The sequence below is a fragment of the Aeromonas aquatica genome (assembly GCF_000764655.1).
GTDB classification, from domain to species: Bacteria; Pseudomonadota; Gammaproteobacteria; order Enterobacterales; family Aeromonadaceae; genus Aeromonas; species Aeromonas aquatica.
Map to the genome: position 1 here is coordinate 1 of NZ_JRGL01000098.1, position 57,671 is coordinate 57,671.

Below are 57,671 nucleotides of genomic sequence, written 5' to 3' on the forward strand. Positions count from 1 at the left end.
GCCCTGAATGCCATAACGGGCCTGAGCCTGTTTGTAGGTGAGCTCGCCTTTTTCAATCTGCTCGACCAGCGCCAGTTTAAAAGTCAGCGAGTAATCGCGCTGTGTCCGTTTCACACCTTGTCCCATCGGGGTCTCCATTTATTGAGGGGAAAGGTGTAAACCATATTCAGGACGGGACATAGCCATAAAAAAGGCCGCTCGATGAGCGGCCTTTTATCAGTGCAATCAGGACTTAGCTGTCGCGGCGCTTGTTGCCACCGAACTTGCGATCCTTGTTGAAGCCACCTTCACGGCGCTCCCCGCTCTTGTTGAACGGACGGTCACCGGCAGGACGGCGATCCTTGTTGAAAGGACGGTCCTTGTTGAAGGCAGGACGATCACTGGAAGGACGGGGGGCAGTGTTGGTGCCGGCCGGTACTTCGGTGTAGCGAGTGATCTGCAACGGACGCTGGCAGACACGGGCCTTCTTGATCACTTCCAGCACATCGGCTGTCATGCCCTTGGGCAGATCGACGGTGGAGAAGTCATCGGCGATGTCGATGTTGCCGATGAAACGGCTCTCGATGTTCGCTTCGTTGGCGATGGCGCCCACGATCTGGCCCGGCTTGACGCCGTGATGGGCACCCACGTCTACGCGGTAACGCTCCATCTCTACGTCAGGATTGTCTTTGAGCGGGCGCGGCTCCAGGGACGGCATGCGACGGGCAGGACGATCACCACGGTCGGCGAAATCACGGGGAGCACGATCACCGAAGTCACGGCGCTCGAACTCACGGCCAGCACGATCGCTTGCCGGTTCAGTGATGGAGTCATCCAGCAGCAGCGGTTGGTCACCTTGCACCAGCTTGGCCAGGGCGGCAGCCAGCTCCAGCGGATCGGCAGAATCTTCTTCGATCAGCTCGTTCACCAGGTTCACGTAGATCTCAAGCTCTTCGCCCATCATGGTTTCCCGGATGCGCTCCTTGAACTTGGTCATGCGGTGCTGGTTGATGTCCTCGGTGCTCGGCATCTTCATCGGCTCGATGGCCTGACGAGTGGCGTGCTCGATGGCGCGCAGCATGCGGCGCTCGCGAGGAGCCACGAACAGGATGGCCTCACCCTTGCGACCGGCACGGCCGGTACGGCCGATACGGTGAACATAGGATTCGGTATCGTACGGAATGTCGTAGTTCACCACGTGAGTGATGCGCTCGACGTCCAGACCACGGGCGACGACGTCGGTAGCGATCAGGATGTCCAGCTGGCCTTGACGCAGCTTGTCAACGGTACGCTCACGCAGCTTCTGCGGGATGTCACCGTGCAGGGCTTCACAGGCGTGGCCACGAGCGGCCAGCTTGCCGGCCAACTCTTCGGCGGCATTCTTGGTGCGCACGAAGACCAGTACGGCTTCGTACGGCTCTACTTCCAGCAGACGGGTCATGGCGTCCAGCTTATGCAGACCGGTTACCTGCCAGTAACGCTGACGGATGGTCGGTGCAGTGGACGTCTTGGAGACGATCTTGATCTCTTTCGGCTGCTTCAGGTGCTTCTGGGCAACACGACGGATCTGGTCCGGCATGGTGGCGGAGAACAGGGCAACCTGACGGCCGGCCGGGCACTGATCCATGATCCAGTCCACGTCGTCGATGAAGCCCATGCGCAGCATTTCATCGGCTTCATCCAGCACCAGTGCTTTCAGACCGGAGAGATCCAGGTTCTTGCGACGGATCAAGTCCATCACACGACCCGGGGTACCCACGACAACCTGAGCACCACGACGCAGGGCGCGGGTCTGGGTTTCGTAGGAGGAACCACCGTAGATCGGCAGGACATGGAAGTCCGGCATGTGCTTGGCGTAACGTTGGCACGCCTCAGCAACCTGCAGCGCCAGTTCACGGGTCGGTGCCAGCACCAAAACCTGGGTGTTACGGTTACCAGCTTCCAGACGAGACAACAGAGGCAAGGCAAAAGCAGCGGTCTTCCCTGTACCGGTTTGCGCCTGCCCCAGCAGATCGTGTCCCGCCATCAGGTGGGGGATTGCTGCGGCCTGGATGGGAGACGGGCGCTCATAGCCCACGTCCTGCAGCGCTTTCAATACAGGCGCGGCCAGTCCAAGCTCACTAAAAAGGGGCAGTTGTTCGGTATCAGACATAGATTCGATTCTTCCAGATTAAGGCAGGCGGCTAACACCGCGGAATAGCAAAAAGGCGGCGATTATAGCGCCACTTTGTTCTGCTGTCTTGAAAAATGTGATAAGCATCTCAAGACGTTGGCAATTATAGAGGGATCTCGCGACTATGGCTTGCTTATTTTGCACGCATGGTGCGTTATTGCGGATCACTCCTCACGAAAGTCCTTGTCCCGCTTGTGTTTGAGCACGGCCATGGTCAGCCGGCTGGTGCACAACAAACGCATCCGTTCATCCCGGATCTCGATCTGCCACACCTGAGTCGTCGCCCCCAGATGCAAGGGGGAACAACGCCCCGTCACCACCCCTTCCCGCTTGGCCCGCAGATGGTTGGCATTGACCTCCAGTCCCACGCAATAGCTGTCTTCCCCGACCGCCATATTGGCCGCCAGTGACCCTAGCGTCTCCGCCAGCACCACCGAGGCTCCCCCGTGCAACATGCCAAGGGGCTGGTGGGTGCGGTGATCCACCGGCATGCTGGCCTCCAGCCAGTCGGGGCCAAAGTCCGTGTAACGGATGTCGAGATGGGCCATCAGGGTATTGCGGGAGCTGGCATTGAGCCCGTCGAGGCTCATGGGTTTGCGCCAGATGGGGGCGATCTCTTGACTCATGACAGTCAGACTCCTTATGTGATTAATGAGTATGATCAATGGGTTGCCATTAACGATATCAAAATGGCCCGGGTCAGCGCAAAACGGTTTGATAAGAAATGCCCCGACAGGGGCATTGAACGAAGCAATCGGCCTCACCAGGGCCAGGTCAGCGTCACCAGGGATAGGTGACCCCAGGCCACTCGTCCCAGGGGATTTCCCGCCCCGGCAGGCAGGGCGCCGACCAGTGCCAGACCTTGCCAAGCCAGGCGCGCAACTCGCGCTCCAGCTCGCCATCGCTGAGCGGTGCCTCGGCCACCTTCCAGAAGAACAGCTCCACCTCCACCTCCGGCAATACCGAGGGGTAGAGATAGACCCCGCCCCAGAACTGGGGCTCCCGCTCCGGGCTCCACAGGCCATAGGCGAAGGAGCGCTTGGCCAGAAACTCCGAGCACTGCCACTCCAGATCGGCCTCGTGCTGACTCAGGCTGAAATTGGCGGAGGGCCAAACGTCGTCTCGGCGAAACAGCCGATGCAACTGCTCGCGCTCCCGCAGCATGGCCACAAACTCCACCACCGCCTGGGTCGGGCTGGTCGGCAGCAGCAGAAAGTGCGGATGCCGACAGGCTTGCGGCACCCGAAACCGCTTGGGCAACGTCAGCATCAGAGCAGTTCCAGCAGGGCCTGCAACGGGTGCTTAAGTTTCTCCCCCTCCATCCGTTTCACCTGGCTGCGGCAGGAATAGCCGGTGGCCAGACAACGCTCCTTGGGCAGACGGGAAAGCGGCTCGGCCCAGCTTAAGGAGTAGATCCCCTTGGAGTTGTCCACCTGCTTGGCGTCGTGGCCATAGGTACCGGCCATGCCGCAGCAACCGACCGATACCGGCTGCAGCCGGGCGCCAAAGCGCTGGAACAGCGTGCTCCAGTCACCGTGAGTCGAGGGCTTGGCGGTCTTCTCGGTGCAGTGGGCGAACAGATACCAGGGCTCGGTCTGCTCGCCATCCACAACTTTGGCTTCAGGGGCGGGCAAGGTGTCTGCAGGTAAAGAGAGCAGCCACTCCTGGGGCAGCAGCACCTGGAAGTCGCCACGGGCGGCGCCCAGCGCCTTCACATACTCATCCCGATAGCAGAGCACCAGGGAGGGATCCACCCCCACCATGGGGATGCCCAGGGCCGCGATCTTGTTGAGGAACTGGGCACTGTTGGCCGCGGTGCGGGCGAAGGCACGCAGGAATCCCTTCACGTGTTGCGGCTTGCCGTTGGGCTTGAACGGCAGCAGATAGGGTTGATAGCCCAGCTTGCTGGCGAGTCTCACCAGGTCGCGCACCACGGGGGCATCGTAATAGCTGGTGAAGGGATCCTGCACTATGAGTACCACTTTGGCACGCTGCTCCGGGCTCATGGCCTCCAGGCCCGGCAGATCGAAGTAGCGGGCGCGGTGATCGCGCAGGGCGTCGGCCAGGGTCGGCACCGAGAGCAGCGGCACATCCACCATGCCGATGCTCTTCTCGGTCGCCTTCTGGGCCCACTCCTTCTCCAGGAAGAAGTTGACCAGTTTCGGCGCCTTGGCCAGCAGCGGCGCATAGCTCTCGACGGTGCCGACGAAGTAATCCTTGGGACCACGCAGATAGCGGCTGTGATAGAGCTGCATGAAGCGGGCGCGGAAATTAGGCACATCCACCTTGATGGGGCACTGGCTGGTGCAAGCCTTGCACGCGAGACACCCCTCCATCGCCTCCATCACCTCGTGGGAGAAGTCATACTGGCCACGGGCGCGGGCCACCGTATTGCGGAACTTGTTGACGATGGCCTTGATGCGCAGTCCGCCGCTTTGCAGCGCCACCTCTTCCGCGAGGGGATCGAAGCCCTGCTCCGCCAGCTGGCGCAGCCATTCGCGCATCAGGCCCGCCCGGCCTTTCGGCGAGTGGCGCCTGTCCTTGCTTATCTTGACCGAGGGACACATGGGGGAGTCGGTCTCGAAGGTGAAGCAGAGGCCGTTGCCGTTGCAGTCCATGGCGCGGGTGTAGCTTGTCCGCACCGCAATCGGGATCTGGCGGTCGAACTTGCCGCGCTTGGGGCCGTCTACCGACACTAGCTCGGCGCCGCTGCCATAAGGTATACAAATTTTGCCGGGGTTGATGCGGTTGTCGGGGTCGAAGGCCCCCTTCACCCGCTGTAACTCCTCCCACAGCTCGCCGAAGAAGGCGGGGCTGTACTCGGAGCGGAAACCCTTGCCGTGCTCGCCCCACATCAGGCCACCATATTTGGCGGTGAGCGCCACCACCTGATCCGAGATGCGGCGCAGCAGCACCTCCTGCTCGGGATCGCACAAGTCCAGCGCCGGCCGCACGTGCAGCACGCCGGCATCGACGTGGCCAAACATGCCGTAATCGAGGCCATGGCCGTCGAGCAGGGCGCGAAACTCCATGATGAAGTCGGCGAGGGATTCCGGCGGCACTGCGGTATCTTCGGTGAAGGCCACCGGCTTCTTGCGCCCCTCGGCGTTGCCGAGCAGCCCCACCGATTTCTTGCGCATGCCGTAGATGGTCTCGATGCTCGGCAGGTGGCTGCACACCTGGTAGCCGATGATGCCGGCCTCGCCGCGCGCCAACAGCCCATCGATGCGCCGGCACAGCTCGGCCACCTTGGCCTGGTGCTCGGCTTCGTCGGTGTCGGCAAATTCGACGATGTTGAGCCCCTGCAGATCCTTGCCGGGCACGTCCTCAATGAACGCCTTGACCGAGTGCCAGATGATGTCGGCGCGGGCCAGTCCCAGCACCCGGGAGTCCACCGTCTCCACCGACAGGGCGTGGGCCTGCACCATGAAGGGGGCATTCCTGAGGGCCGAGGGGAAGCTGTCGTACTTGACGTTGACCAGGGTGCGATAGCGCGGAATGGCCGTGATATTGAGTCTGGCCTCGGTGATGAAACCGAGGGACCCTTCAGAGCCGCACAACACCCGACTCACATCGAGGGTGTCGCTGTCGGGCTGATAGAGATGCTTGAGATCGTAACCGGTCAGGAAGCGATTGAGCTTGGGGAAGATCGCCTCTATGTCGGCGCGGCGCTCCTTACCGATGCGGTACAGGGTGCGGTAGATCTCCCCTTCCCGATTCTCGAGGGCCAGCTTGTCGGCCAGACGCGAGCCGGTGACAGGCTCCGTGGTCATGAGATCGCCGTTCTCCAGCACGGCTTTCAAGCCCAGCACGTGATCCGAGGTCTTGCCGTATACCAAGGAGCCCTGCCCCGAGGCATCGGTGTTGACCATGCCCCCTAAAGTGGCGCGGTTGGAGGTGGAGAGATCCGGCGAGAAGAAGTAGCCGTGGGGTTTCAAATAGGCGTTGAGCTGATCCTTGATCACCCCGGCCTGGGCCCGTACCCAGCCCTCCTCCAGATTAATTTCCAGGATCTGGTTCATATGGCGCGAGAGATCGACGATAATGCCGCCGCCCAGGGACTGGCCATTGGTGCCGGTGCCGCCGCCGCGAGGGAAAAAACTCAAGGCGGCATAGGCGCTCTCCTGAGCCAACCTGAGCATGACCGCAATGTCATCCGCGCTGCGCGGATAGAGAACCGCCTGAGGTACGACCTGATAGACGCTGTTATCCGTCGCCATCGCCAACCGGCTTGCATAAGACTTTTCGATATCACCACGAAATGCGCTGCGTCCTAGCAACTCAAGAAACTGCAGGGTTGTGGGTGACAAACTGTCCTGGTAATCGAGTCTCGGGATCATGAATCCTTGTTCCCATCCTTTGCTTGATGCCGGAACTCCGGCGACAACGACCGCCAGGCCCGCCTCTATCGGGCTGCCTTGGCCGATCCGCTCACTGAGCGGGCAGTATATCAGCTAGAAAACCGCTTGCGCTCTGCAATCTTCACCATTTGAAAGGAGGACTTTTATGGCTCACCACAGCCATGTTATCAGTACGTTTGTCAGCACCGAGAAACAGGCTCTGACCCTGTCACTGTTCGGCTGCATCAGCTTCGCCATCTTCGGGATCGGCTACGGCCTGTTCGTCGGTTCCAACGCCATCATGCTCGATGGCATCTTCACCCTGTTCAGCATGGGCATGACGGGTTTAGGGTTAATCACCGCCTACCTGGTGACCCGCCCCTCCGACGATCGCTTCCAGTACGGCTACGCCCACTTCGAACCCATCACCAATGTCATCAACGGCACCGTCATCCTGCTGCTCTGCCTCGGCGCCTTCTATAGCGGCATCACCTCCTTGCTGGAGGGCGGACGGGAGATCGATCTCGGCCACGCCCTCATCTACGCCGCCGTCTGCACCTTCTTCTGCGCCATCATCTATCGGATCGAGGCCGGCGTCGCCGAGCGGCTCGACTCCGAACTGGTGCGAGTCGACTCCAAGGAGTGGCTGGTCGACACCCTGCTCAGCGCCACCCTGCTCATCGGCTTCGTGGTCGCCATCGGCCTCGAGGCCATCGGTTACGGCCACTACAACCGCTACATAGACCCCGTGCTGGTCACCCTGCTCGCGCTGTGCGCCACCCTGATCCCCATCAAGGTGCTGAGCCGCAACCTGCGGGAGGTGCTCAAAGTGGCACCCAAGGGGGATGTGCCCCAGCGGGTCGAGCACGAAATAGAGGCCCTGCGTCAGCGCCATGGCATCGAGTGCTACAGCCATCTGGCCAAGAGCGGGCGCCGTTTCGATCTAGAACTCAACATCCTGGTCGCCCCGGATCAGGAGTGGCCCGTCGAGCGCCAGGACGCCCTGCGCCAGGAGCTCTGGTCCCGCCTCGGCGACACCCTGGGCGATGCCTGGCTCTCGGTCTGCTTCACCCGCGAGAAGCGCTGGCTCTGACCCGCGTTTCGCCAATCCATGCCACGCGGGGCCCGGCCCCGCGTGTCTATGTGGCGTATCGGTCCCGGCGATGCCATGGCGCGGCGCCACGCCCCCATCGCCCAAGCCTTCCACTGCCCAGCCGCCATCGTTCTCTCCACTTTTTGTGCTTTCCCCTCATGGCTCAATATGATCTGAATAGGGATATCTCCCGGCAGAAATACGTGCCCCGCGGATAAGGAATCAAGAAGCATTATCAGCACCAAAAATAAATAACAAAAAATTCGTTGCTAAAATTAAGTGTCGCGGTTATTTATTTCCGGCACGGATGAAAGGCTATCGCCGCTCGACAATGGAATTGTTACCCGTCGGAAAAATAAAATAATAAATAACGTATCATTTTACAGTTAAGGTAATGTCCATGAAGAAAATACTGATGACAGTCATAACCCTGACCATGGTGGGCACGGCCCATGCCGCGCTTCCTCAATTGAACTATCAGTGTCCGGGCCAGATCCAGATGCACAGCGATGAAGGCGGCTCCGTCTATATCAACGGCCAGGCAGCCAAGCTCAAGAAGTACAGCGATGACTTCTATGAGGCCAAGGGCGCGGGCGTGACCCTCTCCATCAGCAAGACTGGGAGCCAATACGATGTCTCCTACACCCGCAAGAAAGCCTCTGGCATCTGCCAACCTGTCTCGGGCACCGTGGCCAAGAGCACCCCTGCCAGCAAGGCCAGCCCTGCCGAGAAGGCCTGCCTGAAGGCGGTCTCTGACAAGACCAAGGTGGCCCAGAGCCAGCTCAAGGTGACCGATGTGATGGACTCCGAAGCCGGGGTCGGTGTCACCATTCAGGTGCCGGGCGCCGATGCTCCCTGGTCTTGCCTGAGTGACAAAAACGGCCGGGTTCAGGGCGCCGCCTATACCGGCAACTGATCCGCATGGGAGCCGCGCCCTGCGCGACTCGCCATAAACGATGTGTGATTCCAAACGAGGAGGCATGGCCTCCTTGCTTTATTTATCGGGTCTTATTTTGCGACTGACTATCGTCACATTAGTAAATTCGGCGTTAACGAAAGAATAAAGACTCTATATTTACTCGATGTTAACAGACGCCTGTTTAAGCCATTTGCCATGGCATTTAAATATTCCCTCCAGGAAGGATGAGACATATTTAGTTACAATTTTTAGTCTGGCCAGATAATCACCAATATGATCCGAGATCCTGCCTGTCGATAATGGTGACTCCCATGCATAGGTTTTATGGCTATGGCAAGATGCCGCCAGATCGTTGGCACAGTTTTCAGCTCCGGGTTACAACCTGAATATAAAGAGTACCGTTTGCCGCCGCCCTGCCCGGCACAGGCCCCTGCACCCCCCACGGACGGCACCGATGAGCGCGGCCGCGAGATGAGATGGCCAACCAGCACCGATCGCGACCTTAGATCCTCATCACCCCTCTTGCCAAATCAGCGACAGCCGTTATCATCAGGGCTCATTTTTCACCCGAGGTTTTATTGCCCATCATGGACAATCCCCGAAGTTGCCCTTCGATTTTTCCCATCAAAGCTTATCTTTACCTGCTCAATCAGCGCCTCTGAACCGCCTCTGTGTTTTGCATTGCCACGGCCCTTGCCGTGACTGACATCCACTGCGTCTGTTTTTATTGAGGTTTATGACATGGAATTCTTGCTGGACCCTTCTATCTGGGTCGGTCTCTTTACCCTGATCATCCTGGAGATAGTGCTCGGGATCGACAACCTGGTGTTCATCGCCATCCTGGTGAAAAAATTGCCCCCCGCCCAACGGGACAGGGCCCGCATCATAGGCCTGTCGCTGGCACTGCTGATGCGCCTGGGGCTGCTGAGCGTGATGTCCTGGCTGGTGACCCTGACCCAGCCCATCCTGCAATGGGGTGAACTCTCCTTCTCCGGTCGGGATCTCATCCTGATGGGGGGCGGCCTGTTCCTGCTGTTCAAGGCCACCACTGAGCTGCACGAGCGGCTCGAAGCCAAGCCCGAAGAGCATGGCCAGGTCGGCGTCTACGCCGGTTTCGGGGTGGTGATCGCCCAGATCCTGGTGCTGGATGCGGTCTTCTCCCTGGACTCCATCATCACCGCCGTCGGCATGGTGGATCACCTCGGCGTCATGATGGCCGCCGTGACCATCGCCATGGTGGTGATGGTGCTGGCCTCCAAGCCGCTGACCCGCTTCGTCAACGCCCATCCCACCGTGGTGGTGCTCTGCCTGAGCTTCCTGCTGATGATCGGCTTCAGCCTGGTGGCGGAAGGTTTTGGCTTCCACATTCCCAAGGGTTATCTCTACGCCGCCATTGGCTTCTCGGTGCTGATCGAGTTCTTCAACCAGCTGGCCCAGCGCAGTGCCCAACGCCATGAGTCCAGGCAGCCCCTGCGTGAACGCACCACCGCCGCCATCTTCAAACTGATGGGGGGCAGCAAGCACGGCGCCCACCCGCAAGAGGATGAAGCAGAGGAGCAGGACAGACCCCTGCCCCTCAGCTTCGGGGAGGAGGAGCGTTACATGGTGACCGGGGTGCTGTCCCTTGCCGAGCGATCCATCCGCACCATCATGACCCCCCGCGCCGAGATGGAGTGGATCGATGTCAATGACTCCATCGACGAGATCCGCGCCCTGCTGCAGCGGGCCCCTCACAGCCTGTTCCCGGTCTGCGATGGCGGGCTGGACGATCTCATCGGGGTGATCAAGGCGCGAGATCTGCTGTTCGCGCTCAACGAAGGGCAATCCTTGAGCGAGCTCGCGCGCCAGAACGATCCCGTCATAGTACCGCAGACCATCAACGTGATCCGGCTGCTGGCGGAGCTGCGTCAGGCCAGGGGCAGCCTCATTCTGGTGACCGACGAGTTCGGCATCATCCAGGGGCTGGTCACCACCCACGATCTGCTGGAAGCCATCGTCGGCGAACTGCCGGACGAGGACGAGACCCCCGACGTGGTACGCGAGGGGGAAGGCTGGCTCATCAACGGCAGCACCAACATCCATCAGGTGGAGCAGGCGCTGGGGATCGACGGTCTGGTGAGCGAGAGCGACGAGTACGTGACCCTCGCAGGCATGCTGCTCTCCCACTTCGGCAGCCTGCCCAGCATGGGTCAGCAGCTGCGGCTCGGCCAGTTCTGCTTCGAGGTGCTGGCGGTGAGCGAGCGGCGCATCGAGCGGGTGCGCGTCACCCCGCAGAGCCTCTGACTCTCTGACGAGAGCAGATGCAGCTGATAACGAAGAGAGGGAGGCATAGCGCCTCCCTCTCTTTTTTCATCTCCGCTCTGCCCCATCCAGATGAGCGTCATCAGTGCACCGCAATCCGGTGGCCTCTTTGCTTGCTCCAGCGCTATTGCTGCACGACTGGCAATTCTCTTCTGCGATTGCCCCTCTTTTTCACAATGACATCCGGACGTAGAGTGGCCCCAATCCCAAATGAGGAATTCAAGATGAGCCACGACAACCTGTTCTGCCCCCTGCGCCTCGGTCAATTGCACCTGAACAACCGTATCGTCATGCCCCCCATGACCCGCTCCCGCGCCAGTCAGCCGGGTGACGTGGCCAACGCCATGATGGCGACCTACTACGCCCAGCGCGCCGAGGCCGGCCTCATCGTCTCTGAGGGCACCCAGATCGATCCCCTGGGCAAGGGCTATGCCTGGACCCCGGGCATCCATAGCGCCGAACAGGTAGCAGGCTGGCAGCTGGTGACAGACGCGGTGCACGCCAAGGGCGGCACCCTCTTCGCCCAGCTCTGGCACGTGGGCCGGGTCACCCACCCGGACAACATCGGCGGCGCCCAGCCCATCTCGGCCTCCGCCATCCCGGCCGCCGGGGTCCGGGTGTTCGTCGATAACGGCAGCGACGCCCCCGGCTTCGTGGAAACCGCCACCCCGCGCGCCATGACTCAGGACGACATCGATGCGGTGGTCGGCCAGTTCCGCCAGGCGGCCCGCAATGCCATGGACGCCGGTTTTGACGGCATCGAGCTGCACGCCGCCAACGGCTACCTCATCAACCAGTTCCTGGACTCCGAGTCCAATGCCCGCACCGACAACTACGGCGGCTCTCTTGAGAACCGGCTGCGCTTCCTGAAAGAGGTGACACAAGCGGTCAGTGCCGAGATAGGGGCAGACCGCGTGGGCGTGCGTCTGGCCCCGCTCACCACCCTCAACGGCACAGTGGATGCGAATCCGGAGCAGACCTATCTGGCTGCCGCTCGCCTGCTGGGGGAGCTCAACGTCACCTATCTGCACATCGCCGAGGCGGATTGGGACGATGCCCCCCTGATGCCGGAGAACTTCAAGCAGGGGCTGCGGGCGGCCTTCCCCAACACCCTCATCTACGCGGGCAAATATGATGGCGAGCGGGCGCGTGCCGCCCTCAAGGCGGGCTGGGCCGACATGATTGGCTTCGGTCGCCCCTTCGTGGCGAACCCGGACCTGCCAAACCGGCTGCGCCACGGCTACCCCTGGGCCCCCCACGATCCGGCCACCCTGTTTGGCGGCGCCGAGCAGGGGCTCACCGATTACCCGACCTATCAAGCCGAGACAGAGTCCCAGCCAGCCTGATCCGGTCCCCCGTGCCAGTCACAAAAACAGCGCACCCGCCATCGCGGGTGCGCTGTTTTTTCAGAGGGCCTGATAGACGCAGGCACTGCCCGCCGCTCAGCAAGCGAAACCCCATCCCTCTCCTGCCGAAGGCCGTCACTGACGTCCGTTTCCTAGATAGAGACACCGTGACTGGCCCCGTGGGCATGAATGTCGTGGGTCAGCCGCGCCTTGTCCGCGAAGCCGAGCCAGCTCGCTTCCACCGCGTTGAGGCTGAGCCGGCAGAGCTGCGCCCGGCTGGCGCCGAGATCCCGGGCCAGCGCCTGGAAATTGGCCCCCAGGTAGCCGCCGAAATAAGCAGGATCATCTGAATTGATGGTGATACATAGCCCCCGCTCCAACAGGGTTAGCACATTGTGCTGCCTCATGTCCTCGAACACCTTGAGTCGGGTGTTGGAGAGCGGGCAGACGGTGAGCGGCAGCCGGGTGTCGGCGAGGTAGCGCAGCAGCGCAGGGTCATCGACGCAGCGCACCCCGTGGTCGATGCGCCTCACCTGCAGCTCGTTGATGGCCTGCCAGATGTAAGACGCCGGCCCCTCCTCCCCGGCATGGGCCACCACCGGCAACCCCAGCGCCCTGATCTCGGCAAAGACCCCGGCAAACTTGGTCGGCGGGTTGCCCAGCTCCCCCGAATCGAGCCCGACCCCGTGAATGCGCGCGAGATGGGGTTCGGCCTCGGCCAGGGTGGCGAAGGCCTCTTCCTCGCTCAAGTGGCGCAGGAAGCTCATGATCAGCCGCCAGCTGATGCCGAAGGTCTCTTCGCCTTCCTGCAGCGCCCGCTCTATGCCGCCGAGGACGGTGGCGAAGGGCACACCACGGGCGGTATGAGCCTGGGGATCGAAGAAGATCTCCACGTGTACCACCCGCTCGGCGGCGCAGCGCTTCAGATAGGCGAAGGTGAGATCGAAGAAATCCTGCTCGGTACGAAGCACGCTGGCACCCAGGTAGTAGAGATCGAGAAAGGATTGCAGGCAGTCGAACTCGTAGGCGGCCCGCACGCGCTCGACATCGGGCCAGGGCAGGGTCACGCCGTTGCGGGCGGCCAACGCAAACATCAGCTCGGGCTCCAGGGTGCCCTCAATATGCAGGTGCAACTCCAGCTTGGGCAAGCCGGCAATAAAGTTATCCATGGTGGCGGCCTCCTTGTCAGACTCCGGGCGCTCAGGCGGCTTGGACACCGGCTGCACGCCCCTCCATCACCATTGTGCACCCATCCCGTGCGCCGGGGGAGACTTGTCATCAAAGCGTCTTATAATGGCGGCACAAAAACCATAACCGATTGAAGACATTCGAGGTTGGCCATCGCCTCCCCCCTACAAGGAGTCCCTATGAAGAAAAACGTCATCTGCGATATCGACGGCGTCATACTGCACAACAACGATCTCATCCCCGGGGCCGACCGCTTCGTGCACCGCCTGCTGGAGCAGGGCAGCAAGCTGCTGTTTCTCACCAACTACCCGGCCCAGACCCAGAAAGATCTGCAGAACCGCTTCCGCTCCGCCGGCATCGAGGTGCCCGAGGAGTGCTTCTATACCTCCGCCATGGGCACCGCCGACTTCCTCAAGCGCCAGGATGGCAAGAAGGCCTATGTGATCGGCGAAGGAGCCCTGACCCACGAGCTCTACAAGGCCGGCTTCACCATCACCGACATCGACCCCGACTTCGTGGTAGTAGGCGAGACTCGCAACTACAACTGGACCATGATGCAGCTGGGCGCCAAGTTCGTGGATCAGGGGGCGCGCTTCATCGCCACCAACCCGGACACCCACGGCCCCATGATGTACCCCGCCTGCGGCGCCCTCTGCGCCCCCATCGAGCGGATGACCGGCAAGAAGCCCTTCTACGTGGGCAAACCGAGCGCCTGGATCATCCGCGCGGCGCTCAACCGGATGGAGGCACACTCCGATGACACCATCATAATCGGCGACAACCTGCGCACCGACATACTGGCGGGCTTCCAGGCCGGCCTGGAAACCGTGCTGGTGCTCTCCGGCGTGAGCAAGGTGGCGGACATCGACCGCATGCCATTCAGACCGAACCACATCTTCGACTCAGTGGTCGACATCGATATCGTCTGATCCCGCTTCCCGGGTCGCAGGACGGCCCCTCTTGGCAAGGCAGGGCAGATCGTTTAACTTAAACGCAACATCGTTAAGAAAAGTAAACGACCGCGGGATCAGGACGATCCCGTTGCCCCCTTAGCCCTTGCAAGGAAGCCCCATGAAGAGCCTGAACGACTGGATCCTGCTGGACGATCACTTCGTCACCCCCACCCCTCTCACCCCACCGACGGATCGCATCAAGTCCGGTAACCCAAGCCAGACCCTGTGGAACCACTACTCGGATCCGAGCCAGCAGTTTCACGTGGGTTTCTGGGCCTGCGAGCCGGGCCGCTGGGCCGTGCACTACACGGAGCACGAATATTGTCAGCTGCTGGAGGGCGAGGCGCTGATCCACGACGGCCAGGGCGGCAAGCTGCACCTCACCCCGGGCAGCCAGTTCATCATCCCGGCGGGCTTCGTCGGCGAGTGGGAGACGCTGGTGGCCTGCCGCAAACTCTATGTGATCTTCGAGCCCGCGGCGGCCTGACGCGCGCGTCAACCCAGCCCCTTCTCACCACCTTATTCTTATGCCGCCAGCTTGACGCTCGCGGCATGATTTTGTGCGGTTTTCCCGCTTGCAAAAGGGTTTTGCGCTAGGCATTGTGATTGGCGAGGAATGTAAATGGAATTTCGAGCCCAAACGTGGGGGGCTCCATAAAAATCAAGAGGATTACCGCCAATGTGTTCTATTTTCGGCATTCTGGACATCAAATCCGATGCAGCAACCCTGCGTAAATCGGCGCTGGAAATGTCCAAGCGACTGCGTCACCGCGGACCCGACTGGTCCGGCGTCTACAGCTCAGACAAGGCCATCCTGGTGCACGAACGCCTGGCCATCGTCGATCCGGGCAATGGCGCCCAGCCGCTCTACAACCCCGAGCGCACTCACGTATTGGCCGTCAACGGCGAGATCTACAACCACAAGGAACTCGAGAAGAACCTCAAGGTCGACTTCCAGTTCCAGACCCACTCCGACTGCGAGGTGCTGCTCGCCCTCTACAAGGAGAAGGGCCCGGCCTTCTTGGACGATCTCAACGGCATCTTCGCCTTCATCCTCTATGACGCCGAGCAGGATGCCTACCTGATTGGCCGCGACCACATGGGGATCATCCCCCTCTATACCGGCCGCGACGAGTACGGTAACTTCTATGTCGCCTCCGAGATGAAGGCCCTGGTGCCGGTGTGCAAGAGCGTCGAAACCTTCCCGCCCGGACATTACCTCTGGAGCAAGGATGGCGAGCTCAAGCAGTGGTACCAGCGCGACTGGATGGAATATCAGGCGGTCGAGCAGAACGTCAGCGACAAGGCGGAGCTCAAGGCCGCGCTGGAAGCGGCGGTCAAGCGCCAGCTGATGTGCGACGTGCCCTACGGCGTGCTGCTCTCCGGCGGCCTGGATTCCTCCGTCATCTCCGCCATCACCAAGCTCTACGCCGCCCGCCGGGTGGAAGACGATGGCAAGAGCGAGGCCTGGTGGCCGCAGCTGCACTCCTTCGCCGTCGGGCTGGATGGCTCGCCGGACTTGGCCGCCGCCCGCAAGGTGGCCGATCATCTCGGCACCATTCACCACCAGATCCACTTCACCGTGCAAGAGGGTCTGGATGCCCTGCGGGACGTCATCTATCACCTCGAGACCTATGACGTCACCACCATCCGCGCCTCCACGCCTATGTACCTGATGGCGCGCTACATCAAGGCGATGGGCATCAAGATGGTACTCTCGGGCGAGGGTTCGGACGAGCTGTTCGGCGGCTACCTCTATTTCCACAAGGCGCCGAACGCTAAAGAATTCCACGAAGAGAACGTGCGCAAGCTCGCCTCCCTGCACCTCTATGACTGCCTGCGCGCCAACAAGTCCATGGCCGCCTGGGGCGTGGAAGGCCGCGTGCCCTTCCTCGACAAGGAGTTCATGGACGTGGCGATGCGCCTGCAGCCCGCCGACAAGATGTGTGGCAACGGCAAGATCGAGAAGCACATTCTGCGGGAAGCCTTCGAGGAGCTGCTGCCCCACGAAGTGGCCTGGCGCCAGAAGGAGCAGTTCTCCGACGGCGTGGGTTACTCCTGGATTGACAGCCTCAAAGCCATGGTCGAAGTCGAGGTGACGGATCAGATGTTCGAGGCGGCGGCGTTCCGCTTCCCCATCAACACTCCGCTCACCAAGGAGGCCTACTACTATCGCGCCATCTTCGACGAGCACTTCCCGCTGGAAGCGGCCGCCCGCACAGTACCTTATGGCAAGTCGGTCGCCTGCTCCACTCCCACTGCTCTTGAGTGGGATGCCAAGTTCAAGGAGATGGCCGACCCGTCCGGTCGCGCCGTGATGGATGTGCACCAGCAGAGTTACTGATCACACCAGCGGACAGAGCCCGACCAAACAACAAAGCCCCTCTCGAGGGGCTTTGTTTTTCTAAGTTCGCAACTTAAACACATCAATGAAAAAAACCAACTCTCTCTGATCGTTTACCTATTAATGTGATGTGTAGTGGTCAACTAAATCCGGACACTTGGTTAGGCCGATCCTCGGCTTTTGCTGGCGCGATCCCGTCATTGTGTTGATGTGGACGGCGCCAGTTGTAGTAATCCATCAGGTAGTAACTGATATCCCGCTTCGCCTCCCGCAGGTTCATATATCCCGTTGTCGGGAGCCACTCTGTCTTCAGACTCCTGAACAACCGCTCCATCGGTGCGTTATCCCAGCAGTTGCCACGCCGACTCATGCTCTGGGTCATGCGATAGCGCCACAGCCGTTGCCGAAACGCACGGCTGCCATATTGGCTGCCCTGATCGGAGTGAAACAGTACGCCTGATGGGCAACCTCGTTGCTGATAGGCCATCTCGAGCGCTTTTATTGCCAGCTCTGCATCAGGTTTGTCAGACATCGCCCAACCCACGACCCGGCGGGTATGAAGGTCGAGCACCGCGGCCAGGTAATACCAACGACCAGCGGCCCAGACGTAGGTGATATCGCCACACCACACCTGATTGGGTTGCTGGACATCAAATTCACGGGCCAGCAGATTGGGAATATCCGGTCGCTCAGACCGGGCGACCTGATAGCGATGAGCGCCGGGTTGCTTGGATACCAGACCGGTCTCTTTCATCAGACTGCGCACTTTGAATCGGCCAATCTGATACCCCAGCGCTCGCATCATCGACATCAAGGCGCGGCTGCCCGCTGAATCACGGCTCTCTTTGAACAAGCGGCGCAACTCACTACGCTGTTGCAATCGCTCACGGTTAATCGTCCGCTTGCGAGCCAGATAGTCGTAAAAACAGGATGTTGGAACATCGAAAGCGCAGCAGACCAGAGTGATGGGGGCTTGCTCTCTTAATCGGTCTATCAGCGCGTACGAGTGAACTCGTCCGCCATCAAGAGAGCCGTAGCCTTTTTTAGAATGTCCTTTTCGCGCTCGAGGCGGTTGATGCGGGCTTCCAGCTCCTGGATTTTCTGCTGCTCCGGGGTCAGCGCTTTGCCGATTGGGGTGGTGCCGGTTCGTTCGGATTGAAGCTGCTGAACCCATCGGCGAAGTATGGTTTCACCGACATCCAGTGAACGGCTGGCTTCGGGGACAGAGTATCCCTGGTCGAGTACCAGGGATGCGGCTTCGAGTTTGAATTCAGCAGTAAATGAGCGACGTAATCTTGTCATTGAACACCTCTGATCTTGGTGGCGACTGTACCACCTAAAATGGTGTCCGGGATGATTAGACCACTACAGTATAGCAACGTTGTTGTCGAGTTGACCCTGGCGTTCCTATTTTTCCGGCCTCAACGCATGGTGACAAACTCTTCCGCGCTGGTGGGATGAATGGCGATGCAGTTGTCGAAGTCGGCCTTGGTGGCTCCCATCTTCATGGCCACACCAAAGCCTTGCAGTATCTCGTCCATCGCAAAGCCGATGCCGTGCAGGCCGACCACCTTCTCCTCGGGGCCGACGCAGACCAGCTTCATGCGGGTGGGCTGGCGGTGCTGGGTCAAGGCCGAATACATGGCGGTGAACTGGCTGCGATAGACCTTGACCTGGCTCTCGCCATACTCGGCGATGGCCTCCGGCTCGGTCAGCCCTATGGTGCCTATGGGCGGGTGGCTGAATACCACTGTCGGCACCAGATCGTAGTTGAGGTGCTCGTTTGGCTTGTTGTTGAACAGCCGCTCCGACAGGCGACGGCCGGCGGCGACGGCCACCGGGGTGAGCTGGATGCGGCCGGTGTTGTCACCCACCGCATAGAGGTTGTCGGCATTGGTGTTCTGGAACTTGTCGGTCGGGATATAGCCCTTGTCATCCAGCGCGATGCCGGCGGCAGAGAGGTTTAGATTGTCGGTGGCGGGGGCACGGCCTATGGCCCAGATCAGGCAATCCACGGTGAGGTGGCGGCCATCTTCCAGCTGCAGGGTCAGGCTGTCGTCGGCGTTCTTGATCACCGCTTTAGGGATGGCATGGGTATGCAGCTTGGGGCCTTCGGCAGCCATGATCTCCACCAGGGTCTCCTGGATCATGGGATCGAAGTTGCGCAGCGGACCCTGCTTGCGTACCACCAGATGGGTCTCCGAGCCCAGCGCCTGCATCACGCCGGCGATCTCGACGGCAATATAGCCGGCACCGACTACGGCGACCCGCTTCGGCTGCTCTTGCAGGGCGAAGAAGCCGTCTGAGTCGATGCCGAGCTCGGCGCCTGGGATATTGGGCACCTCGGGGTGGCCGCCGGTGGCGATCAGTATGTGATCGGCCGTGTAGTGCTCACCATCCACTTCGACTGTGTTGCCGTCGACGAAACGGGCGAACCCCCGGATGACGGTGATCTGGTTCTTGCCGAGCACGTTCTCGTAGGATTGATGAATGCGGCTGATATAGGCCTGGCGGGATTCCACCAGCTTGGCCCAGCTGAAGTGGTTGAGTGTGGTGTCGAAACCGTAGTCGGCGCCATATCTCAGGGCATCGGCGATCTGGCCGGCATACCACATGGCCTTCTTGGGGACGCAACCCACGTTGACGCAGGTGCCGCCCAGTGCCTTGGCTTCGATCAGGGCGACTTTCTTGCCATACATGGCCGCCCGGTTGGCCGAGGCGATGCCGCCGCTGCCGCCGCCGATGGCGATGTAGTCAAAATGCTGTGCCATGGTAGGTTCTCCGCTTGTGAAAAATGCTGTCACAGCATGATGGGGACAAAGGCGCCGGCCCACAAGGGCCGGCGCTCAGTTCTGCTGGATGGGCAGGCGGATATGGAACTGGGCGCCCAGGCCGGGTTCGCTGGCGCAGTGGATGCGGCCGCGCAGCAGCTGCACCACCAGGTTGTAGATGATGTGAGTGCCGAGCCCGCTGCCACCGTGGCCCCGCTTGGAGGTGACGAAGGGATCGAAGATACGCGGCAGTATCTCGGGGGGGATGCCGCGGCCATTGTCGCTGTAGTCGATGATGAGCTCATTGTCCTGCTGTTCCACCCGGATGCTGATCTTTTTGGGTCTGTCCCAGCCATCGAAACCGTGGTTGATGGAGTTGAGGAGCAGATTGGAATAGATCTGGGTGAAGCTGCCGGGGAAGGAGTAGAGGGTCAGCTTGGGATCGCATTGGATGTCGACCTCACACTGGGCCTTCTTGAGCTTGTGGCCGAGGGAGACCACCACTTGGTGCAGGTTGTCGGCCAGGCTGAAGTTGTAGCGTGCCTCGGACGACTGATCCACCGCCACCTGCTTGAAGCTGGCAATCAGCTCGGAGGCGCGTCTCAGGTTGCCCTGCAGCAACTGCATGGATTCATCAAGATTGACCGTGAATTCATTCAGATAGGAGCGGGAGAGCTGCTTGGCCTCGATGTGCTGCTTGAAATCGGCCACCTGCTCCTGCAGGTAGGAGGAGGCGGTCACGCTGATGCCGATGGGCGTATTGATCTCGTGGGCCACCCCGGCGACCAGCGATCCCAGCGAAGCCATCTTCTCCGACTCCACCAGGGTTTGCTGGGCCTGTTTCAGGTCGTCGTACGCCTTGCCCAGCTGCTCGTTGGCATCGCTCAGGCGGCGGGTGCGCTCGTCTACCTTGCCTTCCAGCTGCTCGTTGAACAGGGTGATCTCCCGCTCCACTTTCTTCAGGCGGGTGATGTCATAACCGAATCCAATCAGATACTTGAGGTTCGGGCCTTCGTAGAAGGGGGCGAAGGTCCACTGCAGGACGAGTTCGTTGCCCTGCTGGTCGTGCATGATGATCTCCCTGTCTTCGAGGGAGCCCTGTTCGGCGAGCAGGGTGCCCAGCTCGGTCCGCTGCTCCTGGCTGACGAACAGATCCAGCCAGTTGTGCTGCAACAACTCTTCATGGTGATAGCCGGTGAGCAGGATGGCGGCAGGGTTGATGCTGGCGATGTTGAGGTCCGGCTCCATGCAGCAGATAACCATATTGGCCGAGTTGATCAGGGTGGCGGAGAAGTCCCGCTCCTGCTGGAGCTGCTCGGCGGCCTGATGGCGGGCCGTGAATTCATCGTTCAGACGGGTGCGCATCTGGTTGAGGGTCGCGGCCAGCGCATCGAATTCGTCGGGGTGCTTGCGGGGCAGGGTGCGCCCCTCCAGCGTCAGCTCCACTGCGAGTCTATCCAGGTTCAGTTTCTGGGCGTAGTTGACGATGCGATTGATATGACGGATCACCAGGTAGTAGATGATGATCAGGATGCAGAAGGAGACGACCAGGGTCTTGATGGTCTGGCTGACCAGGATCAGCACGGATTTCTCGATCAGCCGCTGGTAGATCTGTTCGAGGGAGGCGGCGACAAACAGCTTGCCGACGATCTCGCCCTGATAGGTGAGGCTGAACTCCCGGGAGATGTCGTACTGCTCTTTTTCCACGCCCTGGGTCAGCAGTGGCACTTCCGAGTTGCCCAGCATCTCCTTGACCATCACGAACTGCATGTTGGGCAGGTTCATGATGCCTTCGATCTGAACCTTGACCTGTTCTTCATCCAGATTCCATAAACTGGCGGAGATGGGCTGCAGGAAGGAGGCCTCGATCTGATCGATGCTCGCCTCGATGACGGTCACATCCTTGTTGTAATCCCAGGCGAGCTGCAACACCGTGATGATCATGGCCAAGACGGTACTGCATATCAGAATGTAGGAGAGCAGACGGTAAGACAGTCCGTTAAGGCCGATGGCCTTGGAGAAGATTCCTGACATGGCATCCTTGCGGTCTGGATTGAGTGCGGTTTAGTGTAACTGCTTCATCTACCTATGTCGTGTGTCATAAAACGGATAAAAGTAAGGCCCCTTTCGGGGCCTTTTTGTTCTCTCCAGGGATTAATGATTCCCTTTCGCCTTGGCCGGAATGGATTCATCGAATTCCGGCAGCGGTTTATGCTCGGAGGCCAGGTAGGTGTAGATCACCGGCAGCACGAACAGGGTGAACAGGGTGCCGATGGCCAGACCCGCCACTATGACGATACCGATGCTGAAGCGCTGGGCAGCGCCTGCACCCGCGGCATAGAGCAGCGGAATGAGGCCCGCAATCATGGCCGCCGTGGTCATCAGGATCGGGCGCAGTCGCACCTTGGCGGCTTGCATCACCGCCTGCATCCGGTTCAGACCGTGCAGCAGCTGCTCCTCCTTCGCCACCTCACAGATCAGGATTCCGTGCTTGGTAATCAAACCAACGAGGGTGATGAGGCCCACCTGGGAGTAGATGTTCATGGTGGCCATTCCCCAGGCCAGCGCGATCAAGGCACCGCTGATGGCGAGCGGGACCGAGACCATGATGACCAGGGGGTCACGCACGGATTCAAACTGGATCGCCAGCACCAGGAAGATGATGGCAAGGGCCAGGGCGAAGGTAGCGTACAGGGCGTTGCCTTCGGTCACGAACTGGCGGGCTTCCCCCATGAAGTCGTAGCGATAGCCTTGCGGCAGCTTCTCTTCTGCGGTGGCCTTGAACCAGTTGATCGCATCACCCATGGCGACACCCGGAGCAGGAACTGCGCCTATGGTCGCCGAGTTCAGCTGGTTGAAGTGGGGCAGGGCACGGGGCTCGCCCACCACTTCGATGCTGATCAGGCTGCCGAGCGGGATCGACTTGCCATCGGCGGCGCGCACGTAATAGCCCTTCATAGATTCAGGGTTCATACGGAATTTACGCTCCACCTGCGGGATCACCTCGTAGGAGCGGCCATCCAGATCGATCCGGTTGACGTAGCCATCCGCCATCATGGTGCCCATGGTGACGCCTATGTCCTGCATGGTGATGCCGTAGGCACCCGCCTTGTCCTTGTCGATCTTGATCTTCATGGTGGCCGAGTCGTAGTTCAGATCGAGATCCGAATAGACGAACTGGCCGTTGGCCTGGGTGGCCGTCAGCATCTCACCGGCGATCAGGAACAGGCTCTCGAAGCTGTTCGGGGTGGTGATGACGAACTGGATGGGCAGGCCGCTCGAGGCACCCGGCAGCTCGGGGAACTGGAAGGTGGTGATGGCCATACCTGGGATGTCCTTCACCAGACCGGCAACCCTATCCAGCACCTCTTTCTGGCTCGCTTCACGCTCGCTCCAGGGCACCATGGAGGCGATGCCGAAGGCCTGGTTGGCGTTGAACACCCCGGAGAAGACCTGGGAATACGCGATCTCGGGCTGCTTATCCAGGATCTTGTTCACGTCCGCCATAGTGTTTTCGATGTAGTCCAGGTTGGCATTGGAGGGTGCCGTCCCCAGCACGGCCATAACGCCCTTATCCTCGGACGGGGCCAGCTCGCTCGGGATGAACTTGAACAACAGCGGCAGGCTGCCGAACACGATGACGGCGAACAGCACCACCACGATGCGGTGCTGCATCACGGCGTGCAGCATGCGGTCGTAGCGATTCGTCATCCGATCCAGCAGGTGGTGCACAGTGCTCTCGAACTTGTTCGGCTGCTCATTGGCCTTGAGCATCTTGGCGCACATCATGGGCGACAGGGTCAGGGCTATGATGCCGGAGACGAATACCGCTCCCGCCAGGGTCAGCGCGAACTCCTTGAACAGGGAGCCGGTGATGCCCCCCATCAGGGCGATAGGCGCATACACCGCGGCCAGGGTGACCGTCATGGCGATGACCGGCACGGCGATCTCGCGGGTGCCTATGATGGCCGCCCGGAACGGTTCTTCCCCTTCCTTGATGTGACGATCGACGTTCTCCAACACGACGATGGCGTCATCCACCACCAGACCGATCGCCAGCACCATGGCCAGCAGGGTCATCAGGTTGATGGAGAAACCGAACAGATCCATCATCATCACCACGCCGATGAGGCTCAGCGGTATGGTGATGATGGGGATGATGACAGCCCGGAAGGAGCCGAGGAACAGGGTGATCACCACCAGTACGATGGCGGCCGCTTCCAGTATGGTCTTGATAACCTCGTTGATGGATTCGTTGATGGCAATGGTGGAGTCATACAGCACGTTGGTCTGCAGGGTACTCGGCATGTTGCTCTTCAGGCTCGGCAGCAGCTCCATCACATCGTGGGCGATGGTGATGGGGTTGGCGGTCGGCGCCGCGTTGACCGCAAGCACCACCGCTTCCTTGCCGTTGGCGCTGGCACGGTAGATGTCGTGGCTCTTCTCCAGCGTCACCTTGGCGATGTCGGAGAGGCGGATCACCTTGCCATCCCGGGTCGCCACCACCAGCCGCTTGAGCTCACCGGTGTTGCTGACCTGGGTTTCGGCATTGCCGTTGAACAGGGTGAAGTAGCCGGTCGCCTGGCCGGTAGCAGACTGATAGTTGTTGCTGTTGAGCACCGTCATCACGTCGCTGGAGGTCAGGTCGAAGGCCGCCATCTTGGCCGGATCCAGCCACACCCGCAGGGCAAACTCGACCCCGCCGTAGATGTCGATCTTGGAGACCCCACCCACGGTGAACAGCTGGGGCTTGATGACCCGCTCCAGGTAGTCGGTGATCTGGCTGGAATTCAGCTCAGGGCTGGTGAAGCCCATGTAGAGCACCGCCGTGGTCGAACCGGTGGAGGAGGTGACCGAGGGGTCTTCCGCCTCCTTGGGCAACTGGGAGCGCACCGAGTTGACCTTGGCCAGGATATCGGCCAGGGCTGCGTTGGGGTCGGTGTTCAGCTTCATGTACGCGGTGACGGTGGAGCTGCCCAGCTGGCTGGAAGAGGTCATGAAGTCGATGTTGTCGGCTTGCGCGACCGCCTGCTCAAGGGGTTGGGTGATGAAGCCCTGGATCAGGTCAGCACTGGCACCGTAGTAGCTGGTGTTGACCGTGATCACCGTGTTGATGACTTCAGGGTATTCCCGCACCTGCATCTTGAAGATGGCCTGGAAGCCCAGCAGGGCTATCAGGAAGCTGAGCGAGATCGCCAGCACGGGCCTTTTTATGAATATGTCAGTAAATCGCATCACAGATCTCCGCGCTTACAGCATCGGGGTTTGTGCCGGAACGGCAAGGGCATCGTTTTCGACTACGCGCACCTTGGTATCGTTACTCAGGCGAACCTGACCCGACAGCACGATTTCATCGCCGGCCTTGAGGCCAGACAGCACATGGACGTCATTGCCACGACGCTCACCCGCCTTGACCACCACCTGCTTGGCACGTTTCACGCCGTCCGCCTCGTGGATGACATAGACGTTCTCGCCGTACAGGGTGAAGGAGATGGCGGATTGCGGGATCACGATCTGATCCTTCACCGTGGGCAGTATGATGCTGGCACGGGCAAACATGCCGGAGCGGAGCTGGCCCTCGTTGTTCGGGATGTCAGCCTGCACCTGGATCAGGCCGCTCTGATAGTTGACGGCCGGCTCGATGGCGGTGATATGCCCGTCAAACTGGGTATTGGGATAGGCATCCACGTTGATCTTGATGGTCTGGTGCAGGGCAATCTTGGAGATGTCGGTCTGGGGCACGGTGAAGCGCAGGCGCATCACGCTGGTGTCTTCCAGTCGCACTATCTCGGTACCCGGTTCCAGGTATTGACCGAGGAAGACGTTGCGCAGGCCGACCACACCACCGAAGGGAGCACGCACTTCGCGACGGGCTATGGTGGCCTTCAGGCTCTCGATATCCGCTTCCAAGGAGCGGTAGCTGGCTTCGGCGTCATCCAGTTGATCCCGGGAGATGGAGTTCTTCTGGTACAGGTTCTGATAGCGCTCAAACTTGGCCCGCGCCGCCGGCAGTCTGGCCTGGGACGATTGCAGGTTGGCTTTTTCCACGCTGGAGTCCAGGCTCAGCAGCAGCTGATCCGCCTTGACCTGGGTGCCGGATTCGAAGCTGATCTTGTCGATGGTGCCCGCCAGTTCACTGGAGAGAGTGACCCCTTGCTTGGGCTCGATGAAGCCGATGGCATCTATGGTCGGAACCCAGTCTTGCGCCTTGGTCACCATGGCGGTGACCGGGAACTCAGGCTCTGGTCGATTGGCCATGAACTCTGCGATCTTCTTCTGTTTGAACATATTGAAGCCGATGACACTGCCAAACAAGGCGAGTGCTATCAGCAGCATGATGGCCATCCACTTTTTCATGAACAGGCTCCTGTGGTGGAAATATTAGGGTTTAAAATGGCATTCCAGCTGGCCCGGATCACCGTCTCCAACTGTTCTTGCGTCAATACAAAATCGTGAACCCGGCGTTGTTGTGCCAGGTTGGTCACGCAATCCAGACTCAGCGCCTGCAGCACCAGGACGGGTAAATCGATAAACAGTCCTTGCTGGCGTCCCCGTTCGAAGAAGCGCTCAAGTGGCGCCCAGGTTGCCATTATGACCGGATCCCGCTCCAATTCAGCCCCCAATGGAGAACTTTCGTACTGCAATTTGCATTTGAGGGCATTGGGGTGGTGGGTGAAGATGGCATCGATGTTGAGCCACAGGCGTCGAAATTGCCGATATGACACCTCTTCTATCTGCACATCCTCCATGACCAGCGGATGACACTTCAGAATGGTGTGCAGATAAAGTTGGCGGATCAGATCATCCTTGTCGCTGAAGTAGCGGTAGATGGTGCCTGCCGCCACATTGGCTTGCTTGGCGACCGCGGCAACGGAGAGACCATAGAAGCCCTGCTCGCCGAGGATCTCGTGCGCCGCCTCGAAAATGCGCTCTTTTTTATCCATGACTCTGCTGATCACAATGAATGAACGTTCATTCATTCTAGGTAGAGAAGCAAGCAAGTCAAGGATGAGAATCGATACTCTGCCAGATGAGGGCACAGAAGTGGGCCGAGTGAGGACGATTCAGGCCGAAAGCATGGAGAAGAGATACAAAACTGTACAAAGCGATGCAAAAACAATCGGTTGATTCATTGTGATAAAAAAAGAGTGGACAAGGTGGGTGCCATCATCAATAATGCGCCCCGTTCGACAGCGTAGCGCCCGTAGCTCAGCTGGATAGAGCGCTGCCCTCCGGAGGCAGAGGTCACAGGTTCGAATCCTGTCGGGCGCACCATAAAACGTGCGCCAGTTAAGCGGGCGTGTTGTGGAACGAAAACAGCTGTGGTGGCTGTAGCTCAGTTGGTAGAGTCCCGGATTGTGATTCCGGTTGTCGTGGGTTCGAGCCCCATCAGCCACCCCATTTTACAGTTGTTTTGCGGCATGTTAGGTATGCGAAGGTGGCGGAATTGGTAGACGCGCTAGCTTCAGGTGTTAGTGCCCCCCGGGTGTGAGGGTTCGAGTCCCTCTCTTCGCACCATACTTGCTGTATGACGAAGGTGACCATTGGTTATCTTGATTCTTGAAAAAGAAGTACCCCATCGGTGATTAGCGCAGCCCGGTAGCGCATCTGGTTTGGGACCAGAGGGTCAAAGGTTCGAATCCTTTATCACCGACCACATTTGAAAACCTCGCTTCGGCGGGGTTTTTGCTTTTCTGCGATTTGCTCTCCCTCTCTGTCACGTCTTTTTACACTTCTGTTGGCGCCTGTTCGCCTCGAGTTCGTTATGCTGAGTGCCAGACTCCCAAGTAGTGGGCATCATCGAACACTTTCAGGCACAAGGTCACATGTACCATCATCCTATGCTCTTTCAAGCCTGCACTCTGGCGCTGGTGATCATGACCCTCGGCGGTTGTGCGTTGCAACCCAAGCCGGAGGCATTGCTGATGGGGGCGGCCCCCAAGTCGACAGCGCCCTCCTCGGCGGCCCTGGTGACCGATGGCGGCTTCTGCGTGGCCTTGAGCGAGAAGGGCGGTCTGCTGACTCAGCCCTGTGACCGGAGCCCCCGCCAGCAGTTCGAGTGGGATGCCGGTGCCTTGCAGCTGTCGGAGCATTGCCTGATCGCCAGGGGTAGCGACGATCTCGTCATGGCGGATTGTCAGGATAACAGCCATCAATGGCAATGGCAGGCGGATCGCCTGTTCAACCGGCAGGTCTCGCTCTGTCTGGATGTGGCCGGGCGTCGTCACCAGCCCGGCACGCCGTTGCGACTGGCGGAGTGTTACGGCGGCGCCAACCAGAGTTTCGAGTGGCTGCCCGCCACCAGCCTGCTGGATCGGCTAGCCCTGCCCAACCTCGCCTGGTGAAAAGGACGAGCGCGGCAGGGCCGGCGTTCTGGATGAAGAGATGCGATGAATGGATGTGAAAAGGGTGGTCATGCGACCACCCTTTTGCATTTCTGGCGAGGAGACGAACGGGATCAGCCGACGCTGGGGGCGAACAGCTGCTCCAGATAGACGGCGACACCATCCTCGTCCGAGCTCAGGGTCTGCTCATGTTCAGGCAGAGCCAGCTTGAGGCGATCGTGGGCGTTGCCCATGACCACGCCGCGACCCACCATGCTCAGCATCTCGAAGTCATTCATGCCATCGCCGAAGGCGACTGCCTGGGACATCTCCAGTCCATTCTGGGCCAGCACGGCGCGCACGGCGTTGCCCTTGTGCACGCCACCGTGCATCACCTCGAGACAGTCCGGCAGGGAGAAGGTGACGTTGAGCCGATCACCATATTGCTGGTTGAGCCGGGTCTCGATCTCGAGCAGTTTCTCGTGATCGCCGATGTAGAACACCTTGTTGATCTTGTCCATCGGGTGAGTGGCGAGGTCGGTCAGGCGGTAGGCGAAGCCGGACTCTTCGTGGAATTGCAGCATCTTGGGCATCTCTTCCTCCACCAGCCACTCGTCGCCGTAGTAGACGTTGAGGTGGATGGAGGGATCCCGTTCCAGGGTGATCAGCTCGGCCGCCACCGAAGCGGGCAGCGCCTGATTGAAGATCAGCCGATCCTGCTTGTCGTGCACCACGGCGCCGTTGGAGGTGATGAGATAGATATCGAGTCCGAGCGCATCGCGGATGCCGCGCACGTCCACATGATGGCGACCGGTGGCCACCACGAACTTGATCCCCTGATCGACCAGGCGGTGCAGGGTGTCACGGGTGCGGGGGGAGATCTGGTGCTGCTTGTTGAGCAGGGTGCCATCGAGATCGGATACAACTACCTTGAACATCATTACCTCGGCATGAATGGAATGCCGGGGCAGTGTACCCCAGCGTCTGACCTCACCCCATTTATTTAGGGATCCAAAAAATAGCCAGTATCGGCGCTAGAAACGAGCGAAGAACGCCAGGGTCGCGGTCAGTGCGGGAAGGCGCTGGGTATCCGCCTCGATAAACAGCTCGTGCCAGCCCCCCTCGATCCGCAGCGGCTTGCCCCCTTCACAACGTGCCCTGGTGCAGAACTCGTCCTGGGCCAGGTTGTCGACGATGCCGTCATCCCCCGCCTGTATCAGCAGCAGCGGCGTCTTGATCCTGTCTGCCTCGGCGATGGCGGCATCCCCGGCCTTGATGCCCTCGCGGATCCAGTGGGCGGTGACGCCGCCCAGCTTGATCTGCGGCTGCTGTTCATAGAGCTGGCGGAATGCCTGATAGCGGGGCTCGCTGTGACTCAGACCGTTGTCGGCGAAATCGTGGGAGACATAGCCCCCCTGTCCCGGCCCGTAGGGGGGCTCGCCCCACCAGCTGCCGACCGTATCCATGGTGACCGCCAGCCCCTTGGCCAGCCACTTGGGCAGGCCGCCGAGGTTGATGCCCAGCATGGGGGAGGAGAGCACGGCCGCCTTGATGTCATCCGGCCAGCGTTCCAGATAGCGTGCCGAGATGGCACCCCCCATGGAGTGGGCCAGCAGGAACAGCTTGGCGGGTTGGTCCGCGACTATGACCTCGTCGTGGAACTGCTTCAGATCCAGCACATAGTCGTCGAAGTCGGCGACATAGCCCCTCTCCGGATCCGCCAGCATGCGGCCGGACAGCCCCTGGCCGCGATGATCGATGAGATAGAGGCTGTAGCCCTGACGCCACAGATCCCAGGCCAGCTCTTGATACTTGAGGTAGCTCTCGACCCGGCCGTTGACGATGAGGATGGCTCTGTCCACCTTGGCCTGGCGCAGGGCGGCGTAGCGGATGCTCACCCCGCCCTTGCCCTTGAACTCCCCTTCTACCGCGTGGTCGCGCCAGAAGTCGGGCAGGGTCTGCTGATGAAGAGAGGGGACCTCGGCTTCCATGGTGAGCTGATAGGGATTGTCCACGGCGAGGGCTCCGGCAGAAAACAGGGTCAGGGCCAGCAAGGGCAGGCAGTTAACTTTCATCGGATGGATACTCCATGTCCATAGGGTCTTCCTGTTGTGCGGCCCAGCCTTTGCGGGTCAGCTGCATCCGTTGCCACCAGGCCTCGTCCGCCAGGATCTCGCCCGCCGGGCCGAGCTGGGGGTAGGGCATCTCTTTTTCTTTGCAGAGCTGGGCATAGATGGGATAGCCCCCCTCGAACAAGATGCTGTTCTGCTCGTCGAGATCTAGGGGGCAACCGCGCTGGTAGCAGCCCGCCAGCTCGCGCTGGCGCTGGGCCTCGTACAGGATGGCGGCGGCGGCCACCGAGACGTTGAGGGACTGCACCATGCCCACCATGGGGATGACGATATGATGATCGGCCAGCGCCAGCGCCTCTTCCCCTATGCCGTGCTTCTCCTGGCCCACCAGGATGGCGGTGGGCTTGGTGTAGTCGATGGCACGAAAGTCCACCGAACTCTCGGAGAGGTGGGTCGCCAGGATCTGCATGCCGCTGGCTTTCAGCTTGCTGACCGCGGTACCTATGTCCGGGTGCAGCTTCACATCTACCCAGTTCTGGCTGCCACGGGCGGTGCCCTTGCGGGGGTGGATGGAGGTCTTGGGCCAGACCGCGTGCACGCGATGGATGCCGATGGCGTCGGCGGTGCGCACTATGGCGGCCAGGTTGTGAGGCTTGTGGACCTCTTCCATGCAGACGGTCAGGTCGAGCTGGCGCATGGCCAGCATGTCGGAAATCCGTTTAAAGCGTTCAGGTGTCATATCAGTTTCTATGCAGTGGGGCTCCAGCTGGCCAGAATGGTCAGCATGCCGGATAGGCGGCTTACGCGCTCGGGAGCCACGGGTTGTCTCTGTAAAAGCAACAGGCGGCTTGCGCCGCCTGTGTTCAGTTCTTCTGTCGGCTCACTCTGAGCACGTTGGGCATCACCCGGATCTTGCGCATGATGTTGGCAAGGTGGATACGGCTCTTGGTGGTGATGAGCAGGGTGACCAGATAGACCCGGCCATCCTTCTCCTCGGTACTGATGGCGTGAATGTTGGCGCCGGTGGCCGCGATCACGTTGGCCAGCTCCGCCAGCGCTCCCTGATGGTTGATGATCTCGATGCTGATGCCGGTGCGGAATTCCTGCTCCTGCTCCTTGTCCACCTCCCACTGCACCGGCAGGTACTTGTCCGGTTCGCGGCTGTAGCCCCTGATGTTGCGGCAGGACTCCTGGTGGATCACCAGGCCCTTGCCCGGGCTGATGTGGGCGATGATGGCGTCCCCCGGGATCGGGCGGCAGCAGTTGGCGAAGGTGACCAGCATGCCGTCGGCCCCCTTGATCGGCATCTTCTTGCCGGTGGACTTGGGCTGCTCTTCCGGCGGCAGTTCATCCCCCAGCATGCGGCGCGCCACCATGACGCTCATGGCGTTGCCGAGGCCCACGTCGGCCAGCAGGCCCTGCAGATTCTCGTGCTTGGTGTCGGCCAGCACCTGCTTGATGCGCGGTTCGGGGATGTCTTCGATGTTCTTGGCACCGAGCGCATGGTTGAGCAGGCGGCGACCCAGCACCACCGACTCTTCGGTACGCAGGTTCTTGAGGAACTGGCGGATCTTGGAGCGCGCCTTGGTGGTCACCACGAAATTGAGCCAGGCCGCGTTCGGGCGGGCGCCGGGGGCCGTGATGATCTCCACCGTCTGACCCGAATGCAGCGGGCTGCTGAGCGGGTAGGGGTGACGGTCGACCCTTGAGCCGACACAGGCGTGACCGATGTCGGTGTGCACCGTGTAGGCGAAGTCCACCGGGGTGGCGCCGGCGGGCAGCTCCATGATGCGGCCCTCCGGGGTGAAGACGTAGATCTCGTCAGGGAAGAGGTCGGTCTTGACCCCTTCGATGAATTCGAACGAGCTGCCGGCGCTCTGTTGCAGCTCCAGCAGGCTCTGCATCCAGCGCTGAGCGCGGATCTGGGCCGTGGTGCCCGAGCTGTCGCCATCCTGCTTGTAGGCCCAGTGGGCGGCAACCCCCTTGTCGGCCATCTGATCCATGAATTCGGTGCGGATCTGCACCTCGACCGGCACCCCGTGCGGCCCCACCAGGGAGGTGTGCAGCGACTGGTAGCCGTTGCTCTTGGGGATGGCGATATAGTCCTTGAAGCGGCCGGGACGTGGCTTGTAGAGGCTGTGCATCTGGCCCAGCACCCGGTAACAGGTATCTATGTCCTTTACCCTCACGCGAAAGGCGTAGATATCCATCACTTCGTGGAATTGCAGTTCTTTCTTCTCCATTTTGTTGTAAATGGAGAATAAATTCTTCTCGCGCCCGCTCACCTGAGAGTCGATGCCGGCCTCCCGCAGCCGGCCCTCAATCTCGCTCTGGATGGAGTCGATGATCTCGCGGCGATTGCCACGGGCGCGGCGCACCGATTCCCGCAGCACCCGGGAGCGCATGGGGTAGAGCGCCTCGAAGCCAAGCTCTTCCAGCTCGTTCTTCATGGTGTGGATGCCGAGACGGTTGGCGATGGGGGCGAAGATTTCCAGCGTCTCGCGGGCGATGCGGCGACGCTTGTCCGGCCGAAGTGAGCCCAGCGTGCGCATGTTGTGGGTGCGGTCGGCGAGCTTGATCAGGATGACCCGGATGTCCTGGGTCATGGCCATCATCATCTTGCGGAAGTTTTCGGCCTGGGCTTCCTTGCGATCGCGAAACTTCAGCTTGTCGAGCTTGGAGACGCCCGATACCAGCTCGGCAACGGCGTTGCCAAACAGTTCGGCCAGATCGTCTTTGGTGACGGGGGTGTCTTCGATGACGTCGTGCAGCACGGCGGCCATCAGGGTTTCGTGGTCGAGGCGCATGTCGCCCAGGATCCGGGCCACGGCAACGGGGTGGGTGATATAGGGCTCGCCGCTGGAACGCATCTGTCCCTGGTGAGCATCACGGGCCACCACATAGGCTTGCCTGAGCTTCTCGACCTGCTCGGAAGGCAGGTAGGAATTGGCTATTTCTTTAAGATTTTCAAATAAATACAAGACAGTCCCCGCAGTGGCGAAACAGCAATTCGTGGAATTGAGGGTATGTCTCCGAGTTTGCGAGGTTTTCGAGCGGTTGTAAATGGGGAGAACAGTCGGCACCCGGGCGGGTGCCAACCGGAAAAATAACTTAACCGCGGCCTTCAGCGATGGCAGCAACGGCAGCCAGCTCGGCGGCTTCCTGCTCTTGCTGCTCGTAGCGGTCCTGGGTATCCATCACTTGATTGTTCACCAGACCCATCTCGATCTCGCGCAGGGCGATCACGGTCGGCTTGTCGTTCTCTGGGTCGACCAAGGGATCTTTGCCTTGTACCGCGATTTGACGGGCGCGGCGCGCGGCGACCAGCACCAGATCAAAACGGTTACCTACCTGTTTTACAGCATCTTCTACAGTAACGCGTGCCATGAGGACTCCAGTGTTTGGGCTTTCTGTGTTGAAAAAAGCGGTGTTTAAAAATGACGCAAAAGTTTACTTGTTTTTGGACTATTCTGCCAGCAACTGTTGCAGCAAGTTTTGTTGGGCCTGCTGTTGCTGATGCAATGCCAGCCGCTGGCACTCGATGATGGCCCTGAGCTGGAACAGCGCCTGCTCAAAGTCTTCGTTGATGATGACATAGTCATACTCGTCGTAGTGCACCATTTCGGCAATGGCTTTCTCCATTCGCCCTTTGATCACCTCGGCACTGTCCTGGCCGCGTCCGATCAGGCGTTGCTGCAGCTCGGCGCGGCTGGGGGGCAGGATGAAGATGGACTTGGTCGGCATCTGCTCGCGGATCTGGCGAGCACCCTGCCAGTCGATGTCGAGGAAGACGTCGATGCCTTGGGCCAGACAGGCCTCGATGGCGGCGCGGGAGGTGCCATAGTAGTTGCCGAAGACCTCGGCCCACTCCAGAAAGTCGCCGCGCGCGATCAGCGCCTTGAACTCTTCTACCTGCACGAAGTGGTAGTGCACCCCATTCTCTTCCCCTGGGCGCATGGCGCGGGTAGTGTGGGAGACCGACAGTTGCATCTTGCCAGCATCGTTATGCTTGGTCAGCAAGGCATTGATCAGGCTGGACTTACCCGCCCCGCTAGGGGAGGAGATGATGTAGAGAGTGCCTTGTTGCGCCATGTCTGTACCTTTAAGCGATGACAGTGTTTTGGTTGTAGCAGAGGCCGCCGTCTTGTGCCCGATAAGGGAGACAGTCGCTCGCAAAACACGGAAAAATCAGAATCAGAGGGATCTAAAGGCGGCGAATTTTAGCAGATGGTGGCGGATAAAAAAACGGCCGGAATCATATTCCAGCCGATCAAAGTATTCGTAGCTTGCTGCGGGAGCGTCACCCACAGGTCACTATTCTGCCTCTGGCGTGGGAGATGGGCCAGCAGGTTATCCCAGCCTCAGGATTCGGAATTTCCGAGTTTTTCACCGCCAGGCAGTCGATGCTGGGCGCAGATCCGATCGAAGGCGGCGATCACCCGCTCGCTCGTTATCTTGCTCATGGCGTCAGGATCCTTGAGGCGGGTGCGCCAGTCGAGCTGTGCCAGCGGCTTGCCGGTCTCCTGCTCGATGAGTTCCTGATAGACGCTGACCGCATAGTCGCGGCACAGATAGGGGCCGGTGCGCGCCGGATTGTGGTGGGCGTAGAGGCCGATGACCGGAGTTCCCACCAGGGTCGCCATGTGGGTGGGCCCCGTGTCCGGTGCCAGCACCAGGCTGGCCTCGGCGATCAGTGCCAGCAGTTGCTTGAGGTTGGTCTGGCCCACCAGATCCACCGGCCTGCTCTGGCTCAGCCGCTGGATGTCGGCGGCGAGATCCCGCTCCAGTTTGGCCGGACCGCCACAGAGATAGACCTGAAAACCCTTGCCGGCGGCGTGATCCGCCAGGGCGGCATAACCGGCGGCGGTCCAGTTCTTGAACGCCTTGCTGGCGGCGGCGCAGATGAGCAGGGTGGGCTTGCCGCCCACCTTCTGCCGGGCCCAGTCGCGCTGTTCCGTGCCTATGGGCAACTGCCAGTCCGGCGTCAGATCCCGGATGCCGAGCTCTTTGGCGAAGGCGAGAAAACCGTCGAGCACATGGGGGGAGGCGGGCGAGGGCACGCGATGGTTGGTGAATAACCACTGACCGTCGCTGGCGCGTTCTTTATCGAAGCCGAGTTTGACGCCGGCCTTGATGCCGAGAGTGGCGATGCTGGCCCGCAGGGCGGCCTGCAGGTGCAGCAGGGCGTCGAACCGGCGGCCCTTGAGGGTCTGCCACAGCGCGCGATAACCGCGCCAGCCCTTGCTCTTGTCGAAGGCAATGACCTCGACTCCGGGCAGGTCGGCAAAAAGTGTCGCTTCAATCTTGCCGGTGATCCAGGTGATGCGAGTCTCTGGCCACTCCCGCTGAATGACGCGCACCAGCGCCAGCGCATGGCAGCAATCCCCGATGGCGGAGAGCCGCAGGATGCAGATAGAAGAAGGTGGCGTTTGGAACAGCGGCATGATGTGGCGCAATGGTGGCAGAATGGATGGATGGCATTATGCAAACTCCCTTGTGGATTGTAAAATCGCACCCGCTGGCATGCCTGACCGGCACATTCTCCATGGATTGATGCATTGCGCCCAACTATCGACCGGAATCTTCAGATGTTGACACAGACCGTCCATAACCAGATCTGCTGGTATGCCGAAGGGGCCTTCCGCGACCCTTCCCCCGAATTGTTCGATCCGGCCTGGTGGCAGACCCATCGCCAGGTGGTGGGTTCCGCCATCGGTCGCGGGGTGACCTGGTTTGTGAAGGATGAGTCGCGCCACCTGGTGCTGCGCCACTACTACCGTGGTGGCATGGTGGGCAAGCTGGTGCGGGATCGTTTCTGGTTTGAAGGGGTGGAGACCAGCCGTGCCATGGTCGAGTTCAGCCTGCTGGCCAGGCTGAGCGAGCAGGGGCTGCCGGTGCCGCGCCCGTTTGCGGCGCGTATGGTCAAGCAGGGTCCCTTCTATCGCGCCGATATCCTGATCGAGCGCATCCGCGGCGCCAAGGATCTGGTGGCGCTGCTCAAGCAAGGCAGCATCGCCGGCGAGGTGTGGCACAGGGTCGGCCAGACGGTGCGCCAACTGCACGATGCCGGCGTCTATCACGCCGATCTCAATAGCCACAACCTGTTGCTCGACAAAGACGGCAAGGTCTGGGTGATCGATTTCGACAAGGGGGCCATCCGCTCCCCCGGTAGCTGGCAGCAGGCCAACCTTGAGCGGTTGCTGCGCTCCTTCACCAAGGAGTCCCAACTGCATACCAGTTTTCACTTCGTGCCGGAAAACTGGCAGGCGCTGATGGCGGGATATCAGGGCACCACGGGCGGAAAAGCAGGCTGAGCTTGTTGCTCGGCGCGAGCGCCAATGCTACTTATTTGGGCTGATATTTGGATCCGGTTTCGAGGCGTGTGATGGAAAGAGATGTAACTCCCTGGGTTGAGACCGTGACCCGGCTCGATATGTCCCTGATGGCGCAAGCCATGGAGATGCTGGAGGCCGGGATCTGGGTCTGGTCGGCGGAGCAGGGGCTGAGGCGCGATCCCTCCTGCCTGCAACTGCTGGGGCTTGAAGGCGATGAGCTGGATGATCTCGGCTGGCTGGCACGGGTGCACCCGGACGATACCGCCCGCCTGGAAGAGGCCATCAGGGCGTGCCAGAGTGGCCAGGGCAACGGGCTGCGCCTCGAGTATCGCATCTTGCACCATCAGGGCCACTACCTCCGGCTGGAGGAGCGGGTGCGCAGTGATGGGCAGGGTCAGCTGTTGGGGGTGGTACGCCACCTCGATCCGGCCGCACCCCAGCTGGACGAACGCCACAATACGGATCCCCTCACCGGGCTCGAGAGCCGCAGTTACTTCGAGTTGCTGCTGGATGAGCGGCTGGCACACGAGAGCGGCAGCTTCTGCCTGCTGCAGTTCACCGTGGATCACAGCAGCAAGATATTGCAGCTGTTCGGTGAGGTGGCCTGCGACGCCATGCTGGCGAAGCTGGCTCGCATAGTGCGCCGCGAGCTGCGCCGGGAAGATCCCTTCGCCCGCTGGGACGAGGATGGTTTCATCCTGATGCTGTCCCAGACCGATCGCCTGAGCGGCCTGGAGATCGCCGAGCGGCTGCGCCTCGAAATCGCCGATGCCAACCTGTTGCCCGAGCGGCCGGTGACCGTCAGCATCGGGTTGGTACAGAGCCAGAGCGCCGAGCAGATCGATCACTTGTTGGCCCGGCTGGCCTCTTGCCACGGCCAGGCCAAGCGGGAGCACAACACCGTCATCGGTTGATTTTTAGTCAGCACTCACTCACCCGATGACGTCGGTGGGCCAAAGAGAGTCAGCATTGACGGGCCTGGCGGTCGACCGATCGTCAGTCCGTGCTATGCGCCGGATGACGCTGGCAGACCCAGAGAGAGGCCAACATCAGCAGGCCGCCCAGTGCGATCCTGAGCAGGTCTGCATCCTTGCCCCAGAGCACCAGGTTGACCAGCAAGCCCGCCGGGATCAGGGCGTTGTTCATGATGGCCAGCACGCCGCTGCTGACCAGGGTCGCGCCCTTGTTCCACAGGAAGTAACCCAGTCCGGACGCCCCCACCCCCAGCCAGAGCAGAATGCCCCATTGCAGGTTGCTGGTCGGGTATTGGGGCTGGCCCAGCAGTAACCAGGCGGGCAGGGCGATGGCCAGGGCCCCCAGATAGAAGCAGCCGAACACCGCGAGCTGGGGCGGCTGCTCCTTCTCGCGTGCCAGCAACACCTTGTAGCCGACCTGTCCGATGGCGAAGCAGAGGTTGGCCCCCTGCACCACCAGGAATCCCATCACATAGCTTTCGGTCAGGCCATCGAAGCGGATGACGGCCGCCCCCAGCACGGCGAGCAGGGCCCCCCACAGGTAGGTCGGTTTGAATCTGGACTCCAGCAGATCGTGGAGCAGGGTGACGTAGATGGGGGTGAAGATGGTGAACACCAGCACCTCCGGCACCGTCAGCAGCAGGAAGGAGTGGTAATAGAACAGATACATGATGCCGAGCTGGGTGGCGCCGAGCGCCATCAGCTTGACGACCAGATCGGGTCTCAGCCAGCGGCGGCGCAGGAAGGGCAGGAACACCAGGCTGGCGAGAGCGATGCGGGTCAGCACGGAGAAGTAGGCATCCACCTGGCCGGCGAGGTAGACCCCGATCAGGCTGAAGGAGAAGGACCAGAGCAGGGTGACCCCTATCAAGTAGTTCATGTGATTGAATTGTCGTCAGTTGTCAATTTGGAGGGCGCTATGATGGCCGAGTTGGAAGGCGCGATCCAGCGTTTATGGGCACTGTTGCCACAGATCGGAGCATTTGCCTTCGAGGCGAGCAACGGGGTGGGTTCCGCGACCGACTGGAACGGGCGGGGTGAGGGAGAGGTGCGGGTGACCGATCACCAGGGGGGTTGGCTGTTTGCCGAGGCGGGCCGCTATACCACGCCCCACGGCCGTGAGCTCGCCATGCACAACAGTTTCTGGTGGCGGCGCAGCGAGCGGGGGATCTCGCTCTCCCATCTGCGCCATGAGGCCCCGGTCCTGCTGTTTGAGCTGCGGCCCGGGTCGGACGGGCGCTGGCTGACCGCCGAGCCCCATCTGTGCGGCCAGGACCACTACAGTGCCGAGCTGACACCATTGCCGGGCGGATTCAGGCTCGGCTGGCAGATCACCGGCCCGCGCAAGAATGAACGGCTCGAGTATCGTTACCTGCGAAGCGGGGAGGAGGCATAAAAAAACCGGCGCAGGGCGCCGGTAGCGGGGACAAATCGGAGGTTTTTTTTAAAACGGTCCCAAAAACAGGAGAGATACACTCTCGTCACACATTCAGAGATGGCATTCAGGCATGCAGGGCATAGTTCAGCATGGCCTGCAGCTTGCTGTCGAACAGCCACGGCAGGGTCAGCATCAGCAGGCCGAGCAGTCCGGCCAGCCGGTGGCGATACTGCCAGCCGGCGATCAGCACCAGACCGCCGCAGAGGGTGGTCAGGATGCCTGACATAGGCTGGCCTCCCGACGGGCACGGCGTTGCTGAGCCCACTGGTTGAGGGCGACCGAGCCCAGGATCAGGGCCAGTGCCGCGCCTGTGGTGGACTGGATCTGCTCGCCGAGGAACAGGGCGCCCAGCATGACGCCAAACAGCGGCACCAGGTAGTTGCTGAAGGAGGCGAAGGTCGGGCCCGCCTGCTGGATCAGCGCCATGTAGAGGAAGTAGACCAGGCCGGTACAGAACACGCCCAGCACGGCGACCGCCCCCATGGCCTGCTGGCTCGGCATCGTGAGGGCGCTCAGATCGGTGACGAAGGGCGCGGCCAGCAACAGCTGGATGGCCGACGAGATCAGGATGTTGCGAGCCACCACCACGGGGTGGTCCTTGGCGAAGCGCTTGATCATCAGCAGGCCGATGGCGAAGCAGCTGGCCCCGAACAGGATGGCGACGGCGCCGAGCAGGCCCGCATCCATGCCATTCGCCAGTTTCGGCCAGAACAGCACCAGCACACCGACAAAGCCGATGACCACGGAGACAAGGCCTCCCTTGGTGATTTTTTCACCGGAAACCAACAAGGGTGCCATCAAGATGGTGACAAAGGGGATACAACCCATCACCACGGCGGCGATGGCGCTATCCACGTACTGCTGACCCCAGGCCACCATGATGAAGGGGATGGTGGCATCGAGCAGGGCGATCAGCATATAGGTGCGCCACGGCGTGTGTTCGCTCTTGAGGCGCATGAACAGGCAGAGCAGACCCAGGGTCAGGCTACCGCACAGGGCGCGCACGGAGGCCACCATGATGGGAGGCATCTCGTTGACGGCCTGATGCATGAAAATGAACTGGGAACCCCACAACAGGCCGATCGCCAGTAACAACAGATAGCTGCGCATTTTAATCTCCGATGTAATTTGCCCGCGCATTCTATGCAATCTGCTACTATGCCAAAAATGAATTGTCGTCATTCCACTATGGCCAATATCGATGGAACTCCCCCTTTCCCGCCTGGATCTCAACCTGCTCACCGTGTTCGACATGCTGATGCAGGAGCGCAACGTCACCCGTGCCGCCGAGCGGTTGCACCTCTCCCAGTCCACCGTCAGCCACGCCCTCGGGCGACTGCGCAGTGCGCTGGACGATCCGCTGTTTGTCATGAGCCGGCGCGAGATGATGCCCACCGAGCGCGCCAAGGCGCTGGCGGGGCCGGTGCGCCAGGCGCTGGCCATGCTGGAGCAGGGCTTGCGCCAGGCGAAGGGGTTCGATCCCGCCAGTGCCCAGCGGGTGTTTCGCATCGCCACCCCGGGCTCGGTGGAGCACGGCCTGGTGCCGACGCTGGTGGAGCGCATGGTCCAGCAGGCGCCCCAGTGTCGGTTGGAGGTGTGTGAGCTGGCGGACAGCGACTACGAGCGGGAGCTGGAGAAGGGGGAGCTGGATCTGGTGATCGGTTTCGCCGATGCCAACAACCTGTCGCCCCGGCTGTGGCGCGAGGAGTGGTTCAGCAACCCGCTGGTGTGCCTGTCACCGCTGGGCAGCGCACTGCCGGATGTGCTGGGGCCGGCCGATCTGGTCAGCCGCCCCCATATTTACACCTCCAGCTGGGGCCACAGCCAGGCCATGGTGGATCTCTGGCTGGCCCGCTTCGAGGTGGCGCGTGAGTTGGGCGTCAGATTGCCGAGCTTTATGGCGGTGCCGCAGCTGATGGCGACCGGCCGTTATCTGGTGGTGGTGCCGGAGATGATCGGCCGCCACTTCAGTCGCTACTACCCGCTGCGGCTGCATCAGCTGGACCCGGAGATCCCCATCGTCTACCTGATGGCGGGTCACCCCCTCACCGCCCATGACGAGGCGATCGGCTGGTTCAAGGGGTTGCTGCACCGGCTCGCCCTCGAACGCTACGGCAAGGCCGCGCTGGGCACGGCGGCTCAGCGCAACCCGGCGAAGTAATCCAGCCCCATGGCACCCTTGACCTCGGCCAGCACCTCGTCGGTGAGGGTGCGAGCCTGCAGCGTTCCCTGATGCAGCAGCGCCAGCAGTTGGCCCTTGTCGGCGATGGCCGCCTGCCGCCGTTCCCGCATGGGGGCGAGCAGGGCCTGCAGGCAGTCGTTCAGCACCTGCTTGCAGCGCATGTCACCCAAGCCGCCGCGCTGGTAGTGGGCCTTCATCTCGGCCACCAGCGTCTTGTCCGGGTGGAAGGCATCCAGATAGGCAAACACCGTATTGGCCTCCACCTGACCGGGATCGCTCACCTTGAGGTGATTGGGGTCCGTGTACATGGCGAACACCGCCTGCTTGATCTCATCCCTCGACATGCCGAGCTCTATGGTGTTGCCGAGGGACTTGGACATCTTGGCCTTGCCGTCGATGCCGGGCAGGCGGCCGGTGTCGCTCAGTATGGGCTGGCACTCGGTCAGTACCTCCTTGCCCACCAGGGCATTGAAGCGGCGCACTAACTCGTTGGTCTGCTCCAGCATGGGCAGCTGATCCTCGCCGACCGGCACATGGGTGGCGCGAAAGGCGGTGATGTCGGCGGCCTGGCTGACCGGATAGACCAGGAAGCCCGCAGGCAGGCTGCGCTCGAACCCTTTTTGCTGGATCTCCGCCTTGACGGTGGGGTTGCGCTCCAGCCGGGCGACGCTGACCAGATTGAGGTAGTAGCAGGTCAGCTCGGCGAGGGCGGGCAGAGCGCTCTGCAGGCAGAAGGTGGTCTTGGCGGGATCCAGGCCGGCTGCCAGGTAATCGGCCATCACCTCCAGCACGTTGTCGGTCACCTTGGCCGGGTTGTGGCCGTTGTCGGTCAGCGCCTGCAGATCGGCGATCATCACGAACTGGCGGTAATGGGACTGGGCCTCTACCCGCTGGCGCAATGAGCCGACGTAGTGGCCTATGTGCAGTCTGCCGGTGGGTCTGTCGCCAGTCAGTATGATGGGGTTATGCATGTCATTCTCTCCGGTTGGGGGTGAGCCGGGAGGCGACAAAGGGATAAAAACAATGACCGCCTCTCGGCGGTCACGGTGTTTTCTGTTGAAAATTTCACATAGAAAAGTGGTGCCGCCTGTTTAGGAGCAGCACCACCAGTTGTTGTGATTGAAAGCTGTGATGTTCATGGATAAACAAGCTACGCCCGTTTGATCACTTCTGCAAGGGGACGACCAGCAGATCGCAGGGCACTGTGTTCATCAGCTGACGGGCGCTGGAGGTGAGCAGGCTCCAGAAACTCTGACGATGGCCGCACACCAGCAGGTCGATCTGGTAATCCTTGACCGCCTGATTGACCCGCTCGCTCAGATCGCCGCAGATCACCAGCTTCTTCTCGATGGGGTAGTCCACCGAGGCCAGGAAGGCTTCCAGCTTCTCCTTCGCTTCGGCGATCACCTGATCCTGCACGTTGTCGATGTCGATATCGATCATCTCGGTGTAGAGATCCTTGAGGTCCACGTCGACGTGGATCACCGACAACTTGGCGCCATTGGAGCGGGCCCGGTCGACCGCCTTCTCGATCACCTTGCGGTTGTCTTCCGACAGGTCGATCGCGGCCAGTACGTGTTTGTAATAGGTTCCATTCATGGGAGTTCTCCTCACTGATCCTGGGTTCACTATACCAATGTCTGATGAAACTAAAACGGTGTTGTCACCACGGCCTCAGGATTGGAATGGGTTTTCTGTACGGCTATGTTGCCGCCTTCGATGAAAAGTTGTGCATATATTGAGCAAGAATTTGAAGCCGATCACAGCCGGCGTATTGCCCCGCAACGGCGAGGGGAATAGGATGTGCCCGTGCTTCGCAATGAACACAAAACAACAAAAAGCATCTGAATACCGCTTTGGGGAGCCTCGTGCTCCCTCTTGTTTTTCTGCGCCCTTCCGTACCCGATCCCCCCTGACATCAAGGTAATCCGTTGCGTCATGGCTATGCTGTAGCCAGTTCAAGCGGAGATTTCTCATGATTATTCATCCTCAGATCCAGGGCTGCGTTGCCCGCAATTGTCATCCCATAGGTTGCCGGGCCGCCGTGGCTCAGCAGATCGCCGGCGTCAGGGCGGCGGGCCACTTCAACGGGCCCAGGCGGGTGCTGGTGCTGGGGGCCTCGTCCGGTTTCGGGCTGGCGTCCCGCATCGCCCTGACCTTCGGGGCGGGAGCCGACACCGTCGGTGTCTCGTTCGAGCGGGGGCCGTCCGACAAGGGGCTCGGTAGCGCGGGCTGGTACAACAACATCTGGTTTAGGCAGGCTGCGGAGCAGGAGGGGCGCATCGCCGTCAACCTGATCGGCGATGCCTTCTCGGACGCCATGCGCCAGCAGGCGGTGGAGAGCATCCGCCAGCAGTTGGGGCAGGTGGATCTGGTGGTCTATTCGCTGGCGAGCGGCATCCGGCTGCTGGCCGATGGCACCCAGGTGCGCTCCGTACTCAAGACTACGGGCCAGCCGTTCAGCGGCTGGGGGCTGGATCTGGAACACGACAGCCTGGTGCAGCAATCCCTGGCCCCCGCCACCCCGGAGGAGATCCAGGGCACCGTCACCGTGATGGGGGGCGAGGACTGGCAACTCTGGCTGCAGGCGCTGCAGCAGGCGGATTGTCTGGCGCCGGGCGTGCAGACGGTGGCTTACTCCTACATTGGCCCGGAATCCACCTATCCGATCTATCGAGATGGCACCATCGGCTATGCCAAGGAGCACCTGCACGCCACCGCCGAGACCATCAATCTGCAGCTGGCCGAGCTCGGCGGCCACGCCTGGGTGTCGGTGTGCAAAGCGCTGGTGACCAAGGCGAGCGCCTACATCCCTGTGCTGCCGGTCTACCTCGGCCTGCTGATGGGGGTGATGAAGGAGCGCGGGGTGCACGAGGGCTGCATCGAGCAGATGCGGCGGCTGTTTGCCGACAAGATGTACGGACCTCAAGGGGTGGTGGCCGACGGCAACCGCTTGATCAGGATGGATGACCACGAGCTGGACCCGGCCGTGCAGGCGGCGGTCTCGGCGCTCTGGTCCAAGGTGACGCCGGACAACTTCCAGGCCCTCGGGGATTTTGCCGGGCTGAAGCGGGACTTCATGCAGCTCAATGGCTTCGAGCTGGCGGAGGTCGACTACGGGGCACCGGTGAATGAGGCGTCACTGACCGAGCTGGTGCCCTGAGGGACGGGCGCTGATGCAGCCCCCTGTCAGGCGACGCTGCTGGTCAGTTCGGACAGCAGGTTGGGGGCCGCCGCCAGTATGGTCTGGTTGCGGCCCTGGCGTTTGGCCTGATACATCGCCATGTCGGCCCTGTGGATCAGCTGATTCAGGCTGTCATCCTCGGGACAACGCTCCGCCACCCCCGTGCTGATGGTCATGTGAGGGGAGCCAAGGCTCTCGATCCGGCTGCGCAGCTGTTCGGCCAGGTGCCAGCAGGTGGTGCCGTCCTGCGACATGGCCACCAGAAACTCCTCTCCTCCCCAGCGCCCGACCTGTTGCAGGTCGGGGGCCCAGCGTTTCAGCTCTTCGGCCAGTTTCTGGATGGCCAGATCGCCGGTCTGATGGCCGTGCCTGTCGTTGATCTGCTTGAAGTGATCGATGTCGATGATGAGCAGGGTCAGTGGCTCGTTCAGTTGCCACTGTTGTGTCAGTCGCTCCAGCAGGGCACGCCGGTTTGGCAACCCGGTCAGCTGATCGAAGGTGGCGAGCCGGTAGAGATGGCGTGAGTTGCGGTGCAGTCTGCGGGTGGTGAGTCCGAGCATGATCAGGGCGCCCGCCAGCAGCGCGACCAGCATCAGCTGGTAGTAACGGGCGCTCTGCTGATACAGCAGCTGCTGCCGTTTGCGATCGTTCTCCTGCTGCAGCGCCCTGTTGTTGGCCTCGCTGCGCGCCAGCTCCATCTCGGCCTGGAAGGCGTTGGCATGCTGGCTCAGGGTCTGATTGAAGTGCTGCTTGTAATGCTGCATGTACTCGGTCATGACCCTGTAGGCCTCGGGGTAGCGCCCCAGATCCGCCAGCAATCTGGCCTGCAACGCCTGGCCGTCGATGGTGATGGCGTCAGGTCGGGTCGTCAGCAACTGCAATGCCAGCTGCTTCTCCCCACGGCCCTGCAGCGTCCTGGCCCGGGTCTCGGTCAGGCGGGAGGCCGCCTGTGGATAGCCGAGCCGCTGATAGATGGCCTGGGCCTCGTCCAGGCTGTGCCAGGCCGCGCGCCACTCCCCCTGTGCATTGAGGGCCATGGCCTGATAGCCGAGCACGATGGCGCGATAGTCTGGCGACAGATCGGGGTTGGTCAGCAGGGCATCGAGCAGCTTCCTCGCCTTGGCGGGGCGGGCCATGTCGATGTAGAGCCGCGCCATGTTGGCCCTGATGATGGTCTGACTGTTGGGCTCACGCAGTTGCACCATCAGCCCCAGCGCATCCTGATAATAGGTTTCGGCCTCCCGGTGGAGGCTGAGATCGGCATAGAGGTTGCCAAGGGTCATCAGCACGCGGGCGCACTGCAGGTCGGAGAGCGCACTCTTTGGCTCTTGTTGCTTGAGGTGAAAAGCGGTCTTGAGCTCGGCTATGGCCTCTTTGAGCTGCTGGGTGCGGTAGAGGGCGAGCCCGTTCAGGGCGTGCCATTCGGACTGCTGGGCCGGGTGGCCGCCGAGGGTGGGTTGCAGCTGGGCCAGCAGGCTGAGGGCCAGCTGTGGCGCTTCGGTATCCAGGGTGAGTGCCACCTGCTGCAGCTGGAAGTCCAGCAGCCGCGCGTTTTCCTGGCGGGTGATGGCCAGGGCGCGCGCCCGGGCGTTGTCGAGTAGGGCTTGTGGATAGCGCCCCAGGGCGGCCTTGGCCAGGGATCTGGCGTGGAACAGCTCCATCTCCTGCTGCGGACTGGCATCGAGGCGCCGCAGATAGCCGACGGGATCGCGCGCCGCCTGCAATTCAGCCTCTTCCGACAACGGGGGGGAGGCCTGCAACTGGGTCGTCCAGAGCAGCGCCAGTACCATCACCAATCTCATTGCATCTTCTTCCTGACCATTGGCGCCATCATAGAGGCTGAGTCCGGTTACACCATCCTTCTTTGCTTCTCTATGCCCGTATGGGGGCCAGGATGAGAGGAAGTTGCGTCACAACAATGGCCTATGACGAAAGCGGACAGTTGATTCGTGCTGCAACAGTGGCGACAATCGTGACCAAATCACAGTGGAGAATCAGCATGTTGGCCAAAGCCATGATCGAGAAGTTGAACGAGCAGATTAATCTTGAATTCTATTCCTCCAATCTCTACCTGCAGATGAGCGCCTGGTGCGAGGACAAGGGCTTCGAAGGGGCTGCCACCTTCCTGCGCAAGCACGCCGCCGAGGAGCGCCAGCACATGGAGCGCCTGTTCACCTACGTGAGCGAGACCGGCGGCATGCCGCTGCTGGGGGCCATAGAGGCGCCTCCCCATGAGTTCAACTCTTTGGGCGATATCTTCCGTACCACCCTGGAGCATGAGTACCACATCACCAAGTGCATCAACGGCCTGGCCCACGTGGCTTTCACCACCCAGGACTACTCCACCTTCAACTTCCTGCAGTGGTACGTGGCCGAGCAGCATGAAGAAGAGAAGCTGTTCAAGAGCATCGTCGATCGCCTGTCCCTGGTGGGCGAGGATGGCAAGGGCCTCTACTTCATCGACAAGGAGCTGGCCGAGCTGGCCAAGGGGGCGCCGGCCAGCATCATGGACGGCAACGCCTGATAGTCGTGGACACTTAGTGTTCAGTCAGTACAATGACGGCCCTCTTGAGGGCCGTTTCTGTTTACGCCGGTACACTGAGCTATTGGTTTTTGCCCGTGATGACGGCTCTTATGAGCCGTTTTCGTTGATCGTTTGATGAGTAGGGTTGTGATGATGCAAGTGGATGTGGTGGTGATCGGGGCCGGTGCGGCCGGTTTGATGTGTGCGGCCCAGGCAGGCTACCGGGGTCGCTCCGTATTGCTGCTCGACAATGCCAAGAAGCCGGGCCGCAAGATCCTGATCAGCGGCGGCGGCCGCTGCAACTTCACCAACCATCAGGCCGGCCCCCACGCCTTCCTCTCGGGTAACCCGCACTTCTGCAAGTCGGCGCTGGCGCGCTACACCCAGCAGGATTTCATCGATCTGGTGGACAGGCACGGGGTGAATTACCACGAACGTACCCTGGGGCAGCTCTTCTGTCTCGAGAGCGCGAAAGAGATAGTCGATGTGCTGCTCACCGAGTGTGAGTGGGCCGGGGTGACCCAGCAGTACCAGACCGAGATCCTTTCCGTCAGCAAGACGGACGACGGCTTCCTGCTCGACACCATCAAGGGAGAGGTGCGCTGCCACTCCCTGGTGGTGGCCACCGGCGGCCTCTCCATGCCCAAGCTCGGTGCCACCCCCTATGGCTTCAAGCTGGCGGAGCAGTTTGGTCTCAATGTGCTGCCGACCCGCGCCGGACTGGTGCCCTTCACCCTGCATCAGGAGCAGAAGGAGGCGTTCACCGATCTGGCCGGGGTCAGCCTGCCGGTGGCGGTGACTGCCGAGGATGGCACCCGCTTCAAGGAGGCCATGCTGTTCACCCACCGCGGCCTCTCCGGCCCGGTCATACTGCAGATCTCCTCCTTCTGGCTGGCGGGGGAGAAGATCCACATCAACCTGCTGCCTGAGCTGGATATCCCGGCGGCCCTCAAGGCCTGGGCGCTGGCCCATCCGGCCCAGGAGCTGAAGACGGTACTGGGGCGCGAGCTGCCCAAGCGCTTCGTCGACAAGCTGGTGGAGCTGGGGCAACTCGTCAACAAGCCGATGCGCCAGTACAACGAGCGGGAGCTGGCGGCCATCGCTGCCCTGCTGGGGGATTGGCAGATCCTGCCGAACGGCACCGAGGGTTATCGCACCGCCGAGGTGACCCTGGGAGGGGTGGATACCAATGAGCTCTCCTCCAAGACCATGGAGGCGCGCACCGTGCCCGGTCTCTACTTCATCGGCGAGGTGGTGGACGTCACCGGCTGGCTCGGGGGCTACAACTTCCAGTGGGCCTGGTCCTCCGGCTGGGTAGCCGGGCAGTACTGCTGAGGCACACGCCAGGCAGTATCGAACGACCTGAGGTGCCGCCTCTGCACGCCTCAGGCCGTTCTCACACCGATGTCAGCTGCCTCTCTCCCTTCCACCTTATCCCCCTCGACTCCCATCCCGTGACGCAGATCTCCTCTCCACGCCAGTGGGCCGATCAGCCCTTCCTGAGCGTGGGCAACAACACCGTCAGCAACCCGATCAGCGGCAGGTAGGCGCAGACCTGATACACGGTTTCGATGCTGGTCGCGTCGGCCAGCTGACCCAGCAGGGCGGCGCCTATGCCCCCCATGCCGAAGGCGAAGCCGAAGAACAGGCCGGAGATGGTGCCGACCTTGCCGGGGACCAGCTCCTGGGCATAGACCAGGATGGCGGAGAAGGCCGAGGCCAGGATCAGGCCGATGATCACCGAGAGCACCGAGGTCCAGAACAGGTCGACATGGGGCAGCAGCAGGGTGAAGGGAGCGACGCCGAGGATGGAGATCCAGATCACCCGCTTGCGGCCGATGCGGTCACCGACCGGCCCGCCGAGCACGGTGCCCGCCGCGACGGCGAACAGGAAGGCAAACAGATAGAGCTGCGCGCTGTCCAGTGACAGGCTGAACTTGTCCATCAGGTAGAAGGTGTAATAGCTGCTCAGGCTGGTCATGTAGAAGAACTTGGAGAACATCAGCAGGCCGAGGATGGCCAGCGACCAGCCGATCTGGCGGCGGCTCAGGCCGTTGCCGGCATGGGCCTTCATCCGTTTATGGAAGTTGGCCCCGTGATGGCTCGACCAGCGCCCGACCAGGCTGAGCACCACGACGCCGACCAGCGCAAACAGCGAGAACCAGGCCGCGCTGCCCTGTCCCTGCGGCACTATGATGAGTGCCGCAAGCAGCGGACCTATGGCCGACCCCAGGTTGCCGCCGATCTGGAACAGGGATTGGGCCAGCCCGGGCTGACTGCCAGCCGCCATGCGGGCGACCCGCGAGGATTCCGGGTGGAAGACTGACGAGCCCATGCCGATCAGCATCGCCGACAGCAGCACGGCACCAAAGCTGCCCGCCTGTGACAGGGAGAGCAGGCCGAGCAGGGTGAAACCCATGCCGAGTGGCAGCGAATAAGGCATGGGCCTGCGGTCGGTGTAGAGGCCGATCAGCGGTTGCAACAGTGAGCCCGTGAACTGATAGGTGAGGGTGATCAGGCCTATCTGGGTGAACGACAGGTTGAGCCCGAGTTTGAGCAGCGGATAGATGGCCAGCAGCACCGACTGCATCATGTCGTTCAACAGGTGCGAGAAGCTGATCGCGGCGATCACCGGATAAGTGGTGGTATTCAGGGCGTCGGTCGCGGGGGGCGCGACGAGAGGGCTATCGGTGCTGAGGCTCTTTTCCATGAGATAGTGTGTCTGTTGTCCATGTATCGCTCTAACATGCCCGATCCTGGCCCGTCTGGACACAACAAAGTGGGCGGGAGGGGGTTTCCGATCGAGGCGGCGAGAGTGTGGGGACGAACGAAGCGCTGCTCAGATCTTGTGCTTGGCGAGAGGCGGATTAGTATAGAAAGCCTGCCGTCGTTAGTCGGCTCACCGCCATGGAGGGAACATGTTTGAAAGCCTGGGAGTCATCAACGTTTGGACCTGCCTGACCGGGCTGTTTTCCAAGTCCAGAGGGGCACGCCATGTTTGAGAGTTTGGGAGTCATCAACGTCTGGACCTATCTGGTCGGGCTGTTTTTCATCATCATAGCGCCGGGCCCCAACTCGATTTATGTGCTGCGCACCGGGGCGACCCGTGGCATAGGCCCGGGTTACAAGGCGGCCCTCGGGGTCTTCGTCGGCGACGCCATCCTGATCTTCTGCGCCTATCTGGGCATCGCCTCCCTCATTCGCACCACCCCCCTGCTGTTTACCCTGGTGCGCTACCTCGGCGCCCTCTATCTGCTCTATCTGGGGGTGAAGATCCTGCGCGCCAACTTCATCGCCAGGCGGGAAGGGGAGGCATCCGTGGTCGAGTCCGGCGAGCGCTACTTCTCCAAGGCGCTGACCCTGAGCCTCACCAACCCCAAGGCGATCCTGTTCTACGTCTCCTTCTTCGTGCAGTTCGTCGACTTCAACTATGCCCACACCTGGGTCTCCTATCTGGTGCTGGCGAGCATGCTGGAGGCCATGAGCTTCGTCTATCTGACCCTGCTGATCTTCGGCGGCACCCTGATGGCGCGCTTCTTTGCGCGCAAGCGGCGCCTGGCCCGGCTCGGCAACGGCCTGATCGGCCTCTTCTTCATGGGCTTTGCGGCCCGGCTTGCCACCCTCTCTTCCTGAATCCCTCCAGCAGGCTGGCCCTCTCCCGGCCAGCCTGCAACGCCGTTGCTCCCTTGGCGGGTCGTCTGAGGTAAACTGGGGCCCGCTCAGGGGCTGCCCATCCTGCTGTGTTCTTTTTTCCCCTCGATCTGGGTCGGCAGCCCATGACTCCATACACCTTATAGTGCGCCCCTCGTGGCCCTAGGCCGGAGGGCCCATGCTCGAAAATCAGATGATGTTGTTGGCGGTGTTTGAACGGGCGGCGCTGATGCTGATGACGCTGTTCCTGCTGACGCGCACCAGACCCTTCCAGCGATTGTTCCAGAAACGGGATCACACCCCGGCCGAGCTGACGCTGGTCGCCAGCATCTTCGGGCTGTTCGCGGTGTTCAGCACCTACACTGGCATCGCGGTGGAGGGGGCGCTCATCAACGTGCGGATCATCGCCATCATCTCCGGCGGCATCCTGTTCGGGCCCTGGGTCGGCATCCCGGCCGGGGTCATCTCGGGGCTGCACCGCTATCTCATCGACATGGATGGCCACACCTCCATTCCCTGCCTCATCGCCAGCATTATCGCCGGCCTGCTGGCGACCTGGATCCACCTCAACTGCCGCAAGTCGCGGCTCTGGCTGTACGGGATCCTGGCGGGCATGGCCTGTGAGGGGCTGACCATGCTGCTTATTTGGATCCTGACAGAACCTCATTCTGTCGGGGTCGAGATTGTTAGTCATATCGCCTACCCCATGATCGCCGGGGCGCTCTGTATCGGCCTCATCATCAAGCTGGTGCAGGATCTGGACGACGAGAAGGAGATGATTGCCGCCAAGCAGGCCAAGCTGGCGCTGGACATCGCGAACCAGACGTTGCCCTTCTTCCAGAACATCGACCGTCACTCCCTCGGCCAGGTGTGCGGGGTGATCCGGCGCGAGATCGACGCCGATGCGGTGGCCATCACCGACACCCGGGACGTGCTGGCCTATGTGGGGGTGGGCAAGGATTACTACGAGCTGGACGAGCACCACGCTATCAGCGACATGACCCAGCGGGCCGTGCTGCTGGACCAGATCATCATCAACAACGATCTGCGCCAGTACCACCTGTCGGACTTCCACTCGGTCATCATCATTCCGCTGCGGGAGAACGGCGCCGTCAGCGGCACCCTCAAGATCTATTACCGCCGCACCCACAGCATCACCAGCTCGTTGCGGGAGATGGCGGTGGGTCTCTCCCAGCTCATCTCCACCCAGATGGAGGTGTCGCGCATCGAGCAGTTGAAAGAGATGACCCGCAAGGCGGAGTTCACCGCCCTGCAGAGCAAGATCAACCCGCACTTCCTGTTCAATGCCCTCAACGCCATCTCGTCGCTGATCCGCATCCGTCCCCAGCAGGCGCGCCAGCTGATCGCCAATCTCGCGGACTACCTGCGCTACAACCTCAACAAGGGGGACGAGCTCATCGACATCCAGGAGGAGTTGCAGCAGGTGCGCGACTACGTGGCCATCGAGCAGGCCCGCTTCGGCGACAAGCTGGAGGTGGTGTTCGAGGTGGACGACGTGCACATCCAGGTGCCGAGCCTGCTGCTGCAACCCCTGGTGGAGAACGCCATACTGCACGGCATCCAGCCCCGCAGCGCGCCGGGCCGGGTCACCATAGAGGTGAAGCAGCTGGCGGGCGGCATCCGGGTGGCGGTGCGCGACACCGGTTACGGCATCAGCCAGGCGGTGATCGACGGGGTGGCCGCCGGCCGGGTGGAGAGCCGCAGCATCGGCCTGATGAACGTTCATCAACGGGTCAAGCTGCTGTACGGGGACGGGCTGCAGCTCAGGCGGCTCGAACCCGGCACCGAAGTCTGTTTCTATCTGCCGGATCCGGAGGCCATGCCGTGCTGAGCGCTATCAATATTGAGAAGGAAGATATGACTCGAGAGATGCAGCCATGTTGAAAGCCATCATTGTTGAAGACGAATATCTGGCCCGTGAGGAGCTCATCTATCTGGTGAACCAGCACAGCAGCATCGAGATAGTGGCGAGCTTCGAGGACGGTCTGGAGGCGTTCAAGTACCTGCAGGATCACGAGGTGGACGTGGTGTTTCTGGATATCCAGATCCCCTCCATCGACGGCCTGCTGCTGGCCAAGAACCTGCACAAGTCGAGCCATCCGCCCCACATCGTCTTCGTCACCGCCTACAAGGAGTTCGCGGTGGAGGCGTTCGAGCTGGAGGCGTTCGACTACATCCTCAAGCCCTACAACGAGCCGCGCCTCATCAGCCTGTTGCAAAAACTCGAGCATGCCGGCAAGTCACAGGCGGGGCAGGGGGCCGAGGTGAGCGTGCCGCAGAACCGCACAGTCAACCTGGTGAAGGGGGAGCGCATCATAGTCACCCCCTGCGAGCAGATCTATTACGCCGAGGCGGACGAGAAGCTGACCCATGTCTACACCCGCACCGATCGCTACGTGATGCCCATGACCATCAGCGAGTTCGTCAGCCGGCTGCCGGCGGAGGGCTTCTTTCGCTGCCACAGATCCTACTGCGTCAACATCAACAAGATCCGCGAAATCGTGCCCTGGTTCAACAGTACCTACCTCATCCGACTCCATGATCTGCCGTTCGAGGTGCCGGTCAGTCGCAGCAACATCAAGGCGTTCCGTCAGCTGATGCGGCTCTGATTGTCATTCATTCCCGCCGATCTGCATTTCATGCCTTAATCGGTCGGCACGAGCCGCGTCTTGCCTATAGTGGCCTCAATTTCCTTAAGGCCATCGCCCGAGACGCATCATGACCAAAGAGATGAACCGCACCCGGTACCTGACCCTGATCGGTACCATCATCACCCAGTTCGCACTGGGCTCCGTTTACACCTGGAGTCTGTTCAACGCCCAGCTCTCCGACAAGCTGGACGAGCCGGTCAGCCAGGTGGCTTTCGCCTTCGGCCTGCTCAGCCTGTCCCTGGCGGTCGCCTCCTCCCTGGCGGGCAAGCTGCAGGAGCGGTTCGGGGTGCGCAACGTCACCCTGGGTGCCGGGGTGCTGCTCGGCATCGGCTTCTTCCTCACCGCCCATGCCAGCAACCTGGCCATGCTCTACCTCTGCGCTGGCATCCTGGTGGGCTTCGCCGACGGCACCGGCTACCTGATGACGCTCTCCAACTGCGTGAAGTGGTTCCCGGAGCGCAAGGGGCTGATCTCCGCCTGCTCCATCGGCGCCTATGGTCTGGGTAGTCTGGGCTTCAAGTACATCAACCTGCTGCTGCTGTCGAACAACGGCCTGGAGGCGACCTTCCAGCTGTGGGGGCTGATCGCCATGTCCATGGTGCTGGTGGGCGGCATGTTGATGAAGGATGCGCCCAAACAGGCCGCCTCCCTGCAGCAGACCGAGAGCCGCGACTTCACCCTGGCCGAGGCGATGCGCAAGCCGCAATACTGGATGCTGGCGCTGATGTTCCTCACCGCCTGCATGAGCGGCCTCTATGTCATCGGGGTGGCCAAGGACATCGGCGAGAACATGGTCGGCCTGTCGACCGCGGTGGCGGCCAATGCGGTGGCGGTGATCGCCATGGCCAACCTGGGTGGCCGACTGGTGCTGGGTATTCTGTCTGACAAGATGTCTCGCATCCGGGTCATCACCATCGCCCAAGTCATCACCCTGTGCGGCATGGGGTTGCTGCTGTTCGTGCCCCTCAATGCGAACCTGTTCTTCGTGGCGGTGGCCTGCGTGGCCTTCAGCTTCGGCGGCACCATCACCGTCTACCCCTCCCTGGTGAGCGACTTCTTCGGCCTGAACAACCTGACCAAGAACTACGGCGTCATCTACCTGGGCTTCGGGCTGGGCAGCATCATAGGCTCCATAGTCGCGTCCCTGTTCGGCGGTTTCATGGCGACCTTCAACCTCATCCTGGTGCTGATGGTGGTGGCCCTGGTGCTCTCCCTCACCATCCGCCTGCCAGCCCCCAAGGCGCAATACGCAGACTGATAGCCGAACTTATTGATAAATCTGACAAACCGGAGCCTGCGAGCTCCGGTTTTTGTTTTTATGAGCAAAAGACGTATGGATGGCTAAATAGCTATACTCTTCTGCCACCCTTTCCTATAATCCTCCCGCTTTGGCGCATCATGCTTAATAGGGAATCCGGTGAGAATCCGGAGCTGGCGCGCAGCGGTAAGGGGGAACGAAGCGACATCAGGGCACTGCCGTCAGGTGGGAAGCCGTCGCCGTAGGCCATTAGCCCCCCAGCCCGAAGACCTGCCAAAGTTCGTATTTCTGGCCGAGAGAAACCGGCCATGAAAGATGCTTACGCGAACTTAAGGATCTGTAATGTCCAAGAAATTATTGGCGGCTGCCCTGTTGCCTGCGGCGGCCTTCGCCCAATCCTCCCTTCCTGCCAATGACACCATGGTGGTGACCGCCAACCGGGTGGATCAGTCCGTCGGCTCGGTGCTGGCCCCCGTGATAGTGATCGAGCGCGCCGAGATCGAGGCCCGCCAGGTGTCGAGCCTGCCGGACCTGCTGAAGACCCTGCCAGGGGTGCAGATCACCACCCTGGGCGGGCGAGGGCACATGAGCAGTCTGTTCATCCGTGGCACCAACTCCAACCACTCTCTGGTGCTGATGAACGGCCGTCCCATCGCCGCCATGGTGGCCGGTACGCCGGATCTCAGCCAGATCCCCCTCGGCAACATAGAGCGCATCGAATATATCCGGGGCCCCCGTGCCGCCGTGTACGGCTCGGATGCCATCGGTGGCGTCATCAACCTCATCAGCAAGACCTCGGCCAAGGGCGGCAGCGAGACCCACCTGAAAGGCGGGGTGGGAAGCCATGGCTACGGAGAGGGGCAGGTGCGTACCGTGCAGGCGCTCGGTGAGCATACCGACATGAACATGCTGGTGGGCTATGAGCGCACCGACGGCTTCGACGTGGTGGCGGGTGCCCAGCAACCGGATCGGGACGGTTTTGACAGCCTGAACGGCCAGTTCGGGCTGAACCATGCCTTCAACGAGGCCTGGAGCGCGGACTTCAACGCCCAGGGTTATGACAACCAGACCGAGATGGACGATCCCTATCTGGCGACGGATCAGAGCCGGGTGCAGGCCTTCCAGTACGATGGCGGCCTCAAGTACCAGAGCGGTGCCCTGACCAGCCGGCTGGAGGCCAGCTACGGCGAGAACAAGCTGAAGAACTGGCTGGAGAGCCAGGGCGAGTCCAGCGCCGAGCCGATTCATACCGGGCTGACGCGGTTCTCCTGGATCAACAGCTGGACGGGTGTAGAAGGGTTGATGCTGACTGGGGGTGCCGACTGGCAGCAAGAGCAGCTGAAATCCGACTCGAGCAGCTATGGCCAGTCGTTCAATGCGCCGGACCGCGACAACACCGGCCTGTTCGCGGTGGGCAGCTATCGCTGGCAAGCCCTGCTGTGGGAGCTGTCCGGTCGCACCGATGACAACAAGCAATACGGTCGCCACAACACCTGGTCCGCTGCTGCGGGATTGGACATCGACGACAACCACAATGTGCGCCTGAGCTACGGCACCGGCTTCAAGGCGCCGACCTTCCTCGACCTCTATTACCCAGGTTACGAGAACCCGGACCTGAAGCCGGAAGAGAGCAAGAACCTGGAACTGGACTTCTCCGGCCGTTACACCGGCTGGGATTGGTCACTGAACCTGTATCGCAACCAGATCCAGAACCTGATCGCCTGCCAGAGCGCCTTCTCCAGCTGCAAGCCGGACAACACGGATGCCGAGATCCGGGGCGTGGAAGTGGCACTTGGGCTGGAGACCGGTCCGCTGCGCCATGACTTGAGCTTCGATTACACCAAGACCGAGGACAAGAACGACGGGGATCAGCAACTGCTGCGCCGCGCCAAGCAGAAGGCCAGCTGGCTGACTCAGGCACAGCTGGGCCCGGTGGATCTGTCGACCGAGCTGCTCTACGTGGGCAAGCGGGATGACAAGGACTTCAGCAGCTTCCCCGCAGAACGGGTGGTGCTGAGCTCTTATACCCTGGTCAACCTGGGGGCCAGCTACGATGTGTTGCCTCAGCTGACCCTGGGCGGTCGCATCGACAACCTGTTCGATCGCGACTATGTGCCGGCCTATGGCTACGCCTCTCCGGGTACCGAGTTCAAGCTGACCGCCGATTACCGTCTCTGATCCCGACCTCTGCTTATATAGAGAGGAAAAAGCGAGGCCCCGCCATGTGCGGGGCCTTTTCTATGGGCCGTTGGCGGTAGTATGATCGCCGCTTCGCATCCAAGGGGGAGTTCAGGTGGCCAATATTCTAGTGTTCGACTCAGGCATGGGCGGTTTGACCGTTTATCGCGAGATCCGCCGCACCCTGCCGGCACACAACTATCTCTACTGCTTCGACAACGCCCACTTCCCCTATGGCGAGCTGAGCGAACCGGATCTGATCGCCGCCTGCTGCCGACTGGTCACGCACATGGTGGCCGAGCACGCCATCGATCTGGTGGTGATCGCCTGCAACACCGCCAGCACCATAGCCCTGCCATCCCTGCGCACGGCCCTGACCGTTCCCGTGGTGGGCGTCGTGCCGGCCATCAAGCCCGCCGCCGCCCTGACCCGCAACGGTTGCATCGGCCTGCTGGCCACGCCGGGCACCGTCAGCCGTGCCTATACCCATGAGCTCATCGCCCAGTTCGCGCCGGGCAAGCGGGTGCTGCTCAAGGGTGCGACCGAGCTGGTGATCGAGGCCGAGCAGAAGCTGGCGGGTCGACCGGTCAACATGGCGCTGCTGCGAGAGGTGCTGATGGACTGGCTGGAAGGAGAGGATGCCCCGGATACGCTGGTGCTGGGCTGCACCCACTTCCCGTTGCTGGGCGACGAGATCCGGCAGCTGATGCCGGAGTGCCAGCTGGTGGACTCGGGCAGTGCGGTGGCAAGAAGGGTGGATCATCTGTTGGCAAGCCTTCCCACCCAGCTCGCTGAGGGTGGTCAGGGCAGGGCATATTGCACTCGGCTCGATGCGCAGGCCCAAAAACTGACAGCCCCCTTGCAAGCATGGGGGCTGTCATCACTCGAAGAGGTGCTGTACTGAGGTATCAGGCGTCGACGTCGTCGCCTTCCCGCTCATCCCTGTCCCGCTTGTCGTTCGCTTCACGTACCTTGAGGGTGCGCTGTTGATACTCCTTGTCATTGAGCGCAGCAATTGCCTTGGCCGCATCGGCGGCGGGCATTTCCACAAACCCGAAGCCCCTGCGCTTGCCGGTGGCCTTGTCTTTCATCAGACGAACGGAAATAACCTGGCCTTGTTCGGCAAACAGCTCACGCACGGCGATCTCGTTGGCGCGATAGGGCAGGTTGCCTACATATAAGGTGCAAGTCTCTTGGTTCGCAGCCTGTGCGGCCACAGTGACGGGAGCCCGGTTAAGAAACAGCGGTACGACGAAACCGCCAATGGCCAGACCCACGGCAAAAATGACTTCGGCTTTCAGAGAAAACTGCAGGGCCTGGGCAACCAGATAACCGACCAACGCCAATACCAGCGAGAGAACGGCTGCCTGCATATAAACGGGAAACTTGGATAAATTCATCTTTAAAGACCTTTTGTAAATGAAAGCAAAAAAGGTGCAACACTCTATTCACCTCCATGGTAACCAGCTTTA

Annotated in this window: 48 protein-coding genes, 4 tRNA genes and 1 riboswitch; of the genes, 25 read left to right on the plus strand and 27 right to left on the minus strand. The window is 61.2% G+C overall.

The annotated features are described in order from the left end of the window. The 5 genes from LG30_RS22065 to ydiJ all read right to left on the minus strand — a co-directional run. Positions 1-126, minus strand: a 126-nt coding sequence (locus LG30_RS22065; protein ID WP_033130849.1) for a hypothetical protein, incomplete at its 3' end; no start/stop codon positions are given. A gap of 106 nt (positions 127-232) precedes the next feature. Next, positions 233-2,131 (minus strand): DEAD/DEAH box helicase, encoded by a 1,899-nt coding sequence (locus LG30_RS0111480; RefSeq protein WP_033130850.1) that lies wholly within the window; start codon positions 2,129-2,131, stop codon positions 233-235. A gap of 185 nt (positions 2,132-2,316) precedes the next feature. Continuing rightward, entirely contained in the window at positions 2,317-2,778 is a 462-nt protein-coding gene (locus LG30_RS0111485; RefSeq protein WP_033130851.1) for a hotdog fold thioesterase, read from the minus strand. A gap of 154 nt (positions 2,779-2,932) precedes the next feature. Next, positions 2,933-3,421, minus strand: a complete 489-nt coding sequence (locus tag LG30_RS0111490) for a hypothetical protein (RefSeq protein ID WP_033130852.1) — start codon at positions 3,419-3,421, stop codon at positions 2,933-2,935. After that, the gene (ydiJ, locus tag LG30_RS0111495) at positions 3,421-6,492 is read right to left on the minus strand and encodes a D-2-hydroxyglutarate dehydrogenase YdiJ (RefSeq protein ID WP_033130853.1); all 3,072 of its coding nucleotides are present in this window, start codon (positions 6,490-6,492) and stop codon (positions 3,421-3,423) included. Before ydiJ ends, LG30_RS0111490 begins: the two co-directional genes overlap by 1 nt. 166 nt (positions 6,493-6,658) lie before the next feature. Here ydiJ and LG30_RS0111500 point away from each other — a divergent pair, with 166 nt between their 5' ends. From LG30_RS0111500 to LG30_RS0111515, 4 genes are all read left to right on the plus strand, one after another. After that, positions 6,659-7,585 (plus strand): cation diffusion facilitator family transporter, encoded by a 927-nt coding sequence (locus tag LG30_RS0111500; RefSeq protein WP_033130854.1) that lies wholly within the window; start codon positions 6,659-6,661, stop codon positions 7,583-7,585. Between the two features lie 400 nt (positions 7,586-7,985). Next, positions 7,986-8,501, plus strand: a complete 516-nt coding sequence (locus LG30_RS0111505) for a hypothetical protein (protein ID WP_033130855.1) — start codon at positions 7,986-7,988, stop codon at positions 8,499-8,501. 744 nt (positions 8,502-9,245) lie between these two features. Next, on the plus strand, positions 9,246-10,787 hold the full coding sequence (locus LG30_RS0111510; protein WP_033130856.1) for a TerC family protein: 1,542 nt from the start codon (positions 9,246-9,248) through the stop codon (positions 10,785-10,787). Positions 10,788-11,029: 242 nt separating this feature from the next. Next, a complete protein-coding gene (locus LG30_RS0111515) occupies positions 11,030-12,151 on the plus strand; it encodes an alkene reductase (protein ID WP_033130857.1) in 1,122 nt (373 codons plus the stop codon). Positions 12,152-12,303: 152 nt separating this feature from the next. Here the strand turns inward: LG30_RS0111515 and LG30_RS0111520 are convergent, their stop codons facing one another. Next, positions 12,304-13,320 (minus strand): adenosine deaminase, encoded by a 1,017-nt coding sequence (locus tag LG30_RS0111520; protein WP_033130893.1) that lies wholly within the window; start codon positions 13,318-13,320, stop codon positions 12,304-12,306. A gap of 198 nt (positions 13,321-13,518) precedes the next feature. Between LG30_RS0111520 and LG30_RS0111525 the strand changes: the two genes are divergently transcribed. From LG30_RS0111525 to asnB, 3 genes are all read left to right on the plus strand, one after another. Next, the gene (locus tag LG30_RS0111525) at positions 13,519-14,268 is read left to right on the plus strand and encodes an HAD-IIA family hydrolase (RefSeq protein WP_033130858.1); all 750 of its coding nucleotides are present in this window, start codon (positions 13,519-13,521) and stop codon (positions 14,266-14,268) included. A 142-nt stretch (positions 14,269-14,410) separates the two neighbouring features. Continuing rightward, a complete protein-coding gene (locus tag LG30_RS0111530; RefSeq protein ID WP_033130859.1) occupies positions 14,411-14,779 on the plus strand; it encodes a cupin domain-containing protein in 369 nt (122 codons plus the stop codon). A gap of 192 nt (positions 14,780-14,971) precedes the next feature. Continuing rightward, positions 14,972-16,636, plus strand: a complete 1,665-nt coding sequence (gene asnB, locus LG30_RS0111535; RefSeq protein ID WP_033130860.1) for an asparagine synthase B — start codon at positions 14,972-14,974, stop codon at positions 16,634-16,636. A 139-nt stretch (positions 16,637-16,775) separates the two neighbouring features. Here asnB and LG30_RS21585 read toward each other — a convergent pair. From LG30_RS21585 to LG30_RS0111570, 6 genes are all read right to left on the minus strand, one after another. Continuing rightward, positions 16,776-17,938 (minus strand): IS3 family transposase gene (locus LG30_RS21585; RefSeq protein WP_152599216.1). Its coding sequence is split into 2 segments (ribosomal slippage): positions 16,776-17,683 and positions 17,683-17,938, totalling 1,164 coding nucleotides; the frame shifts between segments, so codons are not numbered across the junction. 119 nt (positions 17,939-18,057) lie between these two features. After that, complete coding sequence (gene gorA, locus LG30_RS0111550; RefSeq protein WP_033130863.1) at positions 18,058-19,407, minus strand: glutathione-disulfide reductase; 1,350 nt, start codon at positions 19,405-19,407, stop codon at positions 18,058-18,060. Between the two features lie 75 nt (positions 19,408-19,482). Next, complete coding sequence (locus LG30_RS0111555; RefSeq protein WP_033130864.1) at positions 19,483-21,441, minus strand: ATP-binding protein; 1,959 nt, start codon at positions 21,439-21,441, stop codon at positions 19,483-19,485. Between the two features lie 120 nt (positions 21,442-21,561). Next, entirely contained in the window at positions 21,562-24,642 is a 3,081-nt protein-coding gene (locus LG30_RS0111560; RefSeq protein ID WP_033130865.1) for a multidrug efflux RND transporter permease subunit, read from the minus strand. A 15-nt stretch (positions 24,643-24,657) separates the two neighbouring features. Next, the gene (locus tag LG30_RS0111565; RefSeq protein WP_033130866.1) at positions 24,658-25,764 is read right to left on the minus strand and encodes an efflux RND transporter periplasmic adaptor subunit; all 1,107 of its coding nucleotides are present in this window, start codon (positions 25,762-25,764) and stop codon (positions 24,658-24,660) included. Next, complete coding sequence (locus tag LG30_RS0111570; RefSeq protein WP_033130867.1) at positions 25,761-26,351, minus strand: TetR/AcrR family transcriptional regulator; 591 nt, start codon at positions 26,349-26,351, stop codon at positions 25,761-25,763. Before LG30_RS0111570 ends, LG30_RS0111565 begins: the two co-directional genes overlap by 4 nt. 254 nt (positions 26,352-26,605) lie before the next feature. Here LG30_RS0111570 and LG30_RS0111575 point away from each other — a divergent pair. The 5 genes from LG30_RS0111575 (at position 26,606) to LG30_RS0111595 (ending at position 27,752) form a co-directional block, all read left to right on the plus strand. Continuing rightward, positions 26,606-26,682: transfer RNA gene (locus LG30_RS0111575), tRNA-Arg, on the plus strand. A gap of 50 nt (positions 26,683-26,732) precedes the next feature. Beyond that, positions 26,733-26,808, plus strand: a tRNA-His gene (locus LG30_RS0111580). Between the two features lie 31 nt (positions 26,809-26,839). Next, positions 26,840-26,925: transfer RNA gene (locus LG30_RS0111585), tRNA-Leu, on the plus strand. Positions 26,926-26,987: 62 nt separating this feature from the next. Then, positions 26,988-27,064 (plus strand) — tRNA-Pro (locus tag LG30_RS0111590). Between the two features lie 169 nt (positions 27,065-27,233). Continuing rightward, positions 27,234-27,752 (plus strand): ricin-type beta-trefoil lectin domain protein, encoded by a 519-nt coding sequence (locus tag LG30_RS0111595; protein WP_033130868.1) that lies wholly within the window; start codon positions 27,234-27,236, stop codon positions 27,750-27,752. Between the two features lie 113 nt (positions 27,753-27,865). Here LG30_RS0111595 and LG30_RS0111600 read toward each other — a convergent pair whose 3' ends face one another. From LG30_RS0111600 to LG30_RS0111630, 7 genes are all read right to left on the minus strand, one after another. After that, entirely contained in the window at positions 27,866-28,669 is an 804-nt protein-coding gene (locus LG30_RS0111600) for a Cof-type HAD-IIB family hydrolase (RefSeq protein WP_033130894.1), read from the minus strand. Between the two features lie 96 nt (positions 28,670-28,765). Further along, positions 28,766-29,806 (minus strand): alpha/beta fold hydrolase, encoded by a 1,041-nt coding sequence (locus LG30_RS0111605; protein ID WP_033130869.1) that lies wholly within the window; start codon positions 29,804-29,806, stop codon positions 28,766-28,768. Continuing rightward, positions 29,796-30,542, minus strand: coding sequence for a tRNA (guanosine(18)-2'-O)-methyltransferase TrmH (gene trmH / locus LG30_RS0111610; RefSeq protein WP_033130870.1), 747 nt, complete (start codon positions 30,540-30,542; stop codon positions 29,796-29,798). Before trmH ends, LG30_RS0111605 begins: the two co-directional genes overlap by 11 nt. A 124-nt stretch (positions 30,543-30,666) precedes the next feature. Then, complete coding sequence (gene spoT, locus LG30_RS0111615; protein WP_033130871.1) at positions 30,667-32,784, minus strand: bifunctional GTP diphosphokinase/guanosine-3',5'-bis pyrophosphate 3'-pyrophosphohydrolase; 2,118 nt, start codon at positions 32,782-32,784, stop codon at positions 30,667-30,669. A gap of 130 nt (positions 32,785-32,914) precedes the next feature. Beyond that, entirely contained in the window at positions 32,915-33,190 is a 276-nt protein-coding gene (gene rpoZ, locus LG30_RS0111620; RefSeq protein WP_033130872.1) for a DNA-directed RNA polymerase subunit omega, read from the minus strand. 78 nt (positions 33,191-33,268) lie between these two features. After that, positions 33,269-33,895: a guanylate kinase gene (gene gmk / locus LG30_RS0111625; RefSeq protein WP_033130873.1), complete on the minus strand. Its 627-nt coding sequence runs from the start codon at positions 33,893-33,895 to the stop codon at positions 33,269-33,271. A gap of 269 nt (positions 33,896-34,164) precedes the next feature. After that, positions 34,165-35,247: a glycosyltransferase family 9 protein gene (locus LG30_RS0111630; RefSeq protein WP_033130895.1), complete on the minus strand. Its 1,083-nt coding sequence runs from the start codon at positions 35,245-35,247 to the stop codon at positions 34,165-34,167. Positions 35,248-35,391: 144 nt separating this feature from the next. On the opposite strand from LG30_RS0111630, the gene LG30_RS0111635 reads away from it, so the two are divergent. After that, on the plus strand, positions 35,392-36,117 hold the full coding sequence (locus LG30_RS0111635) for a 3-deoxy-D-manno-octulosonic acid kinase (RefSeq protein ID WP_033130874.1): 726 nt from the start codon (positions 35,392-35,394) through the stop codon (positions 36,115-36,117). A gap of 71 nt (positions 36,118-36,188) precedes the next feature. Next, positions 36,189-37,052 carry a sensor domain-containing diguanylate cyclase gene (locus LG30_RS0111640; RefSeq protein WP_033130875.1) on the plus strand — a complete coding sequence of 288 codons (864 nt, stop codon included), beginning with the start codon at positions 36,189-36,191 and terminating at the stop codon, positions 37,050-37,052. A gap of 82 nt (positions 37,053-37,134) precedes the next feature. Here the strand turns inward: LG30_RS0111640 and LG30_RS0111645 are convergent, their stop codons facing one another. Further along, positions 37,135-37,992, minus strand: coding sequence for a carboxylate/amino acid/amine transporter (locus LG30_RS0111645; protein ID WP_033130876.1), 858 nt, complete (start codon positions 37,990-37,992; stop codon positions 37,135-37,137). 42 nt (positions 37,993-38,034) lie between these two features. Here LG30_RS0111645 and LG30_RS0111650 point away from each other — a divergent pair, with 42 nt between their 5' ends. Continuing rightward, positions 38,035-38,508 carry a DUF6314 family protein gene (locus LG30_RS0111650; protein ID WP_033130896.1) on the plus strand — a complete coding sequence of 158 codons (474 nt, stop codon included), beginning with the start codon at positions 38,035-38,037 and terminating at the stop codon, positions 38,506-38,508. 106 nt (positions 38,509-38,614) lie between these two features. Here the strand turns inward: LG30_RS0111650 and LG30_RS22530 are convergent, their stop codons facing one another. Beyond that, positions 38,615-38,776: a hypothetical protein gene (locus LG30_RS22530; protein ID WP_152599220.1), complete on the minus strand. Its 162-nt coding sequence runs from the start codon at positions 38,774-38,776 to the stop codon at positions 38,615-38,617. Next, positions 38,761-39,660 (minus strand): DMT family transporter, encoded by a 900-nt coding sequence (locus LG30_RS0111655; RefSeq protein WP_033130877.1) that lies wholly within the window; start codon positions 39,658-39,660, stop codon positions 38,761-38,763. The genes LG30_RS22530 and LG30_RS0111655 overlap by 16 nt, the downstream gene beginning before the upstream one ends. Before the next feature lie 91 nt (positions 39,661-39,751). Here LG30_RS0111655 and LG30_RS0111660 point away from each other — a divergent pair, with 91 nt between their 5' ends. Next, positions 39,752-40,711 carry a LysR family transcriptional regulator gene (locus LG30_RS0111660; RefSeq protein ID WP_033130878.1) on the plus strand — a complete coding sequence of 320 codons (960 nt, stop codon included), beginning with the start codon at positions 39,752-39,754 and terminating at the stop codon, positions 40,709-40,711. Here the strand turns inward: LG30_RS0111660 and trpS are convergent. Both trpS and LG30_RS0111670 read right to left on the minus strand, forming a co-directional pair. Then, complete coding sequence (trpS, locus tag LG30_RS0111665; protein WP_033130879.1) at positions 40,690-41,703, minus strand: tryptophan--tRNA ligase; 1,014 nt, start codon at positions 41,701-41,703, stop codon at positions 40,690-40,692. The genes LG30_RS0111660 and trpS overlap by 22 nt on opposite strands. A 193-nt stretch (positions 41,704-41,896) precedes the next feature. After that, positions 41,897-42,331 (minus strand): universal stress protein, encoded by a 435-nt coding sequence (locus tag LG30_RS0111670; RefSeq protein WP_033130880.1) that lies wholly within the window; start codon positions 42,329-42,331, stop codon positions 41,897-41,899. 376 nt (positions 42,332-42,707) lie between these two features. Between LG30_RS0111670 and fabV the strand changes: the two genes are divergently transcribed. Further along, on the plus strand, positions 42,708-43,895 hold the full coding sequence (fabV, locus tag LG30_RS0111675) for an enoyl-ACP reductase FabV (protein WP_033130881.1): 1,188 nt from the start codon (positions 42,708-42,710) through the stop codon (positions 43,893-43,895). A gap of 26 nt (positions 43,896-43,921) precedes the next feature. Here fabV and LG30_RS0111680 read toward each other — a convergent pair whose 3' ends face one another. Beyond that, positions 43,922-45,706: a diguanylate cyclase domain-containing protein gene (locus LG30_RS0111680; protein WP_033130882.1), complete on the minus strand. Its 1,785-nt coding sequence runs from the start codon at positions 45,704-45,706 to the stop codon at positions 43,922-43,924. Positions 45,707-45,915: 209 nt separating this feature from the next. Between LG30_RS0111680 and ftnA the strand changes: the two genes are divergently transcribed. After that, positions 45,916-46,440 (plus strand): non-heme ferritin, encoded by a 525-nt coding sequence (ftnA, locus tag LG30_RS0111685; protein ID WP_033130883.1) that lies wholly within the window; start codon positions 45,916-45,918, stop codon positions 46,438-46,440. Between the two features lie 150 nt (positions 46,441-46,590). Beyond that, a complete protein-coding gene (locus LG30_RS0111690) occupies positions 46,591-47,775 on the plus strand; it encodes a BaiN/RdsA family NAD(P)/FAD-dependent oxidoreductase (RefSeq protein ID WP_033130884.1) in 1,185 nt (394 codons plus the stop codon). A 154-nt stretch (positions 47,776-47,929) separates the two neighbouring features. Here the strand turns inward: LG30_RS0111690 and LG30_RS0111695 are convergent, their stop codons facing one another. Continuing rightward, on the minus strand, positions 47,930-49,150 hold the full coding sequence (locus tag LG30_RS0111695; protein WP_033130885.1) for an MFS transporter: 1,221 nt from the start codon (positions 49,148-49,150) through the stop codon (positions 47,930-47,932). Positions 49,151-49,434: 284 nt separating this feature from the next. On the opposite strand from LG30_RS0111695, the gene leuE reads away from it, so the two are divergent. The 6 genes from leuE (at position 49,435) to murI (ending at position 57,103) form a co-directional block, all read left to right on the plus strand. Continuing rightward, on the plus strand, positions 49,435-50,073 hold the full coding sequence (gene leuE, locus LG30_RS0111700) for a leucine efflux protein LeuE (RefSeq protein WP_033130886.1): 639 nt from the start codon (positions 49,435-49,437) through the stop codon (positions 50,071-50,073). A 196-nt stretch (positions 50,074-50,269) separates the two neighbouring features. After that, entirely contained in the window at positions 50,270-51,943 is a 1,674-nt protein-coding gene (locus LG30_RS0111705) for a sensor histidine kinase (protein WP_033130887.1), read from the plus strand. A 46-nt stretch (positions 51,944-51,989) separates the two neighbouring features. Beyond that, positions 51,990-52,721, plus strand: a complete 732-nt coding sequence (locus tag LG30_RS0111710; protein ID WP_033130888.1) for a LytR/AlgR family response regulator transcription factor — start codon at positions 51,990-51,992, stop codon at positions 52,719-52,721. A 109-nt stretch (positions 52,722-52,830) separates the two neighbouring features. Further along, positions 52,831-54,021: an L-lactate MFS transporter gene (locus tag LG30_RS0111715; protein ID WP_033130889.1), complete on the plus strand. Its 1,191-nt coding sequence runs from the start codon at positions 52,831-52,833 to the stop codon at positions 54,019-54,021. Positions 54,022-54,135: 114 nt separating this feature from the next. Beyond that, a riboswitch (cobalamin riboswitch) is annotated at positions 54,136-54,313 on the plus strand. Positions 54,314-54,363: 50 nt separating this feature from the next. Continuing rightward, entirely contained in the window at positions 54,364-56,199 is a 1,836-nt protein-coding gene (locus tag LG30_RS0111720; protein ID WP_033130890.1) for a TonB-dependent receptor domain-containing protein, read from the plus strand. 115 nt (positions 56,200-56,314) lie between these two features. Then, complete coding sequence (gene murI / locus LG30_RS0111725; RefSeq protein ID WP_033130891.1) at positions 56,315-57,103, plus strand: glutamate racemase; 789 nt, start codon at positions 56,315-56,317, stop codon at positions 57,101-57,103. A 4-nt stretch (positions 57,104-57,107) separates the two neighbouring features. Here murI and LG30_RS0111730 read toward each other — a convergent pair whose 3' ends face one another. Then, complete coding sequence (locus LG30_RS0111730) at positions 57,108-57,599, minus strand: RNA recognition motif domain-containing protein (protein ID WP_033130892.1); 492 nt, start codon at positions 57,597-57,599, stop codon at positions 57,108-57,110. Positions 57,600-57,671 lie beyond the last annotated feature (72 nt).

Bases quoted from the DNA above. Each gene is read 5' to 3' on its own strand.
- LG30_RS0111480 (WP_033130850.1), bottom strand. From the start codon at position 2,131: ATGTCTGATACCGAACAACTGCCCCTTTTTAGTGAGCTTGGACTGGCC.
- LG30_RS0111485 (WP_033130851.1), bottom strand. From the start codon at position 2,778: ATGAGTCAAGAGATCGCCCCCATCTGGCGCAAACCCATGAGCCTCGAC.
- LG30_RS0111490 (WP_033130852.1), bottom strand. From the start codon at position 3,421: ATGCTGACGTTGCCCAAGCGGTTTCGGGTGCCGCAAGCCTGTCGGCAT.
- ydiJ (WP_033130853.1), bottom strand. From the start codon at position 6,492: ATGATCCCGAGACTCGATTACCAGGACAGTTTGTCACCCACAACCCTG.
- LG30_RS0111500 (WP_033130854.1), top strand. From the start codon at position 6,659: ATGGCTCACCACAGCCATGTTATCAGTACGTTTGTCAGCACCGAGAAA.
- LG30_RS0111505 (WP_033130855.1), top strand. From the start codon at position 7,986: ATGAAGAAAATACTGATGACAGTCATAACCCTGACCATGGTGGGCACG.
- LG30_RS0111510 (WP_033130856.1), top strand. From the start codon at position 9,246: ATGGAATTCTTGCTGGACCCTTCTATCTGGGTCGGTCTCTTTACCCTG.
- LG30_RS0111515 (WP_033130857.1), top strand. From the start codon at position 11,030: ATGAGCCACGACAACCTGTTCTGCCCCCTGCGCCTCGGTCAATTGCAC.
- LG30_RS0111520 (WP_033130893.1), bottom strand. From the start codon at position 13,320: ATGGATAACTTTATTGCCGGCTTGCCCAAGCTGGAGTTGCACCTGCAT.
- LG30_RS0111525 (WP_033130858.1), top strand. From the start codon at position 13,519: ATGAAGAAAAACGTCATCTGCGATATCGACGGCGTCATACTGCACAAC.
- LG30_RS0111530 (WP_033130859.1), top strand. From the start codon at position 14,411: ATGAAGAGCCTGAACGACTGGATCCTGCTGGACGATCACTTCGTCACC.
- asnB (WP_033130860.1), top strand. From the start codon at position 14,972: ATGTGTTCTATTTTCGGCATTCTGGACATCAAATCCGATGCAGCAACC.
- gorA (WP_033130863.1), bottom strand. From the start codon at position 19,407: ATGGCACAGCATTTTGACTACATCGCCATCGGCGGCGGCAGCGGCGGC.
- LG30_RS0111555 (WP_033130864.1), bottom strand. From the start codon at position 21,441: ATGTCAGGAATCTTCTCCAAGGCCATCGGCCTTAACGGACTGTCTTAC.
- LG30_RS0111560 (WP_033130865.1), bottom strand. From the start codon at position 24,642: ATGCGATTTACTGACATATTCATAAAAAGGCCCGTGCTGGCGATCTCG.
- LG30_RS0111565 (WP_033130866.1), bottom strand. From the start codon at position 25,764: ATGAAAAAGTGGATGGCCATCATGCTGCTGATAGCACTCGCCTTGTTT.
- LG30_RS0111570 (WP_033130867.1), bottom strand. From the start codon at position 26,351: ATGGATAAAAAAGAGCGCATTTTCGAGGCGGCGCACGAGATCCTCGGC.
- LG30_RS0111595 (WP_033130868.1), top strand. From the start codon at position 27,234: ATGTACCATCATCCTATGCTCTTTCAAGCCTGCACTCTGGCGCTGGTG.
- LG30_RS0111600 (WP_033130894.1), bottom strand. From the start codon at position 28,669: ATGTTCAAGGTAGTTGTATCCGATCTCGATGGCACCCTGCTCAACAAG.
- LG30_RS0111605 (WP_033130869.1), bottom strand. From the start codon at position 29,806: ATGAAAGTTAACTGCCTGCCCTTGCTGGCCCTGACCCTGTTTTCTGCC.
- trmH (WP_033130870.1), bottom strand. From the start codon at position 30,542: ATGACACCTGAACGCTTTAAACGGATTTCCGACATGCTGGCCATGCGC.
- rpoZ (WP_033130872.1), bottom strand. From the start codon at position 33,190: ATGGCACGCGTTACTGTAGAAGATGCTGTAAAACAGGTAGGTAACCGT.
- gmk (WP_033130873.1), bottom strand. From the start codon at position 33,895: ATGGCGCAACAAGGCACTCTCTACATCATCTCCTCCCCTAGCGGGGCG.
- LG30_RS0111630 (WP_033130895.1), bottom strand. From the start codon at position 35,247: ATGCCGCTGTTCCAAACGCCACCTTCTTCTATCTGCATCCTGCGGCTC.
- LG30_RS0111635 (WP_033130874.1), top strand. From the start codon at position 35,392: ATGTTGACACAGACCGTCCATAACCAGATCTGCTGGTATGCCGAAGGG.
- LG30_RS0111640 (WP_033130875.1), top strand. From the start codon at position 36,189: ATGGAAAGAGATGTAACTCCCTGGGTTGAGACCGTGACCCGGCTCGAT.
- LG30_RS0111645 (WP_033130876.1), bottom strand. From the start codon at position 37,992: ATGAACTACTTGATAGGGGTCACCCTGCTCTGGTCCTTCTCCTTCAGC.
- LG30_RS0111650 (WP_033130896.1), top strand. From the start codon at position 38,035: ATGGCCGAGTTGGAAGGCGCGATCCAGCGTTTATGGGCACTGTTGCCA.
- LG30_RS22530 (WP_152599220.1), bottom strand. From the start codon at position 38,776: ATGTCAGGCATCCTGACCACCCTCTGCGGCGGTCTGGTGCTGATCGCC.
- LG30_RS0111655 (WP_033130877.1), bottom strand. From the start codon at position 39,660: ATGCGCAGCTATCTGTTGTTACTGGCGATCGGCCTGTTGTGGGGTTCC.
- LG30_RS0111660 (WP_033130878.1), top strand. From the start codon at position 39,752: ATGGAACTCCCCCTTTCCCGCCTGGATCTCAACCTGCTCACCGTGTTC.
- trpS (WP_033130879.1), bottom strand. From the start codon at position 41,703: ATGCATAACCCCATCATACTGACTGGCGACAGACCCACCGGCAGACTG.
- LG30_RS0111670 (WP_033130880.1), bottom strand. From the start codon at position 42,331: ATGAATGGAACCTATTACAAACACGTACTGGCCGCGATCGACCTGTCG.
- fabV (WP_033130881.1), top strand. From the start codon at position 42,708: ATGATTATTCATCCTCAGATCCAGGGCTGCGTTGCCCGCAATTGTCAT.
- LG30_RS0111680 (WP_033130882.1), bottom strand. From the start codon at position 45,706: ATGGTACTGGCGCTGCTCTGGACGACCCAGTTGCAGGCCTCCCCCCCG.
- ftnA (WP_033130883.1), top strand. From the start codon at position 45,916: ATGTTGGCCAAAGCCATGATCGAGAAGTTGAACGAGCAGATTAATCTT.
- LG30_RS0111690 (WP_033130884.1), top strand. From the start codon at position 46,591: ATGATGCAAGTGGATGTGGTGGTGATCGGGGCCGGTGCGGCCGGTTTG.
- LG30_RS0111695 (WP_033130885.1), bottom strand. From the start codon at position 49,150: ATGGAAAAGAGCCTCAGCACCGATAGCCCTCTCGTCGCGCCCCCCGCG.
- leuE (WP_033130886.1), top strand. From the start codon at position 49,435: ATGTTTGAGAGTTTGGGAGTCATCAACGTCTGGACCTATCTGGTCGGG.
- LG30_RS0111705 (WP_033130887.1), top strand. From the start codon at position 50,270: ATGCTCGAAAATCAGATGATGTTGTTGGCGGTGTTTGAACGGGCGGCG.
- LG30_RS0111710 (WP_033130888.1), top strand. From the start codon at position 51,990: ATGTTGAAAGCCATCATTGTTGAAGACGAATATCTGGCCCGTGAGGAG.
- LG30_RS0111715 (WP_033130889.1), top strand. From the start codon at position 52,831: ATGACCAAAGAGATGAACCGCACCCGGTACCTGACCCTGATCGGTACC.
- LG30_RS0111720 (WP_033130890.1), top strand. From the start codon at position 54,364: ATGTCCAAGAAATTATTGGCGGCTGCCCTGTTGCCTGCGGCGGCCTTC.
- LG30_RS0111730 (WP_033130892.1), bottom strand. From the start codon at position 57,599: ATGAATTTATCCAAGTTTCCCGTTTATATGCAGGCAGCCGTTCTCTCG.